Annotated in this window: 51 protein-coding genes, 2 pseudogenes and 1 riboswitch (2 of these 54 only partly in view); of the genes and pseudogenes, 31 read left to right on the top strand and 22 right to left on the bottom strand. The window is 71.3% G+C overall.

All coding sequences use genetic code 11. From position 1 onward, the window contains the following. On the bottom strand, window positions 1-196 hold the 5' portion of the coding sequence (locus ACU6WZ_RS23760) for a DUF485 domain-containing protein (RefSeq protein ID WP_447030229.1). Its footprint begins 170 nt before the window's first position; only the first 196 of its 366 coding nucleotides appear in the window; its start codon is at window positions 194-196; the stop codon falls past the left edge of the window. A 241-nt stretch (window positions 197-437) separates the two neighbouring features. Between ACU6WZ_RS23760 and ACU6WZ_RS23755 the strand changes: the two genes are divergently transcribed. Together ACU6WZ_RS23755 and ACU6WZ_RS23750 are read left to right on the top strand one after the other, a co-directional pair. Next, a complete protein-coding gene (locus tag ACU6WZ_RS23755) occupies window positions 438-1,970 on the top strand; it encodes a S8 family peptidase (protein ID WP_447030228.1) in 1,533 nt (510 codons plus the stop codon). A gap of 61 nt (window positions 1,971-2,031) precedes the next feature. Beyond that, a complete protein-coding gene (locus ACU6WZ_RS23750) occupies window positions 2,032-3,585 on the top strand; it encodes a S8 family peptidase (RefSeq protein ID WP_447030226.1) in 1,554 nt (517 codons plus the stop codon). A 285-nt stretch (window positions 3,586-3,870) separates the two neighbouring features. Here ACU6WZ_RS23750 and ACU6WZ_RS23745 read toward each other — a convergent pair whose 3' ends face one another. The 4 genes from ACU6WZ_RS23745 to ACU6WZ_RS23730 are packed head-to-tail and all read right to left on the bottom strand — an operon-like array spanning window position 3,871 to window position 7,052. Next, window positions 3,871-4,914, bottom strand: a complete 1,044-nt coding sequence (locus ACU6WZ_RS23745; protein WP_447030225.1) for a zinc-dependent alcohol dehydrogenase family protein — start codon at window positions 4,912-4,914, stop codon at window positions 3,871-3,873. A gap of 18 nt (window positions 4,915-4,932) precedes the next feature. Further along, window positions 4,933-5,640: a lysoplasmalogenase gene (locus ACU6WZ_RS23740; protein ID WP_447030224.1), complete on the bottom strand. Its 708-nt coding sequence runs from the start codon at window positions 5,638-5,640 to the stop codon at window positions 4,933-4,935. After that, window positions 5,637-6,599, bottom strand: a complete 963-nt coding sequence (locus tag ACU6WZ_RS23735) for a sterol desaturase family protein (protein ID WP_447030222.1) — start codon at window positions 6,597-6,599, stop codon at window positions 5,637-5,639. Before ACU6WZ_RS23735 ends, ACU6WZ_RS23740 begins: the two co-directional genes overlap by 4 nt. 33 nt (window positions 6,600-6,632) lie before the next feature. Beyond that, window positions 6,633-7,052 (bottom strand): hypothetical protein, encoded by a 420-nt coding sequence (locus ACU6WZ_RS23730; RefSeq protein WP_447030221.1) that lies wholly within the window; start codon window positions 7,050-7,052, stop codon window positions 6,633-6,635. 106 nt (window positions 7,053-7,158) lie between these two features. Between ACU6WZ_RS23730 and ACU6WZ_RS23725 the strand changes: the two genes are divergently transcribed. From ACU6WZ_RS23725 to ACU6WZ_RS23705, 5 genes are all read left to right on the top strand, one after another. Continuing rightward, window positions 7,159-8,148 (top strand): DEDDh family exonuclease, encoded by a 990-nt coding sequence (locus tag ACU6WZ_RS23725; protein ID WP_447030220.1) that lies wholly within the window; start codon window positions 7,159-7,161, stop codon window positions 8,146-8,148. Window positions 8,149-8,212: 64 nt separating this feature from the next. Next, a complete protein-coding gene (locus ACU6WZ_RS23720; RefSeq protein WP_447030218.1) occupies window positions 8,213-8,446 on the top strand; it encodes a metallothionein in 234 nt (77 codons plus the stop codon). 142 nt (window positions 8,447-8,588) lie between these two features. After that, entirely contained in the window at window positions 8,589-9,404 is an 816-nt protein-coding gene (locus tag ACU6WZ_RS23715) for an SURF1 family cytochrome oxidase biogenesis protein (protein WP_447030216.1), read from the top strand. 84 nt (window positions 9,405-9,488) lie between these two features. After that, window positions 9,489-11,324, top strand: coding sequence for a glycoside hydrolase family 15 protein (locus ACU6WZ_RS23710; RefSeq protein WP_447030215.1), 1,836 nt, complete (start codon window positions 9,489-9,491; stop codon window positions 11,322-11,324). A 4-nt stretch (window positions 11,325-11,328) separates the two neighbouring features. Beyond that, window positions 11,329-12,084 carry an SDR family oxidoreductase gene (locus tag ACU6WZ_RS23705; protein ID WP_447030214.1) on the top strand — a complete coding sequence of 252 codons (756 nt, stop codon included), beginning with the start codon at window positions 11,329-11,331 and terminating at the stop codon, window positions 12,082-12,084. Between the two features lie 29 nt (window positions 12,085-12,113). On the opposite strand, the gene amaP is transcribed toward ACU6WZ_RS23705, so the two are convergent. From amaP to ACU6WZ_RS23665, 8 genes are all read right to left on the bottom strand, one after another. Beyond that, on the bottom strand, window positions 12,114-12,692 hold the full coding sequence (gene amaP, locus ACU6WZ_RS23700; protein WP_447030213.1) for an alkaline shock response membrane anchor protein AmaP: 579 nt from the start codon (window positions 12,690-12,692) through the stop codon (window positions 12,114-12,116). 7 nt (window positions 12,693-12,699) lie between these two features. Further along, window positions 12,700-13,416, bottom strand: coding sequence for a DUF6286 domain-containing protein (locus tag ACU6WZ_RS23695; RefSeq protein WP_447030212.1), 717 nt, complete (start codon window positions 13,414-13,416; stop codon window positions 12,700-12,702). Continuing rightward, entirely contained in the window at window positions 13,413-13,754 is a 342-nt protein-coding gene (locus ACU6WZ_RS23690) for an Asp23/Gls24 family envelope stress response protein (RefSeq protein ID WP_447030211.1), read from the bottom strand. The genes ACU6WZ_RS23695 and ACU6WZ_RS23690 overlap by 4 nt, the downstream gene beginning before the upstream one ends. An 8-nt stretch (window positions 13,755-13,762) precedes the next feature. Next, entirely contained in the window at window positions 13,763-13,954 is a 192-nt protein-coding gene (locus ACU6WZ_RS23685; RefSeq protein WP_447030210.1) for a hypothetical protein, read from the bottom strand. Between the two features lie 34 nt (window positions 13,955-13,988). Next, window positions 13,989-14,477 (bottom strand): Asp23/Gls24 family envelope stress response protein, encoded by a 489-nt coding sequence (locus ACU6WZ_RS23680; protein WP_447030209.1) that lies wholly within the window; start codon window positions 14,475-14,477, stop codon window positions 13,989-13,991. 210 nt (window positions 14,478-14,687) lie between these two features. Continuing rightward, window positions 14,688-15,479, bottom strand: coding sequence for an enoyl-CoA hydratase/isomerase family protein (locus ACU6WZ_RS23675; RefSeq protein ID WP_447030208.1), 792 nt, complete (start codon window positions 15,477-15,479; stop codon window positions 14,688-14,690). Between the two features lie 129 nt (window positions 15,480-15,608). Continuing rightward, window positions 15,609-15,830, bottom strand: a complete 222-nt coding sequence (locus ACU6WZ_RS23670) for a helix-turn-helix domain-containing protein (protein ID WP_009337982.1) — start codon at window positions 15,828-15,830, stop codon at window positions 15,609-15,611. 386 nt (window positions 15,831-16,216) lie between these two features. Continuing rightward, window positions 16,217-17,815 (bottom strand): ABC-F family ATP-binding cassette domain-containing protein, encoded by a 1,599-nt coding sequence (locus tag ACU6WZ_RS23665; RefSeq protein WP_447030206.1) that lies wholly within the window; start codon window positions 17,813-17,815, stop codon window positions 16,217-16,219. A 252-nt stretch (window positions 17,816-18,067) separates the two neighbouring features. On the opposite strand from ACU6WZ_RS23665, the gene ypfJ reads away from it, so the two are divergent. Then, window positions 18,068-18,961, top strand: coding sequence for a KPN_02809 family neutral zinc metallopeptidase (gene ypfJ, locus ACU6WZ_RS23660; protein WP_447030205.1), 894 nt, complete (start codon window positions 18,068-18,070; stop codon window positions 18,959-18,961). A 123-nt stretch (window positions 18,962-19,084) separates the two neighbouring features. Then, entirely contained in the window at window positions 19,085-19,486 is a 402-nt protein-coding gene (locus ACU6WZ_RS23655; protein WP_447030204.1) for a VOC family protein, read from the top strand. Window positions 19,487-19,563: 77 nt separating this feature from the next. Here ACU6WZ_RS23655 and ACU6WZ_RS23650 read toward each other — a convergent pair whose 3' ends face one another. The 3 genes from ACU6WZ_RS23650 to ACU6WZ_RS23640 all read right to left on the bottom strand — a co-directional run bounded on the left by ACU6WZ_RS23650 (window position 19,564) and on the right by ACU6WZ_RS23640 (window position 23,030). Then, window positions 19,564-21,012, bottom strand: coding sequence for a hypothetical protein (locus ACU6WZ_RS23650; protein ID WP_447030203.1), 1,449 nt, complete (start codon window positions 21,010-21,012; stop codon window positions 19,564-19,566). 170 nt (window positions 21,013-21,182) lie between these two features. Continuing rightward, a complete protein-coding gene (locus ACU6WZ_RS23645; RefSeq protein WP_447030202.1) occupies window positions 21,183-22,310 on the bottom strand; it encodes an alpha/beta hydrolase in 1,128 nt (375 codons plus the stop codon). 45 nt (window positions 22,311-22,355) lie between these two features. Beyond that, window positions 22,356-23,030, bottom strand: a complete 675-nt coding sequence (locus ACU6WZ_RS23640) for a class II aldolase/adducin family protein (RefSeq protein WP_447030201.1) — start codon at window positions 23,028-23,030, stop codon at window positions 22,356-22,358. A gap of 375 nt (window positions 23,031-23,405) precedes the next feature. On the opposite strand from ACU6WZ_RS23640, the gene ACU6WZ_RS23635 reads away from it, so the two are divergent. The 14 genes from ACU6WZ_RS23635 to cobC all read left to right on the top strand — a co-directional run bounded on the left by ACU6WZ_RS23635 (window position 23,406) and on the right by cobC (window position 42,927). After that, entirely contained in the window at window positions 23,406-24,671 is a 1,266-nt protein-coding gene (locus tag ACU6WZ_RS23635; protein ID WP_447030200.1) for an inorganic phosphate transporter, read from the top strand. 12 nt (window positions 24,672-24,683) lie between these two features. Next, on the top strand, window positions 24,684-24,908 hold the full coding sequence (locus ACU6WZ_RS23630) for a hypothetical protein (protein ID WP_447030199.1): 225 nt from the start codon (window positions 24,684-24,686) through the stop codon (window positions 24,906-24,908). Window positions 24,909-25,230: 322 nt separating this feature from the next. Next, window positions 25,231-25,398, top strand: a riboswitch (cobalamin riboswitch). Window positions 25,399-25,508: 110 nt separating this feature from the next. After that, complete coding sequence (locus tag ACU6WZ_RS23625) at window positions 25,509-26,543, top strand: cobalamin biosynthesis protein (protein WP_447030198.1); 1,035 nt, start codon at window positions 25,509-25,511, stop codon at window positions 26,541-26,543. Window positions 26,544-26,551: 8 nt separating this feature from the next. Next, the gene (locus ACU6WZ_RS23620; RefSeq protein ID WP_447034210.1) at window positions 26,552-28,153 is read left to right on the top strand and encodes a cobyric acid synthase; all 1,602 of its coding nucleotides are present in this window, start codon (window positions 26,552-26,554) and stop codon (window positions 28,151-28,153) included. Then, window positions 28,150-31,818: a cobaltochelatase subunit CobN gene (gene cobN, locus ACU6WZ_RS23615; RefSeq protein ID WP_447030196.1), complete on the top strand. Its 3,669-nt coding sequence runs from the start codon at window positions 28,150-28,152 to the stop codon at window positions 31,816-31,818. The genes ACU6WZ_RS23620 and cobN overlap by 4 nt, the downstream gene beginning before the upstream one ends. A gap of 130 nt (window positions 31,819-31,948) precedes the next feature. Further along, complete coding sequence (locus ACU6WZ_RS23610) at window positions 31,949-33,976, top strand: putative cobaltochelatase (RefSeq protein ID WP_447030195.1); 2,028 nt, start codon at window positions 31,949-31,951, stop codon at window positions 33,974-33,976. Next, on the top strand, window positions 33,976-34,575 hold the full coding sequence (gene cobO / locus ACU6WZ_RS23605; protein ID WP_447030193.1) for a cob(I)yrinic acid a,c-diamide adenosyltransferase: 600 nt from the start codon (window positions 33,976-33,978) through the stop codon (window positions 34,573-34,575). The genes ACU6WZ_RS23610 and cobO overlap by 1 nt, the downstream gene beginning before the upstream one ends. Then, window positions 34,569-35,945 carry a cobyrinic acid a,c-diamide synthase CobB gene (locus ACU6WZ_RS23600; protein ID WP_447030191.1) on the top strand — a complete coding sequence of 459 codons (1,377 nt, stop codon included), beginning with the start codon at window positions 34,569-34,571 and terminating at the stop codon, window positions 35,943-35,945. Before cobO ends, ACU6WZ_RS23600 begins: the two co-directional genes overlap by 7 nt. 5 nt (window positions 35,946-35,950) lie before the next feature. Further along, the gene (gene cobI / locus ACU6WZ_RS23595) at window positions 35,951-36,703 is read left to right on the top strand and encodes a precorrin-2 C(20)-methyltransferase (RefSeq protein WP_447034209.1); all 753 of its coding nucleotides are present in this window, start codon (window positions 35,951-35,953) and stop codon (window positions 36,701-36,703) included. A 77-nt stretch (window positions 36,704-36,780) separates the two neighbouring features. Continuing rightward, window positions 36,781-37,680, top strand: a complete 900-nt coding sequence (gene cobM, locus ACU6WZ_RS23590; protein ID WP_447030189.1) for a precorrin-4 C(11)-methyltransferase — start codon at window positions 36,781-36,783, stop codon at window positions 37,678-37,680. Beyond that, window positions 37,677-38,954 carry a precorrin-6y C5,15-methyltransferase (decarboxylating) subunit CbiE gene (gene cbiE, locus ACU6WZ_RS23585; protein WP_447030187.1) on the top strand — a complete coding sequence of 426 codons (1,278 nt, stop codon included), beginning with the start codon at window positions 37,677-37,679 and terminating at the stop codon, window positions 38,952-38,954. The genes cobM and cbiE overlap by 4 nt, the downstream gene beginning before the upstream one ends. Continuing rightward, window positions 38,951-40,834, top strand: a complete 1,884-nt coding sequence (cobJ, locus tag ACU6WZ_RS23580) for a precorrin-3B C(17)-methyltransferase (protein WP_447030185.1) — start codon at window positions 38,951-38,953, stop codon at window positions 40,832-40,834. The genes cbiE and cobJ overlap by 4 nt, the downstream gene beginning before the upstream one ends. A gap of 61 nt (window positions 40,835-40,895) precedes the next feature. After that, entirely contained in the window at window positions 40,896-41,810 is a 915-nt protein-coding gene (locus tag ACU6WZ_RS23575) for a sirohydrochlorin chelatase (protein WP_447030183.1), read from the top strand. After that, window positions 41,794-42,927: an Rv2231c family histidinol phosphate aminotransferase CobC gene (gene cobC / locus ACU6WZ_RS23570; RefSeq protein WP_447030181.1), complete on the top strand. Its 1,134-nt coding sequence runs from the start codon at window positions 41,794-41,796 to the stop codon at window positions 42,925-42,927. Before ACU6WZ_RS23575 ends, cobC begins: the two co-directional genes overlap by 17 nt. A gap of 162 nt (window positions 42,928-43,089) precedes the next feature. Here the strand turns inward: cobC and ACU6WZ_RS23565 are convergent, their stop codons facing one another. Both ACU6WZ_RS23565 and ACU6WZ_RS23560 read right to left on the bottom strand, forming a co-directional pair. Further along, window positions 43,090-44,037 (bottom strand): SCO1860 family LAETG-anchored protein, encoded by a 948-nt coding sequence (locus ACU6WZ_RS23565; protein ID WP_447030179.1) that lies wholly within the window; start codon window positions 44,035-44,037, stop codon window positions 43,090-43,092. A gap of 244 nt (window positions 44,038-44,281) precedes the next feature. Then, window positions 44,282-45,373 (bottom strand): amidohydrolase family protein, encoded by a 1,092-nt coding sequence (locus ACU6WZ_RS23560; protein ID WP_447030177.1) that lies wholly within the window; start codon window positions 45,371-45,373, stop codon window positions 44,282-44,284. A gap of 73 nt (window positions 45,374-45,446) precedes the next feature. Here ACU6WZ_RS23560 and ACU6WZ_RS23555 point away from each other — a divergent pair. The 5 genes and pseudogenes from ACU6WZ_RS23555 to thpD all read left to right on the top strand — a co-directional run bounded on the left by ACU6WZ_RS23555 (window position 45,447) and on the right by thpD (window position 50,127). Further along, window positions 45,447-46,554: pseudogene (locus tag ACU6WZ_RS23555) on the top strand (pyridoxal-phosphate-dependent aminotransferase family protein). A 330-nt stretch (window positions 46,555-46,884) separates the two neighbouring features. Further along, window positions 46,885-47,418 carry a diaminobutyrate acetyltransferase gene (gene ectA / locus ACU6WZ_RS23550; protein WP_447030175.1) on the top strand — a complete coding sequence of 178 codons (534 nt, stop codon included), beginning with the start codon at window positions 46,885-46,887 and terminating at the stop codon, window positions 47,416-47,418. Between the two features lie 49 nt (window positions 47,419-47,467). Continuing rightward, the gene (gene ectB / locus ACU6WZ_RS23545) at window positions 47,468-48,736 is read left to right on the top strand and encodes a diaminobutyrate--2-oxoglutarate transaminase (RefSeq protein ID WP_447030174.1); all 1,269 of its coding nucleotides are present in this window, start codon (window positions 47,468-47,470) and stop codon (window positions 48,734-48,736) included. Between the two features lie 87 nt (window positions 48,737-48,823). Further along, window positions 48,824-49,222, top strand: coding sequence for an ectoine synthase (locus ACU6WZ_RS23540; protein ID WP_214899606.1), 399 nt, complete (start codon window positions 48,824-48,826; stop codon window positions 49,220-49,222). A 5-nt stretch (window positions 49,223-49,227) separates the two neighbouring features. Further along, entirely contained in the window at window positions 49,228-50,127 is a 900-nt protein-coding gene (gene thpD, locus ACU6WZ_RS23535; RefSeq protein ID WP_447030172.1) for an ectoine hydroxylase, read from the top strand. Between the two features lie 399 nt (window positions 50,128-50,526). Here thpD and ACU6WZ_RS23530 read toward each other — a convergent pair whose 3' ends face one another. Together ACU6WZ_RS23530 and ACU6WZ_RS23525 are read right to left on the bottom strand one after the other, a co-directional pair. Then, window positions 50,527-51,585 carry an aminotransferase class V-fold PLP-dependent enzyme gene (locus tag ACU6WZ_RS23530; RefSeq protein ID WP_447030171.1) on the bottom strand — a complete coding sequence of 353 codons (1,059 nt, stop codon included), beginning with the start codon at window positions 51,583-51,585 and terminating at the stop codon, window positions 50,527-50,529. 232 nt (window positions 51,586-51,817) lie between these two features. Further along, window positions 51,818-52,291: an RrF2 family transcriptional regulator gene (locus ACU6WZ_RS23525; protein ID WP_447030169.1), complete on the bottom strand. Its 474-nt coding sequence runs from the start codon at window positions 52,289-52,291 to the stop codon at window positions 51,818-51,820. Between the two features lie 81 nt (window positions 52,292-52,372). On the opposite strand from ACU6WZ_RS23525, the gene ACU6WZ_RS23520 reads away from it, so the two are divergent. Then, a complete protein-coding gene (locus ACU6WZ_RS23520; protein ID WP_447030168.1) occupies window positions 52,373-53,116 on the top strand; it encodes an SDR family oxidoreductase in 744 nt (247 codons plus the stop codon). A 34-nt stretch (window positions 53,117-53,150) separates the two neighbouring features. Here ACU6WZ_RS23520 and ACU6WZ_RS23515 read toward each other — a convergent pair. Further along, window positions 53,151-53,307: pseudogene (locus ACU6WZ_RS23515) on the bottom strand (DsbA family oxidoreductase); the annotation flags it as partial. 138 nt (window positions 53,308-53,445) lie between these two features. Then, window positions 53,446-54,792, bottom strand: coding sequence for an NsdA family TPR-like regulatory protein (locus tag ACU6WZ_RS23510; RefSeq protein ID WP_447030166.1), 1,347 nt, complete (start codon window positions 54,790-54,792; stop codon window positions 53,446-53,448). 317 nt (window positions 54,793-55,109) lie between these two features. Between ACU6WZ_RS23510 and ACU6WZ_RS23505 the strand changes: the two genes are divergently transcribed. Both ACU6WZ_RS23505 and ACU6WZ_RS23500 read left to right on the top strand, forming a co-directional pair. Further along, on the top strand, window positions 55,110-55,355 hold the full coding sequence (locus tag ACU6WZ_RS23505; RefSeq protein ID WP_447030164.1) for a hypothetical protein: 246 nt from the start codon (window positions 55,110-55,112) through the stop codon (window positions 55,353-55,355). Between the two features lie 551 nt (window positions 55,356-55,906). Further along, window positions 55,907-56,538, top strand: partial view of a methyltransferase domain-containing protein gene (locus tag ACU6WZ_RS23500; RefSeq protein WP_447030163.1) — the 5' portion only. The gene runs 544 nt beyond the window's last position; 632 of the gene's 1,176 nt are visible here — the first part of the coding sequence; its start codon is at window positions 55,907-55,909; its stop codon lies beyond the right edge, outside the window.

The raw sequence follows: 56,538 nt of genomic DNA, 5'->3' as shown, positions 1-56,538 counted from the left end.
CGGCGTAGTTGGACAGCAGGACGTACAGCAGGTACCAGGCGATGAAGCCGACGGTCAGGGGGAAGGCGAACGAGCGGTGGGCACGGCGCAGTTCGCCGAACTCCGTGCTCTGCTGCACCTCGACGAACTCTGCCGTCGTGTGCCCTGATCGGCTCAGCCCCGGGCCGCCCTGGGGCGGTGGTGCATCGGTTGCCACGGAATCTCCTCGCGACGCGGGTGCGGTTGGGTGGTCACGGTGACCTCACTGGTGGGGGCGGTCATCCGGGTGGCCATCCCCCTGACAACGGCACGGATCGGGCGACGACTCGGTTCGGTCTCGGCCTTTTCTTTTCCGAACTCGTTGATACGAACGCATGATCGGCGCTAGCTTCACTCGTCATGTACCCGCTCATGTGCACCCGCGCAGGAGCGGCACTCACGGATGATGTGGAGAACCCATGGCTCATCTGGGATCCAGGCGGCAGCGCGCATTGGCCCTGCCCGTCGGACTGGCTCTCACGGCTTCGCTCGGCTTCCTGCCGGGAGCCGCTGCCTCGGCCGCGCCGCTCGACGGCCCCGCCGCGGCGACCGTCACCACCGGGCCGAAGTTGTCGTACGTCGTCAACACCAAGGGCGGCCACGGCAGGAGCGCCTCGGTGATACGGGCGATAGCCGAGGCCGGCGGCACGGTGGTGAAGGCGTACGACCGGATAGGCGTCGTCGTCGTCCACTCGCAGAACCCGGAATTCGCCGCGCAGATACGCATGGCCAAGGGTGTCGCGTCGGCGGGCGCGACCCGCACCGCTCCGCTGACGCCGGTCGGCATCACGGAGGAGGGCACCACCCAGAAGCTGTCGGCGGCCGAGGCCGCGAAGGCAGCCGAGGCGGCGATGCCCGGACAGGAGCCGCTGGAGGCCAATCAGTGGGACCTCCGCGCCATCGGCGCCGACAAGGCCGCCGAGATCAATGACGGCAGCAGCAAGGTCACCGTCGGCGTGATCGACACCGGTGTCGACGACACCCACCCGGACCTGGCGCCGAACTTCTCGAAGTCCCAGTCGGCCAACTGCGTCGGCGGCGTCGCGGACTCCTCCGAGGGCGCCTGGCGTCCGTACACCGACGGCAGCGACCACGGCACGCACGTCGCCGGTACGATCGCCTCGCCGCGCAACGGCCTCGGCATCGCCGGCGTCGCCCCGGGCGTCAAGGTCGCGGGCATCAAGGTCAGTGAGCCCGGCACCAGCCTCTTCTACACCGAGGCCGTCGTCTGCGGCTTCGTGTGGGCCGCCGAGCACGGCATCGACGTGACGAACAACAGCTATTACGTCGACCCGTGGCTGTTCAACTGCAAGGACGACCCGGACCAGAAGGCCCTGCTGGACTCGCTGACCCGCGCCACGAAGTACGCGGAGCACAAGGGCGCCCTCAATGTGGCGTCCGCCGGGAACTCGAACTTCGACCTGGCGGCGGACGAGATCCTCGACAACTCCAGCCCCAACGACACCACCCCCGGTGACCGGGTCATCGACCCGTCCGAGTGCCTGGACGCGCCGACCCAGCTGCCGGGCGTCGTCACGGTCACCGCGACCGGCGACAAGAACGTCAAGTCGTACTACTCCACCTACGGGTACGGCGTCGCAGACGTGGCGGCCCCCGGCGGCGACAAGTGGCAGATCCCGGCCACGCCCGACGCCAACGGCCGGGTCCTGTCGACCGTGCTGGGCGGCGGCTACGGCTACAAGCAGGGCACCTCGATGGCCGCCCCGCACGTCTCCGGCGTCGCCGCGCTGCTCAAGAGCGCGAACCCCAAGGCGAGTCCCGCGCAGCTGCAGCGGCTGCTCAAGCGGCAGGCCGACAACCCGGGCTGTCCGACCCACGTCTACGACGCGGCCGGCAACTGGGTCGAGGCCACCACCTGTGAGGGCGACGAGAAGAGCAACGGCTACTACGGCGCGGGTGTCGTCGACGCGCTCGACGCCGTCAAGAAGTGACCGTCCAGGGACCTTCCAGGGCTCCCGTCCACTCTCTCGCTTCACTCGAACCGGAGATTTCATGACGTCGCACCGCACCCTGCGCTCCCGCACCGCCGTGGCCCTGTCCGCGGGCATGGCCATGACCGCCGCCGTCGCGTTCCTGCCGGGCACCGCGTCCGCGACCTCGGCCGACGCCCTGGGCTCGTCCGACGCCCGGTCGGCGGTCACCGAGGCCGCGGGGACGCCGCTGAGTTACGTCGTCAACGTCCGCCCGGGGCACGGCAACGCGTCCAAGGTGAAGACGGCGATCGCCAAGGCCGGCGGCACGATAGTCCACGCGTACGTCCAGATAGGCGTGATCGTCGTCCACTCGTCGAACGACGGGTTCGCGAAGACGATGCGGAAGGTCAAGGGTGTGCAGTCCGCGGGCGCGACCCGTACCGCGCCGCTGCCCGCCCAGTCGACGAAGGACGTCGGTACGCCGAAGACGCTCACCGGCGCGCAGGCGAAGGCGGCCTCCGCGGACGCCGTCGCCGGCGAGGACCCCCTGCAGCCGTTGCAGTGGGACCTGCCCGCCATCAAGGCGGACCAGGCGCACAAGAAGACGCTCGGCAGCGAGAACGTGACGGTCGCCGTGATCGACACGGGTGTCGACGACACCCACCCGGACCTCGCGCCGAACTTCGACCGCAAGGCGTCGGTCAACTGCGTGACCGGCAAGCCGGACACGGCGGACGGTGCCTGGCGCCCGTCGGCCGAGGAGAGCCCGCACGGCACACACGTGGCGGGTGAGATAGCCGCCGCGAAGAACGGTGTCGGGGTCACGGGCGTCGCCCCCGGCGTGAAGGTGTCCGGCATCAAGGTGTCCACGACGGCCGGGTTCTTCTACACGGAGTCCGTGGTCTGCGGGTTCATCTGGGCGGCCGAGCACGGCGTCGATGTGACGAACAACAGCTATTACACCGACCCGTGGATGTTCAACTGCAAGGACGACCCGGACCAGAAGGCGCTCGTCGACGCCATCACCCGGGCCTCGCTGTACGCCGAGAAGAAGGGCGCGGTGAACGTCGCCGCGGCCGGCAACTCGAACTACGACCTCGCGGCGGACTCGATCAACGACACGACGAGCCCGAACGACACCACCCCGGTGGAGCGTGACGTCGACCCCAGCGAGTGCCTGGACTCCCCGACGCAGCTGCCGGGTGTCGTGACCGTCGCGTCGACCGGCGCGAAGGGCCTGAAGTCGTCGTTCTCCAACTACGGTCACGGTGTCATCGACATCGCGGCCCCTGGCGGCGACAGCACGGCGTACCAGAAGCCCGCGGCTCCGGCGACGAGCGGCCTGATCCTGGGCCCGGTCCCGGGCGGCAAGTGGGGCTACATGGCGGGTACGTCGATGGCGTCCCCGCACGTCGCGGGCGTGGCCGCGCTCATCAAGAGCACGCACCCGAAGGCCTCGGCGAAGAAGATCAAGTCGCTGCTGGCCCGCCAGGCGGACGCGGCGGCGTGCACCGACCCGTACGACATCAACGGCGACGGCAAGATCGACGCCGTGTGCGAGGGCGGTAAGAACCGCAACGGCTTCTACGGGGTCGGCATCGCCGACGCGCTGGACGCCGTGACCAAGAAGTAACGACCTCCCCCACGATAGGGAGTGGATCAGCGAGCGGCGTCATGCGGCTTCGATTGCAAGGCGGAGGAGGGAGGCGGATGGGGTCTCCCCTGCTCGAGCGAAGCCGAGAGCTTGGGGAAGGAGCGTCGCTGACTGACGACAACGCCGCAAGCGGAGTCGCAGGGCGTCGGGAGCCCGCTCCCTATCGTGGGGGAGGTCGTAAGCCTGACCAGAAGTAGGCAGGCTGCACATGGTGTGGGCCGCCCGGCTGCCGGGCGGCCCACACGCGTGTTCAGCGCACTTGGCTCACGGCTTGACGAGGACCTTCAGCGCGGTACGCTCGTCCATCGCCCGGTAGCCGCCGGGGACGCCGTCGAGCCCCACACTCACGTCGAAGACCGGCGACGGGTCGATCGTCCCGTCCAGCACGTCGGGCAGCAGCTCGGGGATGTACGCGCGCACCGGCGCCACTCCCCCGCGCAGTGCGATGTTGCGGTTGAACATGTCGCTCAGGTCGAGCCCGGTTCCGCTGCCGTGCGGCACACCGACGTAGCCGATGGCGCCGCCGTCGCGGGTGATCCGGACGGCGGTGCGCATCGACTCCTCGGTGCCGACGGCCTCGATCACGGCGTGCGCGCCCTGGCCGCCGGTGAGTTCGCGCACCGCCGCCACGGCGGCGTCGCCGCGCTCGGCGACGACGTCGGTGGCGCCGAAGGTCCTCGCGATGTCGGTACGTGCCTCGTGGCGGCCCAGCGCGATGATCCGCTCGGCGCCGAGCCGCTTGGCGGCCAGCACCCCGCACAGGCCGACCGCGCCGTCGCCGACGACCGCGACGGTCGTACCGCGTCGCACCCCGGCGCCGACGGCGGCGTGATGCCCGGTGCCCAGTACGTCGGAGAGGGCCAACAGCCCGGTCAGCAGCCGCTCGTCGGAGGCCGCAGCCGCCGGCAGCTTGACCAGCGTGCCGTCGGCGAAGGGCACCCTGACGGCTTCGCCCTGGCCGCCGTCGGAGCCGACGGAGCCCCAGAAGCCGCCCTGCGGGCAGGAGGTCTGGACGCCTTCGGCGCAGAACTCGCAGGTGCCGTCGGACCACACGAAGGGCGCCACGACAAGATCGCCGGCCGCGAACCCGGCCACTGCTCGCCCGGCCTCCTCGACCACGCCCAGGAACTCGTGCCCGATGCGCTGCCCGGGCTCGCGGGCGGCCACGCCCCGGTACGCCCAGAGGTCGCTGCCGCAGATGCAGGCGCGGAGCACGCGTACCACCACGTCGGTGGGTTCCTGGATCCGGGGATCCGGCACATCCTCCACGCGGATGTCGTGCGGGGCATGGATGACGGTCGCGCGCATGGGCCAGGTCCTCGGTGCTCAGACGGTTGTACGGCCCTCACGGTACGCCGATGGGGCGGCCCGCACCTCGTCAGGGGCGGCGGCGCCCGCCCGCTTGAGCACGCCGGCCGCCAGCAGGCCCTGGGCGGCGATGTAGGTGGCCATGACCCAGAACGCGGGGGCGGGCAGCCGGGGCCAGTCCGCGATGCCGGCGGCGATGAGGGTGTCGGAGAGGAGGAAGAGTGCGCCGCCGATCGCCGCCCGGCGACCGAGACCGCTCGCCCGCCAGGCCATGACGGTGAGCAGCAGGCTGTATCCGGCGACCGGGAGGCGCAGACCGGCGGGGAGGTCGTTCCACAGGAGGGTGATGGTGGTGGCGAGGACGAGGGCGTACCCGGCGCCGAGGATCTTGGACGGTCGGGCGCGGACGCGCGCGAAGAGAACGAGGTAGCAGACGTGTCCGGCGGCGAAGGAGCCCATGCCGGCCATGAAGGCGGGGTCGGCGTCCGAGAGCAGGAGGACGTCGCCGCCCCAGCCGAAGAGCAGCGCGGCGACCAGGAGGCGCGGTCCGCGTCGGGCGGCGTAGGCCGCGAGCGCAAGCATGAGGAGCGGCTTGGCGATCCGGTGGCCGAGGTCGGCGTCCGCGAGGAGGCAGACGAGGTCGGCGGTGGCCGCGAGCGCGAAAGCGCCGAGGAACACCCGGGCGTACGCGTCACGGCGGGCGCTGCCCGTCGGGGCGGTGCTCATGCGGCACCAACGGTGTCCTGCGACGGCGAGGCCGACGCGGGCGCAGGGGCTGGCGCAGGCGCAGGGGCGGTGGGCGTGGCAGGCGCGGGCGGGGCTGGCGCGGGCGGCGCGGGCGCGTGCTCCGCCGGGGCGCCGGGCTGCCAGCCGGGGCCGCGGAAGATCCGGCCGCCGCGCTCGCGCCAGGTGGCCGAGGCGCGTACGTCGCGGGCGATGGCGGCGTACTCGTGGGTGGCGACGCGCAGCGGGTTGTATGTCTCGATGTTCTTGGTGAGGCCGAAGACGGGCCGCTCGGTCTCGGCCGCGAAGGACCCGAAGAGGCGGTCCCAGACGATCAGGATGCCGCCGAAGTTGCGGTCCAGGTAGCCGCCCTGGGAGGCGTGGTGGACACGGTGGTGGGAGGGCGTGTTCAGGACATACTCGAAGGGGCGGGGCAGCTTATCGACCCGCTCGGTGTGGATCCCGAACTGGTAGACGAGGTTGACGGACGAGCAGAAGGCGAGCGCCGCCGGGTGCACGCCTGCGGCGATCAGCGGCAGGTAGAACGGCCAGGAGGTGAGGCTCGTCCAGGGCTGGCGCAGCGCGGTGGTGAGGTTGAACTTGCGGCTGGAGTGGTGGACGACGTGGCAGGCCCACAGGATGCGGATGACGTGGTGGCCGCGGTGGGACCAGTAGTAGAAGAAGTCCTGCGCGAGCAGCAACAGCGGAATCGTCCACCACAGGACGGGGATGTGCACGGGCGTCAGCGCGTACACGGCCGAGTAGAGCGCGACGACCGGGATCTTCCAGAGGGCGTCGAAGGCGAGACTGCCGAGCCCCATGCCGACACTGGTGGCGGCGTCCTTGGTCTCGTACCCCGCGGCGTCTTCGTCGGGGTGCAGTCGATAGCTCACCATTTCGAGCACGGTGAGGAGGACGAAGGCCGGTATGGACCAGAGCACGACATCGGGCAGGTTCGGCATGACCGCACGATAGAGGCGGGGGCGAGCCCTCGGCTAGAGGTTGTTACCGACAAGTATTGGCGGTTGGCGGGGCGGGTAGTCGGCGGCCCGGGTCGCCGAGGCCGTCCGGGCGTGACGCCCCGGCCGTCGGCGCCGGCGGTGGACGAACGGGCCCGCGTGCTGCGGCAGTTGCTGCGCGGCGCGGACCGGACGCAGCGGTGCAGGCACCGCCTGGCGCGGCCGGCGACGGCGTGCCTGGAGCTCGCGCCGGAGCTGGATCCGGCCGTACGGGCCGAAGTGCAGGCACGTACGGAGCAGTTGCTCCCGCCGCGCCGGCTGGAGGAGGAGGCCGAGCCGGTGAAGGCGGGCGAGCCGGCAGGACACCCGCTTCCGTGCTGCGCGGCGGTGCACGGAGCGGCGTTTTGCCAGCCCTACCGGACGCCGCTCCTTGACCCACGGGGAATTGTCAGACACCCCCAAGCGGCTCCGGTTCGGCGGTTCGTCAACTCCGTGAGCTCCGCCCGTCGGCAGCCGGCTCCCCCCGGGCGGGCTGGGCTGTCAGTGGGGGCCCGTATCCTCAGTGACCATGCTCGAAGACCAGCCGACAGCAGCGCCGTGGCCGACCGCTTACCCGAAGGGGTACGCGGTCGTCGACGTGGAGACCACCGGGCTCGCGCGCGACGACCGGATAATCTCCGCTGCCGTCTACCGGCTGGACTACCGGGGGAACGTCGAGGACCACTGGTACACGCTGGTCAACCCGCAGCGCGACCCCGGCCCGGTCTGGATTCACGGCCTCACCAGTGATGTCCTGGGCGGCGCCCCGCTGTTCCCCGACATCGCCGCCGAGCTGTCCGAGCGGCTCGACGGCCGGGTGCTGGTCGCGCACAACGCCATGTTCGACTGGTCGATGATCGCCCGGGAGTACGCCCGGGCCGAGCGCACCGCGCCCGTGCAGCATCGGCTGTGCACCATCGCGCTCTCCAAGGAGCTGCGACTCCCGCTGCCCAACCACAAGCTGGAGTCCCTGGCCGCGCACTTCGGCGTCGTACAGCAGCGGGCCCACCATGCCCTCGACGACGCCCGCGTGCTCGCCGAGGCGTTCCGGCCGAGCCTGCACGCCGCGGCGCAGGGCGGGATGCGGCTGCCGCTGCTCGAATGCCTGCCGCTCACCGAGTGGTCCGACTCGCCCTCGGCGCCCCGGATCGGGCACCAGGCGTCGTACGGGTACCGGGGAGGCGGCCAGGGCAGTTGGCGCCCGTCACGCAAGCGCCCGGCGTGCCCGTATCCGAACCCTGGACGGTACGAACCGGGACGGCTGCTGCGGCAGGGCATGCGGGTGGCGTTCTCCGGGGACACGTCCGTGGACCGCGAACTGCTGGAGGACCGGGCGGTCGGCGCCGGCCTGCACGTGGCGACGAGTGTGTCCCGGCTCACCAGCCTGCTCGTCACCAACGACCCGCACTCGGCGACGTCCAAGACGGTCAAGGCCAAGGCGTTCGGCACCCCCGTCGTCGACGAGGCCGCCTTCACCCAGCTGCTGCGGGACGTGACCCCGGCAGACGGGTGACTGCCGCGCGACTCGCCCGCCGACCGCTCGCCCCGCCGCCGTCCGCCGTCCCACCCTGTGGCGCATGGCACGTTGCGAGGTATGCGGAAACGACTACGGCATGTCCTTCGAAGTGCACGCGCAGGGCGCGGTGCACGTCTTCGACTGCTTCTCCTGCGCCATCCACCGGATGGCACCGATCTGCGAGCACTGCCGGTGCCGCATCATCGGCCAGGGCGTGGAAGTCGAAGGCCAGTGGTTCTGCGGCGCGCACTGCGCGCGGGCGGAGGGGAAGGTGGGCATCGTCGACAAGGTGTGACAGTCCTGCCCGGGCGCTGATCCGGTCGCCTGATCCGGGCGTGTGTCCAGTCGCGTGATCCGGTCCGGCCCTGCCGCGCCGCCGCGCCCCGGCGGGCGACCCGACCGCCGGGGGGCGGGGCGCGCCAGGTACCGTCTGGGTCGTGTACCGCTTCCTGTTGTCCCGGCAGTGGGTGATCCTCACCCTCCTGATGCTCGTCCTCATTCCCACGATGATCGAGCTCGGCTTCTGGCAGTTCCACCGCCACGAGCACCGGGTCGCACAGAACAAGCTGATCTCCGACAACCTCCGGGCGAAGCCCGTCCAGGCCGCCGACATCACCTCCCCCGGCCACACCGTGCCGCGCGCCGACTACTGGCGCCGGGTGACGGCCACCGGGACGTACGACACCGCGCACGAGGTCGTCGTACGCCGCAGGACCTCCGCCGACGACCAGGTCGGCTTCCACGCGCTCACCCCGCTGATCATGGATGACGGGCGCGCCGTCCTCGTCAACCGCGGCTGGGTCCCCTTCGGCGCCGACCAGCAGGCCTACCCCGAGGTGCCGGCCGCACCCAGGGGAGAAGTCACCGTCACCGGACGCCTCAAGGCCGACGAGACGACGGCCGGCAGCGGAATCAAGGACCTGAGCGGCCTGCCGCCCCGGCACATCATGCTGATCAACAGCGAGCAGCAGGCGAAGGCGCTCTCCCGGCCCGTACTCGGCGGCTACATCGAACAGACCGAGCCCCTCCCGGCCGGCCCGAAGCCGGAGCTGGTGCCCGCACCCGACGCCGACTCCATCGGTGCGCACATGGCGTACGCCGTGCAGTGGTGGCTGTTCACCGCCGCCGTTCCGGTCGGCTGGATCATCCTGGTACGCCGCGAACTGCGCGACCGCGCCCGGGAGGCCGATTCGGAGCAGACCGGGCAGAGCGGCCAGAGCGGCCAGGCCGAGCCCGCGGGCGCCAACGCCTGACTCCCGCCTGGGACTGCCGACCTGGGACCGCCGACCTGGGACCGGGCCGCTTAACGCCCCCCGGCTGCGGGAACACGAAGAGGCGTGACCCAACGCATCGAGGACTACGCTCTCATCGGGGATCTGCAGACCGCGGCACTGGTCGGCAAGAACGGCTCCATCGACTGGCTGTGCCTGCCCCGCTTCGACTCGGCCGCCTGTTTCGCCGCGCTGCTCGGGGACGAGGACAACGGCCAGTGGCGTCTGGCTCCTCAGGACGCCGACGTCTGTACGCGGCGCTCGTACCGTGGGAACAGTCTGGTCCTGGAGTCGGTGTGGGAGACCAGCGCCGGCACGGTCAAGGTCACCGATTTCATGCCGCAGCGCGACAAGGTCCCCGACGTCGTAAGGATCGTCGAGGGCATCTCGGGCACCGTCTCGATGCGGTCCACGCTCCGGCTGCGCTTCGACTACGGCAACGTCGTGCCGTGGATGCGCCGCACGAACGGCCACCGGGTCGCGATCGCGGGCCCCGACGCGGCCTGGCTGCGCAGTGATCCACCCGAGCGGGTGAAGACCTGGGGGCAGCAGTTCACAACGCACTCCTCGTTCACGGTATCCGAGGGCGAAAAGGTGTCCTTCGTCCTGACCTGGCACCCCTCTCACGAACCGCAGCCCGACTTCATCGACCCCTACGAGGGGCTGGAGCACAGCCTGGAAGACTGGGAGGAATGGGCCGCGGTCTGCTGCTACCAGGGCCCCTACCGGGACGCCGTACTGCGCTCCCTGATCACGCTCAAGGCCCTCACCTACCGCCCCACCGGAGGCATCGTCGCGGCCCCCACCACCTCGCTCCCCGAGGACATCGGCGGCGTACGCAACTGGGACTACCGCTTCTGCTGGCTGCGCGACTCCACACTCACCCTCGGCGCGCTCATCGCCGCGGGCTATCTGGAAGAGGCCTCGGCCTGGCGCGACTGGCTGCTGCGGGCGGTCGCCGGTGACCCCGCCGACCTCCAGATCATGTACGGGCTGGCCGGCGAGCGCCGGCTTCCCGAGACGGAACTGCCCTGGCTGAGCGGGTACGAGGGGTCCGCCCCGGTGCGGACCGGCAACGCGGCCGTCAATCAGCTCCAACTCGACGTGTACGGCGAAGTCATCGACTCCCTCCATCTGGCCAGAGCCTCGGGCCTGAAGGGCAAGCCGCACGCCTGGAACCTCCAGCTCAGCCTGCTCGGCTTCCTGGAGTCGAGTTGGCGCGAGCCGGACGAGGGCCTGTGGGAGGTCAGAGGACCGCGCCGGCACTTCGTCCACTCCAAGGTGATGGCGTGGGTCGCGGCGGACCGCGCCGTCCGCTCCCTGGAAGAGGATCCGTCGCTGCGCGGCGACGCGGACCGGTGGCGGGCGATGCGCGACGAGGTGCACCGCGAGGTCTGTGAGAAGGGGTACGACCCCAAGCGCAACACTTTCACCCAGTCGTACGGCTCCGCCGACCTGGACGCCGCCACACTCCTCATCCCCCGCGTCGGGTTCCTGCCCCCCGACGACCCGCGGGTCCTCGGGACGGTCGAGGCGGTGCGCACGGAGCTCGACCACGGCGGTTTCGTCCGCCGCTACAGCACGGACGGCCTCACCGTCGACGGCCGCACCGTCGACGGGCTGCCCGGCGACGAAGGAACGTTCCTGGTCTGCTCGTTCTGGATGGTGGACGCCTTGCGTATGACCGGGCGGGTGAAGGAGGCCTGCGAGCTGTTCGAGCGGCTGCTGACGCTGCGCAACGACGTGGGCCTGCTGGCCGAGGAGTACGACCCGGTCAGCGGGCGTCTGCTCGGGAACTTCCCGCAGGCGTTCAGCCACATCGGCCTGGTGGGCTCGGCGCTCGGCCTCGCCCACGATCTCGATCTCGGCCTCGACGGGGAAACCCCCTGCGAGGCAGGATGACCTCATGGATCTTGGACTGAAGGACCGGGTGTACGTCGTGACCGGCGCGAGCCGGGGGCTGGGCTTCGCCTCCGCGCGCCAGTTGACCGAGGAGGGCGCGAAGGTCGTCCTCGGCGGGCGCGACGAGAAGGCGGTCGCCGACGCCGCCACCGAACTCGGGGCGAACGCGGTGGGCGTCGCCGCCGACAACGCCGACCCCGCGACGGCGGAGCGCATGATCGCCGCCGCCCGCACGCACTTCGGGCGCTTCGACGGCGTACTCATCAGCGTGGGCGGGCCGGCGCCGGGGGCGGGGGCCGACAACACCGACGAGCAGTGGCAGACGGCGTTCGACGCGGTGTTCATGGGGGCGGTACGGATCGCCCGTGCGGCGGCGGCGGAACTCACCGAGGGGGGCGTGATCGGCTTCGTCCTGTCCGGCTCGGTCCACGAACCGATCCCCGGCCTGACCATCTCCAACGGCCTGCGGCCGGGCCTGGCCGGCTTCGCGAAGTCCCTCTCCGACGACCTCGGCCCGCGCGGCATCCGCGTGGTGGGACTGCTGCCGGCCCGTATCGACACGGACCGGGTGCGCCAACTGGACGCGCTGTCCGGCGACCCGCAGGGGGCGCGCGCGGCCAACGAGTCGCGTATCCCGCTGCGGCGGTACGGCACGCCGGAAGAGTTCGGCCGGGCCGCGGCGTTCTTGCTGTCGCCGGCGGCTTCGTATCTGACGGGCGTCATGCTGCCGGTCGACGGCGGCGCCCGGCACGGGTTCTAGCCGGCCGGGGGCCGCGGAGGGGAGTGTGATCAGTTGACGCGTTGGGTGCCGTGTTTGACCTCGCGGAGGCGGACCTCGGCGGGGAGCTGCGCCAGGCCCGCCGAATCGCGCGCGTGGGCCAGCGCCCCGTGCGTCAGGTCGGCCAGCGTCCGCGCCGGTTCCGCGTCGGGCGCCAGAACCAGCGCGATCCGGGCCTTGGGCGCCGACCGCTCGCCCGTCAGGGTCACCCTGGCCCGCTCCACCCCGTCCAGCGCCTCCGCCTCGGCCGTCAGCACGCCCTCCAGCGCCCGCCCCCGCAGCACCGCGCCCTCGCCGTCACCGCTGTCGACCAGTACCTCGGCGAGCCGGGCGCGGCGCAGCTGCGTCAGCAGCCACCACAGCGCGAGCAGGACCAGGACGGCGAGAATCGCGATGACCACCGGCCACCACCACCCGTCGTCCCGCCACCGCGTACGGTCCGCCTCGCTGAGCAGTACGTCGCCGGGCCCATCGAAGGGCCACCACGACGGTAGGGACATTCCCAGCCCGGTGGCCAGGACCCCGCCACCGAGGGCCAGCAGCACCAGGCCCGCGAGTCCGAGCAGAACCCGATTGACCTTCTTGGGCATGGCGTCGTCACCCCTTCTTGTCCGGACGGCTCTTGTCCGGACGGTCGACGTGCACGGTCAGCCCGGTCCGCCCGGCGAGCCCGAGCCGCTCGATGCCCTCGCCGAGCGATGCTTCCAAGTCGGCCCGCACCTGGTCGAGTTGGCGGAAGTGGGCAACGGCCCGCACGACCGCTTTGGTACGCCCCAGCCGCACGCGTACGGACTGCACGCCCGAGACCTCCATCGCCCGGTCGCGCAGCATCAGCGCCGCGGCCGTCCGGTCGAGCCCGGCCCGCACGTCGGGGGACGTACGCCGCATCGGAAGCAGCCCGCGCAGCCCCGGCGTGAGCGCGAGGAGCAGCAGCCACAGGCCGAGCGCCGCCGCGATGCCGGCGCCGACCATGACCCACACGTCGTCCAGGGGCCGCGAAGCAAGGCCGTCCGCGAGATCGCGGCGCCATTGCATCGCCCGGCGGTCGGCCCGTACCGACGCGATGTCGTACAGGAGCAGGCCCGCGCCGCCGAGCACCACGAGGGCGACCAGCACGGCCGGCACCCGGCGCGCGGACCAGAAGCGGTGGGCCTTCCCGCCGTCGTCCTCTCCGAGCGTCGGCACCGGGTCGTGCGGCGCGGCGGACGAGCCACCGCCGGGGCCGGGCGGATCGGGCGGGCCCGGCGCTCCGGGCGCGCCCGCTCCGGGTGCGACGACGGGCAGCCGCTGGGTGCGGTCGTCGGGTTCGCTCATCGGATCCTCCCCCGCTGCGCCTGCGTCGCGTGCAGCCGCTCGACCTGAACGACCACCTCGGGCACCTCCATGCCTGCCAACCCGCTTACCCGCTCAGCGACTTGGCGACGCACCGCACCGCATTGGCCGCCGATGTCCGAGGGGTAGGCGAGTTCGACGCTGATGCGTACCCGCGCCTTGTTCTGGTGCACGGTCACCGTGGCGTGCGGGGCTTTGCCGCCGTCGGGAACCCTCTCGGCGAGCGCCTCTCGCGCAGCCCGCGAGGCGATCTTCGCGACGACCCGGTCGGCGATGAGGGTCGCCCCGCGCTCGGCGGCCTCGACCTGGCCGGCGGCCATCGCGGAGTTCACCTCGGCCGGTCGCCGCGGTCACGTGCGCGGAAGAAGTCGCCGGGTTCGAGGTCGCCGTCGAGGAACTTGCCGGCGATGAAGCCGACCGCGCCCAGGGCAGCCACCAGCAGAAATGCTCCGAAACCGCCGAAGTATCCGGCGAATCCGAGCGCCATGCCGGCCACGAGGCCGACCACCGCCATGCTCATCCTTGTGCTCCTCTACTGGAGACGTTGCTCCGGTCTACTGGAGACGTGGCTCCGGCTCGTCATCTTCCTCGTCGGGCAGCTTCACATCACTGACCGCGATGTTGACCTCGACGACTTCGAGGCCGGTCATGCGTTCCACGGCGGATACGACGTTCTCTCGGACATCGCGGGCGAGGTCGGAGATGGAGACGCCGTACTCCACGACGATCTCCAGGTCGAGGGCAGTCTGCACCTCGCCCACCTCGGCCTTGACGCCCCGGGAGACGGACTTGGCTCCGCCCGGCACCCGGTCGCGTACGGCGCCGAACGTGCGGGAGATGCCGCTGCCCATGGCGTGCACGCCGTAGACGTCGCGGGCCGCGAGGCCTGCGATCTTCTCCACGACGCCGTCGGCGATGGTCGTGCGGCCACGGGACGCCGGGGCGCCGCCGCCCCGCTTGGCGATCGAGGTCTTCTGCGCGTCCTCACGGGGCTTGTCCCTGTCGGGAGGGCCGGGCCGATTGTGTTGCGAGGTGTCACTCATAGCCGTTAGTCCCTTTCCGGGCGGTACTGGACTCCGCTGACCACATTAGGTCCGGTTGCCCGATCCCGCCCTGGGGAAGCGGCGGGCGGGGTCCGGGCAGCCCGGCCGCACGGGAATTCCGCGGGGAAACACCGCGCCCGCCGGTTCGCCCGGACGGGGGACGTCTCGGGCGGCGGCGGGCGGAAGCGGACGGCGGCAGACAGCGACGGTTCAGTCGCCGAGCCCTGCGAGGTCGCGGAGCCGGCGCGCCTGGGCCGCGCGCTCGGCGGTGCGCTGCTCGTCGTACGTACGCGCGGCGGCGCCCTGCAGCAGCGCCTTGGTCTCGATCACGGCGTCGCGGGGTGCGGACAGCAGCGCTGCGGCCAGATCCTGCACCGCGCCGTCGAGTTCGCCGGCGGGCACGACAAGGTTGGCGAGGCCGATGCGCTCCGCCTCCTGCGCGTGGACGAAGCGCCCGGTGGCACAGATCTCCAGAGCCCGGGCATAGCCGACGAGGCCGTGCAGCGGGTGCGTGCCGGTGAGGTCGGGGACAAGCCCGAGGCTGGTCTCGCGCATGGCGAACTGCACGTCCTCGGCGACGACACGCAGGTCGCAGGCGAGGGCGAGCTGGAAGCCGGCCCCGATGGCGTGCCCCTGTACGGCGGCGATGGTGACGAGGTCGCTGCGCCGCCACCAGGTGAACGCGTCCTGGTACTCGGAGATGACCGCGTCGAGGCCTTCGTCGGAGCCGCGTGCGAGGTCGAGGAAGGACGGCTCACCGTCGAACCCCTCAGGGGTGAACGCCTGCCGGTCCAGGCCGGCGGAGAAGGACTTGCCCTCGCCGCGCAGCACCACGACCCGCACGTCGCCAGGGAGAGACCGACCGGCTTGCGTCAACGCCCGCCAGAGAGCGGGAGACTGGGCGTTGCGCTTGGCCGCGTTGGTCAGGGTCACCGTGGCGACGGCGTCCTCGACAGTGAGTCGTACGCCGTCTTTGTCGAGCACAGAGTCGAGCGAAGCCATGTGGCGCCTCCGGTTCGGGTGGCAGTCGTGCAGCGTCAGTAAGTGACTGCACAGTAACCACCCGGCCGATCAAGTGATCGACCGGGTGGCCACCGCCCACAACCGATGAGCCGGGCCCGTCCGAGGCGGTCAGGCCGAAGTGGCCTTCTTGCCTCGCGTCGCCCCGCCGCGTCCCCGCAGCGTGACGCCGGACTCGCTGAGCATCCGGTGTACGAACCCATAGGAGCGGCCGGTCTCTTCGGCCAACGCCCGGATGCTCGCACCGGAGTCGTACTTCTTCTTCAGGTCTGCCGCGAGCTTGTCGCGCGCGGCGCCGGTTACCCGGCTGCCCTTCTTCAGAGTCTCGGCCACCCGTGCCTCCTCAAGGAAGTGCGCTCTGGACTCTCATGATCACCCCTCCGGGGCTTCCTGGCCACCCATTCGGCAAGGTCCGTACAACAACCTTCGCCGCAGGGGAACGGCCCGCCACGAGCGGAATGGCTGATTCCGTGGGTTTCCTACCGTACGGCTGATCGGTTCAGGGAGGAAAGTTGCAGGTCAGCACCCTCAGGGGAAGCACGGAACGCAAAGGGCCCGCCCATGGGGGACGGGCCGCAATGCGACGCATGACACACCGGGGTACGAGAGCTACTCACTCAGATGAAGGATCACCCGTAAGCCGAATGATCCAGTGAAAGTGGATCAGGCCGGTGTGATCGGGCCGGAGTGATCAGACCGGGGTGATGAGACCGGTGTGATCAGGCCAGCGCAACGAGGTCCTTGTAGTCCGGGCCCCAAAGGTCCTCCACGCCGTCCGGCAGCAGAATGATCCGCTCCGGCTCCAGCGCGTCGACGGCACCCTCGTCGTGGGTGACGAGGATGACCGCGCCCTTGTACGTGCGCAGGGCGCCCAGGATCTCCTCGCGGCTGGCTGGGTCGAGGTTGTTCGTCGGTTCGTCCAGGAGCAGGACGTTGGCCGACGAGACGACCAGGGTGGCGAGGGCGAGACGGGTCTTCTCGCCGCCGGAGAGGACCCCGGCCGGCTTGTCGACGTCGTCGCCCGTGAAGAGGAACGAGCCGAGCGTCTTGCGGACGGCGACGAGGTCGAGGTCGGGCGCGGCCGAGCGCATGTTCTCCAGGACGGAACGCTCGGGGTCGAGGGTCTCGTGCTCCTGGGCGTAGTAGCCGAGCTTGAGGCCGTGCCCCGGGATGACCTCGCCGGTGTCGGGCGTCTCGGCGCCGCCGAGCAGGCGCAGCAGGGTCGTCTTGCCCGCGCCGTTGAGACCGAGGATGACGACGCGCGAGCCCTTGTCGATGGCCAGGTTGACGTCGGTGAAGATCTCCAGCGAGCCGTACGACTTGGACAGGCCCTCCGCCATCAGCGGGGTCTTGCCGCAGGGGGCGGGGTCGGGGAAGCGCAGCTTGGCGACCTTGTCGGAGACCCGTACCGCTTCGAGGCCGGAGAGCAGACGCTCGGCGCGCTTGGCCATGTTCTGCGCGGCGACGGTCTTGGTGGCCTTGGCGCGCATCTTGTCGGCCTGCGAGTTGAGCGCCGAGGCCTTCTTCTCTGCGTTCTGACGCTCGCGCTTGCGGCGCTTCTCGTCGGCCTCGCGCTGCTGCTGGTAGAGCCTCCAGCCCATGTTGTAGACGTCGATCTGCGAGCGGTTGGCGTCCAGGTAGAAGACCTTGTTGACGACCGTCTCGACGAGGTCGACATCGTGGGAGATCACGATGAAGCCGCCGCGGTACGTCTTGAGGTAGTCCCGCAGCCAGACGATCGAGTCGGCGTCGAGGTGGTTCGTGGGCTCGTCGAGGAGCAGGGTGTCGGCGTCCGAGAACAGGATGCGAGCCAGCTCGACGCGGCGGCGCTGACCGCCCGAGAGCGTATGGAGCGGCTGGCCGAGCACCCGGTCGGGCAGGCCGAGCGCGGCGGCGATGGTGGCGGCCTCGGCCTCGGCGGCGTATCCGCCCTTGGTGAGGAACTCCGTCTCCAGGCGCTCGTACTTCTTCATCGCCTTCTCGCGGGTGGCGCCCTGTCCGTTGGACATGCGCTCCTCGTTCTCGCGCATCTTGCGCAGGACCGAGTCGAGGTCGCGGGCGGACAGGATGCGGTCGCTGGCGAGGACGTCGAGGTCGCCGGTGCGGGGATCCTGCGGGAGGTAGCCGACGTCGCCGGAGCGGGTGATGGCGCCGGCGGCGGGGGTGCCCTCACCCGCGAGGCACTTGGTGAGGGTGGTCTTGCCTGCTCCGTTGCGGCCGACGAGACCGATGCGGTCCCCCTTGGCGATGCGGAAGGAGGCGGACTCGATGAGCAGGCGGGCGCCGGCGCGCAGCTCGATGCCGGAGGCGGTGATCACGGGAAAACTCCAGGGCGGTATGGACGGCGGAAGGGACGGACGGGGGTTTCTTCGACGCCGTCTAATGCACAAGGAGAATTGCCATGGGACCCAGTCTAACGGGCGTCGGCAAACCACTTTCCGGGCGCGGACCGCTCCCCCCGCAAGGGGCGGAAGCGGACGAACTGGCCAATACTCGGGCGCAGGGCGGCGGCCCTTCGCCGGCCTGCGGGAGCGCGACGCGCGGAGCAGAGCAGAGGCTGGTGGCCCGCCATGCAGTTCGACGACAACGCCGATCTGGACTCGTCCGAGGTTCAGGACGTACGGGGCAGCCGGGTGCCCGGGGGCAGGGCGACGGTCGGGGGTGGGATCGCCGCTCTCATCGCGCTGGTCCTCGGTGTGCTGTTCGGGGTGGGGCCGGATGAGCTGGGCCTTTCCGGCGGTGATCCGCAGCCGGCCAGGGCGGCCTCCTCCCAGGCGCAGGTCCAGGGGACCTGCCGCAAGGGCAGCGACGCGAACCAGGAGGACGACTGCAGGGTTCTCGCGGTGGTCAACAGCGTGCAGGACTACTGGCGGCAGGAATTCACCCGGCGCGGCGCGACGTACGGGGGCGCGAACACGGTCTTCTTCGCCCGCCGGGTCGGCACGGCGTGCGGTGCAGCGACGTCGGCGGTCGGGCCCTTCTACTGCCCCGGCGACCGGAGGGTCTATCTGGACCTGGGGTTCTTCGACGAGCTGCGCACGACGTTCGGGTCGAGCGGGGGCCCTTTCGCGCAGGCGTATGTCGTGGCTCACGAGTACGGCCACCATGTGCAGAACCAGATGGGCACGCTGGGCCGGGCCAGGGACGGCAGGCAGGGCGCAGGCAGCAACGCGGTGAAGGTCGAACTTCAGGCGGACTGCTACGCGGGCGTCTGGGCGCGGGGTGCGACGCGTACGCCGGACGAGTCGACGGGACGGCCGCTGATCATCTCACTGACGGACCAGGACATCCGGGACGGCCTCGACGCGGCCGCGGCGGTGGGGGACGACCGGATCCAGCAGCGGTTCCAGGGCCGGGTGACGCCGGAGTCATGGACGCACGGCTCGTCCCAGCAGCGGCAGCAGTGGTTCTACCAGGGCTTTCGTACGGGCGACATGGGGCAGTGCGACACGTTCGCCAGGTGAGAGGGGGCCGGAGGGGGCAGAGGGGGCGGAGGGCGGTCGGCGGAACGCCGTTGTCAGAGGCCGGTGCAAGACTGAGATCCGGATCACATTTGCCATGGAGACGAAGACGAAGGAGGAACAGTCATGGCCGGTGCACCGAGCATTTATCCGACGATTCTGTTCAAGGACGCCAAGGCGGCGGTGGCGATGCTGAAGGACGCCTTCGGCTTCACCGAGGTGGCGCTCCACACGAACGAGAGCGGCGCCGTCGAGCATGCGGAGCTGGCGTGCGGCAATGGCGCGGTGATGGTGGGCTCGCAGGGCAAGGAAGGGGTTTTCGCCAAGGCGATGGCGAATGCGGGGCCGGTCGGGGTGTATGTCGTGGTCGACGACGTGGACGCGCACCATGCGCGGGCCGCGGAGCACGGAGTGGAGATCCTGATGCCGCCGGCCGACCAGGACTACGGCTCGCGTGAGTACATGGCGCGCGACGCCGAGGGCAACATCTGGAGCTTCGGCACGTACGCCCCGGCGCTCCCCTCCTGACCCCCTCCTGGCCCCTTCCTGACCCCGGCCCGCACCTCGAAGGCGTCCGGGGGAGGCCGCTGCCGGGGCAGAGCGGGTTACGTGCCGCCCGTGTGGACCTGGAAGGCGGCTCGGCGGACCGCCTTGGCCAGGGCCGGGTCCGGGTGGGCCGCCGCCAGGGCGACCAGGACCTGGACGGTGCGGGGGTGGCCGATCGCGCGTACCTCGTCGAGCAGCGCCGGCACGGTAGTCCGCACCGCCGCGTCCAGGTGGCGTGCCAGCAGCTGTGTCTCGCCGTGGTCGGCGACGGCCGCCGCCGTGTCCACCCAGAGCCAGGTGGATTCCTCCCGGGTGAGGACCTCGTGCGCGTCTTCGGGGTCCGCGCCCTCGTACTCCGCCAGCCACAGCAGGGCATAGGGGCGAAGGGAAGGGTCGTCCGCCGCTGCCCGTACGCCGGACTCCGCCGGGCCGCCGACCACGCGCAGCGCGTCGAAGGCGAGCCCGCGCAGCAGGGCGTCCTCGCCGCGGGAGGCATCGAGGAGCTCGGTGACGGCGCCGGCGACGGTCCGGGCGGCGAGCCAGGCTCGGTACTCGGCGCGGGCGGGGCCCGGGGTGAGGCGGGCGCAGCCCCGCAGCATGTCCTCGGCGGACTGCTCGATGTTCCCCGCCGGGCTCTGCGCGGCGACGCAGATCTGTTCGAGCTTGACCCACACCGCCCAGTTGCCCAGGGCGGTGAGGTTGGCGACGCCGGGGCCGAGAGTCAGAGCCCCGACGGCGGCCTGGCCTTCCAGGGCCCAGTCGAGGAGGCGGGAGAGCGGGACAGGGGGCTCGGGTGAGGCCTGGGCGGCGAGAGGGGCCGGGAGCGGCGCGGGGAGGGACTGGGGGCCGTACGGCACCTCGCAGTGCTCCTCGCGCAGCTCGGCGACGCGCTGTTCGAGCAGGTCGAGCAGGACCGGGACCTGGACGGGCCCGGCCGACAGCTGGAGAAGGGAGAGCACCTGCGGGACGGCTTCCACCACCTCGGCGACGCAGGCGGGGGTGACGCCGTCCGGGGCCGGATGGGCGATCGACCAGGCGTCGAAGAGCGCGACCCAGCCGCGCAGCACCGCCGCGTCGTCGCGGTCCCAGGCGCGCAGCCGCCAGCCGGGGCGGGTGCGGTCGCCGTGGAGTTCGATGAGGCCGGCGAGCCGGGCCCGGTCCCAGCCCGCGCGGACCTGGGCCGCCGTCAGGTCCAGGTCGGCCGCGGCCTGTTCGACGGCGGACGCCGAGAGGGCGCCGTCCCGGCCGCGCTCGGCGTGGGGCGACTTTCCGCCGCGCGGCGACGGCGAGGCCCAGCGTGCGACCCGTACGGCGTCGGCCAGCACGGTCCGGGCCTGACGGGCCAGTTCTGCGGGAGGCGGAGTGCCTTCGGGGGGCCTCGGCGCCGGGCGGGTGCGGCGGCTCGTCACGGCCTGGGGCCCGCCCCTGGAGACCAGGGGAACGGCGGCGGCGAGGGGTCGCTGGTGGACAAGTCGGAGCCTGGAGTCGCGCGGGGTACGGGACGTCACGGGGAGCAGTGTCGCCGCTGACGCCCCGAAAGCCCAAACGGAATCCCTCTCGCCACTCGCCGGGAGCGGGACGGCGCGGGCCCGGCAGCAGAGGGCGGCTGTGGACGGGAAGCACCAAGCGACTACAGAAAGTGACCCGGAAAAGCGCGGGCGCGGGGCGTTCGGAGTGGCTACATCAGCGGGGTCAGGAAGCGGCGCAGCGTTTCCTGGTAGGTGACCGGGTCGGCGTTCCACATGGCCCCGTGGGGGGCGCCGGTGACGGTGTGCAGGGTGACCAGTTCGGGGCGGAGCCGGGCCAGTTCCCGCGCGGGGTGCCATGGGGCGATGGCGTCGTCCGGGCCGTGGAAGATCAGTGTGGGGATCCGCAGCGCCTGGGGGTCGGCCGCTTCGCGCAGCCGGTCGCCGCGCAGGCCCGTGCGGCCCTGTACGGCCCGGACGGCGAGCGGGAGCAGCGCGCCGGGAACGCGGCGGGCGCCGGCCAGGGCGCGCACGGTGGCTTCCCAGTCGAGGACCGGTGAGTCGAGGACGAGGCCGCTGATGCGGTCGCGGAGCGGGGAGTCGGCCGCTGCGTGCAAGGCCATGGCCCCGCCGGTGGACCAGCCGTGCAGGATGACGCGTTCCGCGCCGTGGCGGACGGCATGGCGAATCGCGGCGTCGAGGTCGCGCCACTCGGAGTCGCCGAGGTGGCCGAGACCGCCCGGTGCCTTGGGGGCGCCGGTGTCACCCCGGTAGGCGATGTTCAGGACGGGGAGGTGGTGCGCCTGGAAGAAGCGCAGCAGGTTCATGGGGTGTTCGCGGGTGGTCCCGAGGCCGTGAGCGGTGATCACCCAGGTGTCGCGGTCTCCTGGTACGAACCAGGCGGGGAGTACGCCGAGTTCGCCGGGCACCTCGACGTCGGTGTGCGGGACCCCGAGAGCGCTGCGCGGATCGCCGACGTACAGCTGTGGGGTGATCCGTACACGGGAGCCGGTTTCGAGCGTGCCGAAGCTGACGCGTTCCAGGCGGCGCACGACGGTGTCGGCGGTGTGCGGCGCGTCCTCGACGACGGGGCCGACGACCGCGTGGACGTGCGGACCTTCGATGCCGTACGTGCCGGGGCGCAGGGACGGCAGCCCACGGGTCAGGGTGACCTGCCCTGCGGTGGCGGCGTGCACGGTCAGGCGGGGGTCGGTGGGCAGCGGTCTGCCGGGCGACGACTTGAGGGCGGAGTCGCCGGCGTAGCGCCCGATCGCGACCGCGGCCGCGCCGACGCCGATGAGTATGGTGACGGCCGCTGCCGTCGCTTTAGCCGGGCGCACCGCTCCAGTGTCCGCACACCCGGGCCGATCGGCCAGTGGGCGGGGTCAGGCGGGTTGGCCGTAGCCGGCCAGTTTGGCCGACACCTCGCGCAGCTGGGCGGCGGAGAGCAGAGTGGGTTCGCGTCCCGGTACGGAGCTCGCGGTGAGCCAGAGCCGGCACATCCACTCCAACTGGGCGGTGCGGTCGTAGGCCTGGTCGAGGGTGGCGCCGTAGGCCATGGTGCCGTGGTTCTGGAGCAGGCAGGCGGAGCGGTCGCGCAGGGCGAGCAGCATGTTCTCGGCCAGTTCCGGTGAGCCGTACGTCGCGTACGGGGCGGTCCGGACGGGGCCGCCGAGTGCGGCGGCCATGTAGTGCACGAGGGGCAGTTCGTCGACGAGGGTGGAGACGGCCGTGGCGTGCACGGCATGGGTGTGGACGACGGCCCCGGCGTCCGTGCTGCGATAGAGCGCGAGATGCATCGGGAGCTCGCTGGTCGGGGCGAGGTCGCCGAGGACGCGGTTGCCTTCGAGGTCGACGGCCACGGCGTCCTCGGGGCGCAGCCGTTCGTACGGCACTCCGCTCGGGGTGACCAGGACGAGCCGGCCGACCCGTACAGAGACATTGCCCGAAGTGCCGACGACCATGCCTTCGCCGACCGTCCTGCGGGCGGTGGCCACCAGGTCGTGCCATGCCCGCTCGATCGCCTGCGCCTGCGTCGCGTCCTGTCGCTGCTCAGCCATGCGCAGATCCTGCCAGCAGCGGCGGAGGCGAGAGGAGGCGGGCCGGCCCCACCCAGTCACGCAGCGTGAGTGCTGGCCTCGACAGAGGGCGCCGCGCCGGGCGGGGCAGGCCGTGCGGGAAACGGCTGCCGCTCGGCCCATCCGGAATGCCCCTGCGAGCGCCGGGCGCAGTGACAAGGATCTCCCCCGGCGGCCCTGTGGACGCCCGCTGAGTCGGGTGAGGTGCCGCCCGGCCTGCAATCGCTGCGCTCCGGCCTCAACCGGAATGCCCGTGCCGCGCTTTGAGTCACCGCACCGCCTGCGTCAGTTCATCTTCCGTTCACTCAGGTTGCCTACGTTCCACGTGCCACTGACGTCCATAGATTGCCTGGGTAAATGGAACACATCACCCTGCTGCTCGCGATCGTGATCGTGACAGCTCTAGTGTTCGATTTCACGAACGGTTTCCACGACACCGCCAACGCGATGGCGACCACCATCTCGACCGGCGCTCTGAGGCCCAAGACCGCGGTGGCCATGTCTGCCGTGCTCAACCTCGTCGGCGCGTTCCTGTCCGTGGAGGTCGCCAAGACGATCTCCAGCGGCCTCGTCACCGAGGACGGCATCACACCCCAGGTCATCTTCGCGGCGCTCGTCGGCGCGATCCTCTGGAACCTCATGACCTGGCTGATCGGTCTGCCGTCCAGTTCCTCCCACGCCCTCATGGGCGGTCTGATCGGCGCCACCATCGCCTCAGTCGGCGTCAGCGGCGTCAACGGCGGGGTCGTCGTCACCAAGGTGCTTCTCCCCGCGATCGCCGCACCGCTGGTCGCCGGAATCGCCGCCTACCTCGCCTCCCGGCTGACTTACCGGATCGGCCGCAACGCCGACCCGAAGGCCACGGCCAAGGGCTACCGCGCAGGCCAGATCACCTCGGCCGGCCTGGTCTCCCTCGCTCACGGCACCAACGACGCGCAGAAGACGATGGGCATCATTACGCTGGCGCTCATCGCGGGCGGTGTGCTCGCCCCCGGCTCCAACCCTCCGATGTGGGTCATCTTCTCCGCCGGCCTCGCGATCGCCCTCGGTACGTACCTCGGCGGCTGGCGCATCATCCGCACCATGGGCAAGGGCCTCACCGACCTCCAGCCGCAGCAGGGCTTCGCCGCCCAGACCAGCGCGGCCAGCGTCATCCTCGCGTCGTCCAACCTCGGCTTCTCGCTGTCGACCACACACTCCTGCTCCGGCGCCGTGATGGGCGCGGGACTCGGGCGCAAGGGCGGCGTGGTCCGCTGGTCCACCGCCACCAGGATGTTCGTCGCCTGGGGTCTGACGCTGCCGGCCGCCGGTCTGGTCGCCGCCGCTTCGGAGTTCGTCACCAAGCAGGGCGACTGGGGCGTCGCCGTCATCGCGGTCTTCCTGGTCTCCGCCTGCACCGCGATCTGGTTCATCTCCCGCCGCCAGGTGGTCGACCACACCAACGTCAATGATGTCGGGGATGTCGACAGCGACGACGGGCGCGCGGGAGTCGTGACCACCGCCATGGCCGCGGTCAGCGTGCCGCCCACCGCCGGTGCCGTCGCCGCCGCTGAGGAGTTCAAGACCCCCATCCCGGCCCCGGCCGGCGCCTCCCCCGAGCCGGCCAGCCCGGCCAAGGTGTAAGGACAGAACCAGATGAAGATCGACTGGGCAGCTCTCGGCTCTGTGTTCGGCGTGAGCCTTGTGGCCACTGTGGCTCTGGTGGGCCTGTTCACCCTGGGCATCGTGGCCCTCGCCAAGCAGGAGGGCGCCGCCGCTCAGAGCGGCGGCTCCGCCGTGATGGCGCGCACCGGCGCGTACGCCTGCTTCGCGCTGTGCGCGTCGGCCGTGGCGTACGGGATCTACCTGATCGTCGCCTGACGCACCTCCCGCCCCTGACGTACCTCCCGCTCCTGACGTACCTCCCGCTCCACGGGCACCGCCCCGCCACCGGCCCCCACTACGGGCCACCGGCGGGGCGGTGTCCTGCGCGCGTCCGTGCGCGCGTCCGTGCGCGCGTCCGTGCGCGCGTCCGTGCGCGCGTCCGTGCGCGCGTCCGTGCGCGCGTCCGTGCGCGCGTCCGTGCGCGCGTCCGTGCGCGCGTCCGTGCGCGTCTCCGTGCGCCTGTCTGTTTGCGTGTCCGTGTGCGTGTCTGTGTGCGTGTCTGTGTGCCCCAGCACACTCTCCCCTCGCAGGTCAGCGGCAAGTTGACGCCGCTGACGGGGCATGGTGGACTGCCCCAGCCGAAATACGGCGGCACGAGAGGAAGCCCGGTGCGAATCCGGTGCGGTCCCGCCACTGTGACCGGGGAGACGAGAAATCGTCGGCTCCCCCGGAAGTCAGGAACTCTCACCGCCGGTCACGTCGAACCAGGGCGCGGACCCTGAGTGAGGACATACCGCCATGCCCGGCTGCCGTTCAGTCATTCCTGTGATTCCCGTGTGTACGCGCGCACTTCGAGGCGCGTCGGCCTGCTGAGCCATGCGTGCCGATCGCATCTTCGCGTACGGCGCCACCGCCGGCCTGATCGGCGACCTGCTGCTCGGTGATCCCCGCCGTGGGCATCCGGTCGCCGCGTTCGGGCGGGCCGCGGGCGCCGTCGAGTCCCTGCTGTGGCGTGACCACCGCGGGTGGGGCGCGGTGCACACCCTGGTGTGCGCCGGCGCTGCCGCCGGCGCCGCCGTGCTCGCCTCCCGCGCCGTACGCCGCTCCCCCGCCGCCGCCCTCGCGCTGACCGCCGCCGCCACCTGGGCCGTCGTCGGGGGTACGTCGCTGAGCCGCGAAGCCCGGGCCGTCGGCGGGGCGCTGGCGGCCGGGGACACCGAGGTGGCCCGCGAACGCCTGCCCCACCTGTGTGGGCGCGACCCGCAGGCCCTGGACGCGCAGCAGATCGCCCGGGCCGTCGTCGAGTCCGTCGCCGAGAACACCTCCGACGCCGTCGTCGGCGCCCTGGTATGGGGCGCTGTGGGCGGTGTGCCCGGCCTGGTGGCCTTCCGCGCCGTGAACACCCTCGACGCCATGGTCGGCCACAAATCGCCCAGATACACCCGCTACGGCTGGGCTTCGGCCCGCCTCGACGACGTGGCCGGCTGGCCCGGGGCCCGGCTGACCGCCGCGCTCGCCGTGATCGCGGGCGGCGACCCGCGCGGCGCGCTCCGCGCGTGGCGCGCCGACGCGTACCGGCACCCGAGCCCCAACGCGGGCCCGGTGGAAGCCGCCTTCGCAGGGGCGCTCGGCGTGCGGCTCGGCGGGACGCTCGCGTACGCCGGCCGCGTTGAGCACCGGCCGGTACTCAACGCCGCCGGGCGGCCCGTCGGCGTGGCGGACATCGAGCGGGCCGTACGGCTCTCGCGCCGCGTCGGGGCGCTGGCCCTGGCGGCGGCCGTCGCGGGCCGGCCGGCCGTCGGCGCGCTGCGGCGGGCGGCACGTACCGGGGCACGCATACGTACCGGCGCTGGCACACGTACCGGCATACGCACACGTACCGGCGTACGCAACGGAAAGGGACGCGCATGAACGGTTCGTTGGGGGGTGGCCTGCTCGTCGCGGGAACCACGTCCGATGCGGGCAAGAGCGTGGTGACCGCCGGGATCTGCCGGTGGCTGGCGCGCCGGGGAGTGAAGGTCGCGCCGTTCAAGGCGCAGAACATGTCGCTCAACTCGTTCGTCACGCGCGAGGGCGCGGAGATCGGCCGGGCACAGGCCATGCAGGCGCAGGCGGCACGCGTCGAGCCGACCGCGCTGATGAATCCCGTGCTCCTCAAGCCCGGCAGTGACCGCAGCAGTCAAGTGGTGCTGCTGGGCAAGCCGGTGGGCGAGATGAGCGCCCGCGGGTTCTTCGGGGGGGCCGGGGGGTCCGGAGGGTCTGGGGGGTCGTACTCCGGGAAAACGCTGTACGGGGGGCGACAGGAAGCGCTTCTCGGGACCGTCACGGACTGTCTGCGGGAGTTGCGGGGCACGTATGACGCCGTGATCTGCGAGGGGGCGGGCAGTCCCGCCGAGATCAATCTGCGGCGCACCGACATCGTGAACATGGGCATCGCGCGAGCGGCCCGGTTCCCGGTGGTCGTCGTCGGCGACATCGACCGGGGCGGTGTCTTCGCGTCCTTCTTCGGTACGACGGCCTTGCTGAGCGCCGAGGACCAGCAACTGGTCGCGGGCTACCTGGTCAACAAGTTCCGCGGCGACGTCTCGCTGCTCGAACCGGGGCTCGACATGTTGGAGAGCCTCACCGGGCGGCGTACGTACGGTGTGCTGCCCTTCGCGCACGGCCTCGGCATCGACGAGGAGGACGGCCTGAGAGTGTCGCTTCGGGGCACCGTACGGGAGTCGGTCGTCGCGCCGCCTCACGGCGCGGACGTGCTGCGCGTAGCCGTGTGCGCCGTACCGCTCATGTCGAACTTCACCGACGTCGACGCGCTGGCTGCCGAACCGGGCGTCGTGGTGCGGTTCGTGGACCGGGCAGAGGAGCTGGTGGACGCCGACCTGGCCATCGTGCCGGGCACCCGCGGCACGGTGAAGGCCCTCCAGTGGCTGCGCGAGCGCGGCCTCGCCGACGCGCTGGCCCGGCGCGCCGCCGAGGGCCGGCCCGTGCTAGGCATCTGCGGCGGCTACCAGCTGCTGGGCGAACGTATCGAGGACGACGTCGAGTCGAGAGCCGGGACGGTCGACGGCCTGGGCCTGCTGCCGGTACGGGTGCGGTTCGCGGTCGAGAAGACACTCGCGCGGGTCTCCGGCACCGCCCTGGGCGAGGCCGCCGAGGGGTACGAGATCCATCACGGGGTCGCCGAAGTGCTGGGCGGCTCAGGGTTCATCTTTGACAGCACCCGTGACGGCGAACCACACAGCCTGGACGGCTGCCGCGTCGGTTCCGTCTGGGGCACCCACTGGCACGGCTCGCTGGAGAGCGACGGCTTCCGGCGCGCGTTCCTGCGCGAGGTCGCCGCCGCCGCGGGCCGCCGCTTCGTACCGGCGCCCGACACGTCGTTCGGGGCGCTGCGCGAGGAGCAGCTCGACCGCCTCGGCGACCTGATCGAAGAACACGCTGACACGGACGCGCTGTTGCGGCTCATCGAGTCCGGCGCGCCCTCCGGCCTTCCCTTCATCGCACCTGGAGCGCCCGCATGAGCATCGAGAACCCCCAGAACATTGTGCTGTTGCTGTCGACCGCCGACACCGATCTGCTGGCGGCCCGTGCCTCCGGGGCCGGTTACCGGATCGGCAATCCGACCCGTATCGACGCGTCCGAGGATCTGCCCGCGCTCCTGGCGGGCGCTTCGGTCGCCGTCGTACGGCTGCTCGGCGGCAAGCGCGCCTGGGAAGACGGCCTCGCGGTCCTCAAGGCCTCCGGGATTCCCACGGTCCTGCTGGGTGGCGAGACTATGCCGGACGCGGAGCTGATGGCCGAGTCGTCGGCGCCGGCGGGTGTCGTCGCCGAGTCGCTGCGCTACCTCGTCGAGGGCGGCCCGGGAAACCTGGTGGAGCTGTCCAGGTTCCTGTCCGACACCGTGCTGCTGACCGGTGTGGGCTTCGCGGAGCCGCAGAAGATGCCCGAGTGGGGGGTGCACGGCAGTCGGGCCTACACGGAGGGACGCCCCACTGTCGGTGTGCTCTTCTACCGGGCGCACGAACTGTCCGGAAACACCTCCTTCGTCGACGTGCTGTGCGATCAGATCGAGGCGCAGGGCGCCAACGCCCTTCCGTTGTACTGCGGTTCACTGCGCAGTGCCGACCCCGCGCTGTACGAGGAGCTGGGCCGGGCCGACGCCCTGATCGCGACCGTACTGGCCGCGGGCGGTACCCGGGCGAGCGACGCCTCGGCGGGCGGCGACGACGAGGCGTGGGACATCGGCGCGCTCGGCGATCTCGACGTACCCGTGCTGCAGGGCCTGTGCCTCACGTCGTCGCGCGCCACCTGGGAGGCGTCGGACGCGGCGCTGTCCCCGATGGACGCGGCGATGCAGGTCGCCATCCCCGAGTTCGACGGCCGGCTGATCACCGTCCCGTTCTCCTTCAAGGAGATGGGAGAGGGCGACGTGCCGGTGTACGTCGCCGATCCCGAGCGGGCGGCCCGCGTCGCCGGTATCGCGGTGCGGCACGCCAGGCTCGCCCACAAGCCGAACGCGAGCAAGCGCCTCGCGCTCGTCTTCACCGCGTACCCGACGAAGCACGCGCGGGTCGGCAACGCCGTGGGCCTCGACACTCCCGCGTCCGCGATCCGCGTGCTCGACGCCCTGCGCGACGCCGGTTACGGCGTCGAAGGCCACCCGGACAACGGCGACGAGCTGATCCACCGGCTCATCAACGCGGGTGGCCACGACGTGGAATGGCTCACCGAGGAGCAGCTCGCCGCAGCGCCCGCGAGGGTGCCGCTCGCCGACTACCAGGAATGGTTCGACCAGCTGGAGCCCGCGCTGCGCGACGGCATGCTGGAGCACTGGGGCGAGGCGCCGGGGCAGCTGTACGTCGACGGTGACGACATCGTGCTGGCGTCCCTGCAGTTCGGGAACGTCGTCGTGATGATCCAGCCGCCGCGCGGTTTCGGGGAGAATCCCATCGCGATCTATCACGACCCGGACATGCCGCCGTCGCACCACTACATGGCGGCGTACCGCTGGCTGGACCGTACTTTCGGTGCGGACGCGATCGTGCACATGGGCAAGCACGGGACGATGGAGTGGCTGCCGGGCAAGGGCCTCGGCCTGTCGGCGGGGTGCGGGCCGGACGCCGTGCTGGGCGAGCTGCCGCTGATCTACCCGTTCATCGTCAACGACCCGGGCGAAGGCACCCAGGCGAAGCGGCGCGGGCACGCGACCGTCGTCGACCACCTGGTGCCCCCGATGGCGCGGGCGGACACGTACGGCGACCTGGCGAAGCTGGAACAGTTGCTGGACGAGTACGCCCTGGTCAGCGACCTCGACCCGACGAAGGCACCGGCGGTGCGGGCGCAGATCTGGACGCTGGTGACGGCGGCGCAGCTCCACCACGACCTGCACCTGGACGAGCAGCCGGACGACGACGACTTCGACGAGTTCGTAATGCACATCGACGGCTACCTGTGCGAGATCAAGGACGTGCAGATCCGCGACGGCCTGCATGTGCTGGGCGGCGGCCCCGAGGCCGAGGCGCGAGTCAATCTGGTGCTGGCCGTGCTGCGGGCCTCGCAGGTGTGGGGCGGCCGGGCGAACGCGCTGCCGGGGCTGCGGGCTGCTCTCGCCGAGCACTTCGGTCTGTCCGAGAAGGAGCTGCTGGGCGAGCCGGGTGCGGCGGTGAAGGTGGCCGACGCTCTGACCGCGCTCGTGGCGGGCCCGGCGCGGACCGGCGCCGACGCGATCGACCTGCTGGAGCAGCTGTGCCGGCGGCTCGCGGAGGGCATGGAGGAGCGGCGCTGGGACACGGCGGAGGCGGCTGGCCTGGTGGACGAGGTCATCGGGGTCGAACTGCCGGACGCGGTGGCCGTGTTGCGGTTCGCCTGCGACGAGGTGGTACCGAGGCTGGCGCGTACGACCGACGAGATCGGCAACATCCTGCACGCGCTCGACGGTGGCTTCGTGCCGGCCGGGCCGTCCGGGTCGCCGACGCGCGGTCTGGTGAACGTGCTGCCGACCGGGCGCAACTTCTACTCCGTCGACCCGAAGGCAATTCCGTCACGGCTCTCCTGGGAGGTCGGTCAGGCGCTTGCCGACTCGCTGGTGGCGCGCTATCTGACGGACAACGGTGAGTATCCGAAGTCGGTGGGCCTGACGGTGTGGGGTACGTCGGCGATGCGCACCCAGGGCGACGACATCGCGGAGATCCTGGCGCTGCTGGGCTGCCGTCCGGTGTGGGACGACGCTTCGCGGCGGGTGACGGGCTTCGAGGTGGTGCCGCCACAGGAGCTGGGGCGGCCGCGCATCGATGTGACCGTACGGATCTCCGGGTTCTTCCGGGACGCGTTCCCGCACGTGGTGGGGCTCATCGACGACGCGGTACGGGCCGTGGCCGAGCTGGACGAGCCGGCGGAAGCCAACTATGTGCGGGCGCACGCCGACGAGGACACCGCAGAGCACGGCGACCGGCGGCGCGCGACGGCCCGCATCTTCGGCTCGAAGCCGGGGGCGTACGGGGCGGGGCTGCTGCCGCTGATCGATGCGCGGAACTGGCGGTCGGACGCGGATCTGGCCGAGGTGTACGCGGTGTGGGGTGGTTACGCGTACGGGCGCGGGCTGGAAGGGAAGGCGGCCCGGGGGGACATGGAGACGGCGTTTCGGCGGATCGCGGTGGCGGCGAAGAACGTCGACACGCGGGAACACGATTTGGTGGATGCCGACGACTACTTCCAGTACCACGGCGGCATGGTCGCCATGGTGCGGCATCTGACGGGTGAGTCGCCCGAGGCGTACGTGGGGGACAGCGCCACGCCGGACCAGGTGAAGACGCGGACGCTGGGCGAGGAGACGCACCGGGTTTTCCGGGCGCGGGTGGTCAATCCGCGCTGGATGGCGGCCATGCGGCGCCACGGGTACAAGGGTGCCTTCGAGATGGCGGCGACCGTCGACTACCTCTTCGGGTACGACGCGACGGCGGGGGTGGTCGACGACTGGATGTACGAGAAGTTGTCGAGCGAGTACGTCTTCGATCCGGAGAACCAGGCCTTCATGCGGAAGTCCAACCCGTGGGCGCTGCGCGGGATCACGGAACGGCTGCTGGAGGCGGCCGAGCGTGGCCTGTGGGCGGAGCCGGAGGCGGAGACGCTGGAGCGGCTGCGGGCGACGTATCTGGAGCTTGAGGGCGACCTGGAGGGGGACGCGTGAGGGCGCCTGCGGTGGGGTTCCTTCCCCACTCCGCCCCTTCCCGAATCTGGGGGCTCTGCCCCCAGACCCCCGGTCCGCAAAGGCCGGACAGGCTGAATTTGCCGGACAGGCTTGATGTGGAGGCATTCTCGTGAGTACGCCGTATCCGTTCACAGCGATCGTCGGGCAGGACGATCTGCGGCTCGGGCTGTTGCTGAACGCCGTCTCCCCCCGCGTCGGCGGTGTGCTCGTCCGTGGTGAGAAGGGGACCGCGAAGAGCACCGCCGTGCGTGCGCTTTCGGCACTGATGCCGGAAGTCGCGGTGGTCGCCGGGTGCCGGTTCTCGTGTGCCCCCGCCACACCCGACCCGGCGTGTCCCGACGGGCCCCATGAGGCCGCCGGCGGCGTGTCGCGGGCCGCGCGGATGGTGGAGCTGCCTGTCGGCGCGTCCGAGGACCGGCTCGTCGGTGCGCTCGACATCGAGCGGGCGCTGGCCGAGGGCGTCAAGTCCTTCGAGCCCGGTCTGCTCGCGGATGCGCATCGCGGCATTCTGTACGTCGACGAAGTGAACCTGCTGCATGACCACCTGGTCGACCTGCTGCTGGACGCCGCCGCCATGGGCGCCTCGTACGTCGAGCGTGAAGGTGTCTCCGTACGGCACGCCGCGCGGTTCCTGCTCGTCGGCACGATGAACCCCGAAGAGGGCGAACTGCGGCCCCAGTTGCTCGACCGGTTCGGGCTGACCGTGGAGGTCGCCGCGTCCCGCGAGACCGATCAGCGGGTGGAGGTCGTACGGCGCAGACTCGCGTACGACGACGATCCCGCCGCCTTCGCCGCGAAGTGGGCCGGTGAGGAGGCCGCACTGCGCGCCCGGATCGTGACGGCGCGGGCGCTGCTGCCCGAAGTGCGGCTCGGGGACGGTGCGTTGCGGCAGATCGCGGCGACCTGTGCGGCTTTCGAGGTCGACGGGATGCGGGCCGACATCGTGATGGCACGGACCGCGACCACGCTGGCGGCCTGGGCCGGGCGTACGGACGTACTCGCGGAAGACGTGCGGCAGGCCGCGTTGCTCGCGCTGCCGCACCGAAGGCGCAGGTCACCATTCGACGCGCCGGGCCTCGACGAGGACAAGCTCGACGACACGCTGGAGCAGAACAGCGGGTCCGGCGACGATGACCCCGAACCTGACCCCGACGGTCCCGGCGGGGGCGGGCAGCCGCCGCAGCCTCCACAGGGTGACGGTGACGGGGACGGTGCCGGGTCCGACGCCGGCGAGCAGACCGGCGAGGCGCAGCCCGAGGCCGGTGAGGGGCAGCAGGCCCCGGCCGGAAGCGGCGGGGAGCAGGCGGCGGCCCGGTCCGGTGAGCCGTTCCGTACGAAGGTGCTGAGCGTGCCCGGTCTCGGTGAGGGGGCGGCGGGGCGCAGGTCCCGTGCGCGTACCGAGCGCGGGCGTACGACGGGGGCCCGGCGGCCGCAAGGGGCGCTCACCAAACTGCACTTGGCGGCGACCGTGCGGGCAGCCGCGCCGCATCAGCGGGCGCGGGGGCGCAGTGGGCGTGGGCTGGTGGTGCGCCGGGACGATCTGCGGCAGGCGAGCCGGGAGGGGCGTGAGGGCAACCTGGTGCTGTTCGTCGTGGACGCGTCCGGGTCGATGGCGGCCCGGCAGCGCATGAGCGCCGTCAAGGGCGCCGTGCTGTCGCTGCTGCTTGACGCGTATCAGCGTCGGGACAAGGTCGGGCTGGTCACGTTCCGGGGGCAGGACGCCGAGCTGGTCCTGCCGCCCACGTCGTCGGTGGACGCGGCCGCGGCGCGGCTGGAGTCGCTGCCCACCGGTGGCCGTACGCCGTTGTCGGCCGGGCTGTTGAAGGCGCACGACGTGCTGCGGGTGGAGAAGCTGCGGGATCCGTCGCGGCGGCCGCTGGTGGTCGTGGTGACCGACGGGCGGGCCACGGGTGGTCCCGAGCCGCTGGCGCTGGCGGCTCGTGCCGCCCGGCTGCATGCCGTCGAGGGGGTCCCTTCGGTGGTCGTGGACTGCGAATCCGGCCCCGTGCGGCTCGGTCTGGCCGGTGATCTGGCCCGGGACCTGGGCGGCACGGCCGTCACACTCGACGAGCTGCGGGCCGACAGCATCGCCGGGCTCGTCAAGGACGTCACCGCAACCAGCAGGAGGGCGGCCTGATGCCGCAGGGACAGCCGAGCGTCGTACCGGACGACGGACTCACCACGCGTCAGCGGCGCAACCGGCCGCTGGTGATCGTGCACACGGGCGTCGGGAAGGGCAAGTCGACGGCCGCCTTCGGGCTCGCGCTGCGCGCGTGGAACCAGGGGTGGCCGATCGGGGTGTTCCAGTTCGTCAAGTCGGCGAAGTGGAAGGTCGGTGAGGAGAACGCGCTCAAGGTCCTCGGCGCGAGCGGCGAGGGCGGTCCTGTCGCCTGGCACAAGATGGGCGAGGGCTGGTCCTGGGTGCAGCGCGACGCACAGCTCGACAACGAGGCCGCTGCGCGCGAGGGCTGGGAGCAGGTCAAGCGGGACCTGGCCGCAGAGACGTACAAGCTGTACGTCCTCGACGAGTTCGCCTACCCCATGCACTGGGGATGGGTGGACGTCGACGAGGTGGTCGAGGTGCTGCGGGAGCGGCCCGGAACCCAGCATGTCGTGATCACCGGGCGCAACGCGCCGGAGCGGCTCGTCGAGGCCGCCGATCTGGTGACGGACATGTCCAAGGTCAAGCATCCGATGGACGCGGGCCAGAAGGGGCAGCGGGGCATCGAGTGGTAGCACGTCTGGTGGTGGCCGCGCCGTCGTCGGGCAGTGGGAAGACCACCGTCGCGACGGGGCTGATGGCTGCCTTCGCGGAGCGCGGACTGCGGGTCTCACCGCACAAGGTGGGGCCCGACTACATCGATCTCGGGTATCACGCACTGGCCACCGGCCGGCCGGGGCGCAACCTCGACGCGTACCTGTGCGGTCCCTCTCTGATCGCGCCGCTGTTCGCCCACGGTGCGGCGGGGTGCGACCTGGCCGTCGTCGAGGGCGTGATGGGGCTGTACGACGGGGCCGCCGGGCAGGGTGAACTCGCTTCCACCGCCCAGGTGTCGAAGCTGCTGCGGGCGCCGGTGGTGCTGGTGGTCGACGCGTCGTCGCAGTCGCGGTCGGTGGCGGCACTGGTGCACGGCTTCGCGTCCTGGGACCCCGAAGTACGGATCGGGGGCGTGATCCTGAACAAGGTGGGCTCGCAGCGGCACGAGGAGCTGCTGCGGGAGGCCCTGGACGCGTCGGGGGTGCCGGTGCTGGGTGCGCTGCGGCGCGAGCGGCAGGTGCGTACGCCGTCCCGGCACCTGGGGCTCGTACCGGTGGCGGAGCGGCGGGCCGAGGCGGTCGACGCGGTGGCCGCGCTGGCGGCGCAGGTGCGGGAGGGATGCGACCTGGACGCGGTGCTCGCGCTGGCCCGCAGTGCCCCGGAGCTGGACGCGGCGGCGTGGGATCCGGCCGGGCAGGGCGAGGCGGCCGGGCGGCCGGTGGGTGCGGGGCAGCCTGCGGTGGCCGGGCGGCCTGTGGTGGCGGTCGCCTCGGGGCCCGCGTTCACCTTTTCGTACGCCGAGCACACCGAGCTGCTCTCGGCCGCCGGGGCCGAAGCCGTGCCCTTCGACCCGCTGCGCGACGAGCAGTTGCCGGAGGGGACGCGCGGGCTCGTCATAGGGGGCGGGTTTCCCGAGGTGTACGCGCCCGAGCTGTCCGGCAACGAGCCGCTGCGCAAGGCCGTCGCCGAACTGGCGCACTCCGGGGCGCCCGTCGCCGCCGAGTGCGCCGGGCTGCTCTACCTCGCGCGGTCGCTGGACGGGCAGCCGATGTGCGGGGTGCTCGACGCCGAGGCGCGGATGTCGGAGCGGCTGACGCTGGGCTACCGGGAGGCCGTCGCGGTGTCCGACAGTGCGCTGGCCGCCGTCGGGACGCGGCTGCGGGGGCACGAGTTCCACCGAACGGTGATCGAGCCCGGGGCGGGTGCGGCGCCGGCATGGGGGATGCACCTGCCGGAGCGGCGGGTCGAGGGGTTCGTTCAACAGGGCGTGCATGCGAGTTATCTGCACACCCACTGGGCTGCCGAGCCCGGTATGGCCAGGAGGTTCGTCGAGAGGTGTGCGCAATGAGCGGGATGAGCACGACGCTGACCGGTGTCGGAGTCGGGCCCGGTGACCCCGAGCTGGTCACCGTCAAGGGCGTCAACGCGCTGCGGGACGCGGCCGTCGTGGTGGTTCCCGTGATGGCCGCCGCGGACGGGACGGACATCGGCGAGCCGGGGCGGGCCGAATCGACCGTGCTGCACTACGTCGACGGGGCGAAGATCGTCCGGGTGGTGTTCGCGCTCAGCGAGCGGGAGGACCGGGCCCGGCGCGAGGCGGCCTGGGACGCGGCGGGGGCGCGTGTGGCCGAACTGCTGCGGGCGCACGGCTGCGTGGCGTTCGCGACGATCGGCGACCCCAACGTGTACTCAACGTTCACCTATCTGGCGCACACCATCAGCGAGTTGGTGCCGGAGACCGAGGTGCGGACCGTGCCGGGGATCACCGCCATGCAGGACCTGGCGGCCCGCAGCGGGGCCGTACTGACGGAGGGGAAGGAGCCGCTGACGCTGGTTCCCGTGACCGCCGGGGCCGCTGTGCTCAAGCAGGCTCTGGAGGGGCCGGGGACGGTCGTGGCGTACAAGTTCGGGCGGCTGGCGGACGAGGTGGCGACGGCGCTGCGCGAGACGGGACGTACCGAGGACGCGGTGTGGGGGTCGGCGCTGGGACTGCCGGAGGAGTCGATCCGGCCCGCAGCGGAACTGGCCGGGGGCGGCGCCCTGCCGTACCTGTCCACGCTCATCGCGCCCGCGCGGCGCGAGGGCGGGCGGGGCGGCAAGCTGTGAGCGCCGTAGCGGCTCCCGTCACCCCTTCATCCCTGTCACCCCTGTCATCCCTGTTGATTTCCGAGAGGACCCCGACCATGGCCGATGCCCCCACCGGCAAGGTGACTTTCGTGGGCGCCGGGCCCGGCGCCGCCGACCTGCTGACCTTCCGCGGCGCCCGCGCGATCGCCGACGCCGATGTCGTGATCTGGGCGGCGAGCCTCGTCCAGGCCGAGATCCTGGAGCACGCGCGGGAGGGCGCCGAGATCCTGGACTCCGCGGCCATGTCCCTGGAAGACGTGGTCGCCGTGTACGAGCGGGCTCTGCGGGATGCTCTGAAGGTGGCCCGCGTGCACTCCGGGGACCCCGCCCTGTGGGGCGGCACGCAGGAGCAGGTCGACCGGTGCACGGCGCTCGGCCTGGACGTGGAGATCGTCCCCGGGGTGTCGTCGTTCTCGGCGGTCGCGGCGATCGCGCAGCGCGAGCTGACCATTCCCGAGGTCGCGCAGTCCGTGATCCTGACCCGGCTGGGCGGCGGCAAGACGCCGATGCCGCCCGGCGAGGAGGTGCGGGAGTTCGCGCGGCACGGCACGACGATGGCGGTGTTCCTGTCGGCGGCCAGGTCGGGGCAGCTGACGACGGAGCTGCTGGAGGGCGGCTACCCGACGGACACCCCGGTCGTCATCGCGTATCAGGTCACCTGGCCCGAGGAGTTGGTGCTGCGGTGCACGATCGCGACGCTGGAGGAGACGGTGAAGGAGCACAAGCTCTGGAAGCACACGCTCTTCCTGGTGGGCCCGGCGCTGTCCGCCTCCGGCACGCGCTCGCACCTCTACCACCCCGGTCACTTCCACGGGTTCCGGCGGGCCGACAGGACCGCGCGGGCGGCCCTGCGCTCCGCGCAGAAGTCGGCAGAGGCGCAGGTGTCCGGCGGCGCGCAGACGTCGGCCGGCGCGCAGGTGTCCGGTGGCGCGCAGGCGGAGACGCCCAGTTCATGATCACCGTTGTGGGTACGGGCACGGGCGCCCCCCTCTCCCCCGGCGCCCGCGCCGCGCTGGACGCTGCGGCGCTCGTCGTGGGCGGCCGGCGCCATCTGGACGCCGCCGAGCTGCAGGACTGCGCGGCCCGCGTGGTACTCGGCCCGCTCGCGCCGGCGCTGGACGCGATGGCGGAGCAGCTGGCCAAGGGGGCGGGCGGGTCGCCGGCTGCCGGGGTCGTGGTGCTGGCCTCCGGCGATCCGGGGTTCTTCGGGATTGTGCGGGCGCTGGCTGAACGTTTCGGCGCGGACGCCCTGGACGTACACCCCGGGGCGCCGTCCGTCGCGGTGGCGTTCGCGCGGCTCGGGCTGCCCTGGGACGACGCGGTGGTCGTCAGCGCGCACGGGCGGGCGTTGCGGACCGCCGTGAACGTGTGCCGGGCGCATCCGAAGACGGCCGTGCTGACCGGGCCAGGCGCCGGGCCCGCCGAACTGGGGGCCGCGCTGGCCCGTACCGGCATCACCCGTACCCTCGTCGTCGCGTGCGCGCTGGGCGATCCGGGCGGCGGCGAGAGCATCGAACGCCTCTCCCCCGCCGAGGCGGCCGCGCGCGACTGGCCGCCGGCAGTCAGCGTCGTCGTATGCCTCGACGAGTCGCGGGCGCTGGCGGCGACGCAGCGGACGGTCGCCGGGCGCGGCGCGGGGCCGGCCGGGTGGGCGCTGCCCGAGGACGCGTTTCAGCACCGCGACTCGATGATCACCAAATTCGAGGTACGGGCGCTGGCGCTCGCCAGGCTCGGCCCGCGCCCCGGCGATCTGGTGTGGGACATCGGGGCGGGCTCGGGATCCATGGCGGTGGAGTGCGCGCGGCTCGGCGCCGCGGCGGTCGCGGTGGAGAAGACGTCCGACGGCGTGGAGCGGGTCCGGGCGAACGCGGCCGCGCACGGGGTGGACGTACAGACCGTGCACGGGGCGGCGCCGACCGTGCTGTCCCAACTGCCTGAGCCCGACGCGGTGTTCGTGGGTGGCGGAGGGTGCGAGCTGCCGGCCATCGTCGCGGCGTGCGCGCGCAGTGCGCGGCGCACGGTCGTCGTCGCCGTGGCGGCGCTGGACCGGGTGCCGGAGGTGCGGGCGGCGCTGTCGTCCGCCGGCTTCGCCCCCGACGGCGTACTCCTGCAGTCCTCGCGGCTCGCGCCGCTGCCCGGGGACGTGACCCGGCTCGCGGCGGCCAACCCTGTCTTCCTGCTGTGGGGCCACCGCCCCGCGGATCGGGCAATCGAAGGAGCATCCCAGTGATCGGCCTCATTTCCGCCACGGCGGCAGGCGCCGCAGCCCGCGACCGGCTGGCCACGGCCTGGCCCGGGCGGACCCGGGTGTACGACGGCCCGGTGCGGGAGGCGGTCGGGAAGGCGTTCACCGAGTGCGACCAGGTGGTGTGCTTCCTGGCGACAGGCGCGGTCGTACGGCTGCTGGCCCCGCTCCTCGCGGACAAGGCTTCCGATCCGGGTGTCGTCTGCGTCGACGAGGCGCTGCGCCACGCGGTGTCGCTGCTGGGCGGGCACGGCGGCGGCGCGAACGAGCTGGCGGTGGCGGTGTCCGGGGTGCTGGGCTGCGCGCCGGTGATCACCACGGCGACGGACGCGACGGACGTGCCCGGCCTGGACATGCTGGGCTGGCCCGCCGAGGGCGCGGTGGCGGCGGTGACGCGGGCGATGCTGGACGGCGCGCCGGTGACGCTGATCGCGGACACGGTGTGGCCACTGCCGGCGCTGCCGGGCCATGTGAGCGTGGCCGGTGGGGTCGGGGCGCCGGGTGCGGGCGTGACGGGCGTGACGGGACCGGCCGGGGGCACGGACCCGGCGGGTGCGCCGGCAGGGGCTTTCGCGGCTGCCGCTGTGCCCGTCGCGGGGTTGGCCGGCGCCATGGCCGCGACCGTGTCCGCCGGGGTGCTCGCGGAGGCGGAGGGCGCGCAGGCTGTGCTGCGGGTCACCGACCGCCTCGTCGGGGCCGGGGAGCGGGAGGTCGTGCTGCGGCCGCCGTCGCTGGTGGTGGGCGTGGGGGCCAGCAGCGGTGCGCCCGTCGACGAGGTGCTCGGGCTCGTACGGGACACGCTCGCCTCCGCCGGGCTGTCCGTACGTTCCGTCGCCGCGCTCGCGACCGTCGACGCGAAGGCCGACGAGCCCGGGATCGTGGCGGCCGCCGCACAGTTGGGGGTGGAGCTGCGGACGTACGCCGCCGAAGAGCTGGCCCGTATCGCCGTACCCAATCCGTCGCAGGCACCGCTGAGCGCCGTCGGCACGCCGTCGGTGGCGGAGGCGGCCGCGCTCGTCGGCGGCGGTGAACTCCTCGTACCGAAGCGGAAGTCGGCGCCCGAGGGGCGTGCGGCGATGGCCACGTGCGCCGTCGTCCGCAAGGCACCGCGCGGGCGGCTGGCCGTCGTCGGGCTGGGCCCGGGCGCCAGGGATCTGCTGACGCCGCGCGCCCGGGAGGAGATCCGGCGCGCGTCGGTGCTCGTCGGGCTCGACCAGTACGTCGACCAGATCCGGGACCTGCTGCGGCCCGGAACGCGGGTCCTGGAGTCGGGGCTCGGCGCCGAGGAGGAGCGGGCCCGTACCGCGGTGGCCGAGGCCCGCGCCGGGCACGCCGTCGCGCTGATCGGGTCCGGGGACGCGGGCGTGTACGCCATGGCCTCGCCGGCGCTGGCCGAGGCGAGCGACGACATCGACGTCGTCGGCGTACCAGGGGTGACGGCCGCGCTCGCCGCCGCCGCGATCCTGGGGGCGCCGCTCGGCCACGACCACGTCTCGATCAGCCTCTCCGACCTGCACACGCCGTGGGAGGTCATCGAGCGCCGGGTGCGGGCGGCCGCCGAGGCCGACATCGTCGTCACCTTCTACAACCCGCGCAGCCGGGGCCGCGACTGGCAGCTGCCCAAGGCGCTGTCGATCCTCGCTGAGCACCGCGAGCCCACCACGCCGGTCGGTGTCGTACGCAACGCCTCACGCCCCGACGGCACAAGCCGCCTCACCACGCTGGCCTCGCTGGACCCGGCCACCGTCGACATGATGACCGTCGTGGTGGTCGGCAACACCGCCGCCCGTGAGATCGCGGGACGCATGGTGACGCCGCGCGGATACCGCTGGCAGTCGACGCGGGGGCAGGACGACACGCGATGACGCCTCCCACTGCCTCTGCCTCTCATCTTCCTTTGCACCCCCTCTGCACCAAGGAGAACGCATGACTACCGCGCCCGCACTGCTCATCGCAGGCCACGGCACCCGCGACGCCGCCGGGGCCGGAGCGTTCCGTGACTTCGTCGAGGAGCTGGGCAGGCGTCACCCGGCGCTGACGGTCGCCGGCGGCTTCATCGAGCTGTCCCCGCCGCCGCTCGGCGACGCCGTGGCCGGGCTGGTCGACGGCGGTGTGACGCGTTTCGCGGCGGTGCCGCTGATGCTGGTCTCCGCCGGTCACGCCAAGGGGGACATCCCGGCGGCGCTGGCCCGCGAGAAGGAGCGCCATCCGGGGATCTCGTACACGTACGGCCGCCCGCTCGGTCCGCACCCGGGCCTGCTGGCCGTGCTGGAGCGGCGGGTCGACGAGGCGCGGGGCGACGTGGACCGCTCGAAGGTGACAGTGCTGCTGGTGGGGCGCGGCTCGACCGACCCGGACGCGAATGCCGAGGTACACAAGGCGGCACGGCTGTTCTGGGAGGGGCGCGGGTACGCGGGCGTCGAGACCGCTTTCGTCTCGCTCGCCGCACCCGACGTGCCGGGCGGACTGGAGCGCTGCGTCAAGCTGGGGGCCGAGCACATCGTGGTCCTGCCGTACTTCCTCTTCACCGGGATCCTGCCGGACCGGGTGCGGCAGCAGACACGGGACTGGGCCGTGGAGCACCCGCAGACCGGGGTGACCTCGGCGGACGTCATCGGCCCTGCCGAGGAGTTGATGGACCTCGTGATGGAGCGCTACCGGGAAGCGGTGAAGGGGGACCTGCGCATGAACTGCGACTCGTGCGTCTACCGCATCGCGCTGCCCGGCTTCGAGGACAAGGTGGGGGCGCCGCAGCAGCCGCACTTCCACCCGGACGACGACGGGCACGACGGCCACGGACACGGACGCGGGCACGGGCATCATCATGCACACGCCCACTGATACCGGCGATACCGGCGATACCAGCGGGACCGGTGATACAGGCCGGTTCCCCGACCGCCCGGGCGCGGCGTACGACTTGCGTCATCACGGCGACGCGGAGGTACGGGGCGGCGAGGCGGCCGGTCTGACCGATCTGGCGGTCAATGTACGGGCAGGCACTCCCCCCGCCTGGCTGAAGGCCCGCATCGCCGCGTCCCTGGGCACGCTGGCCGCCTACCCGGACGGGCGGGCCGCGCGCGCGGCGGTGGCGGAGCGGCACGGGCTGCCGGTGGAGCGGGTCCTGCTGACGGCGGGTGCGGCGGAGGCGTTCGTGCTGATCGCGCGGGCGCTCGCGGTGCGGCGCCCGGTCGTCGTACACCCGCAGTTCACCGAGCCCGAGGCGGCGCTGCGCGACGCGGGTCACGCCGTCGAACGGGTCCTGCTGCGGGAGGAGGACGGTTTCCGGCTCGGTACGGCGCCGGTCCCCGACGAGGCGGACCTGGTCGTGATCGGCAACCCGACCAACCCCACGTCCGTGTTGCACCCGGCGGACACCATCGCCCGTCTCGCGCGCCCCGGACGGACGCTGGTGGTCGACGAGGCGTTCATGGACGCGGTGCCGGGAGAGCCGGAGGCGCTGGCGGGGCGTACGGACGTACCCGGTCTGGTGGTGCTGCGGAGCCTCACCAAGACGTGGGGTCTGGCTGGACTGCGCATCGGTTACGTCCTGGCCGGCCCGGAAACGGTCGCGGCGCTGGAGCGGGCGCAGCCACTCTGGCCCGTGTCGACGCCGGCGCTGACAGCGGCCGAGGCGTGCGTGACGCCGGCCGCACTCGCGGAGGCCACGCTGGCGGCGCGGCGGGTGGCCGCGGACCGGGAGCATCTGCTGGCCGGGCTGGCGGAGTTCGAGGAGGTACGGGCGGTGGAGACGGCCCAGGGGCCTTTTGTGCTGGTGCGGATGGAGCGGGCGGACATGGTGCGGAGCCACTTGCGAAGCCTGGGCTTCGCGGTACGGCGCGGGAACACGTTTCCGGGGCTCGGCCGGGAGTGGCTGCGGCTGGCGGTGCGGGACCCCGTCACGACGGAGCGTTTCCTCCAGGCCCTGGACCGCGCCCTGACGCTGTCGGCGATGCGGTGACATGGGCGGGGCGGGCGGGGCGGGCGGCGTAATCCGGGGCTCAGCCCCGCCCACGCCCCCGGTGCCGGCACGGTCTCAACCGCCGGACGGGCAAGAACCACCAGCCCGTCCGGCGTTCGAGGAGACGCCCACAAGGCGTCCGGGGCAGCCGGCTGCCCGGCGTCAGCTCCGGCTGCGCCCTGCCCGGCGTCCCCTCGCCACAGCGAGCGCCCCCGCGCCCGCCACCAGCAGCAGCGCCGAGCCCCCCGCCAGGTACGGCGTGGCGGAACTGCCGCCGGTCTCGGCGAGGTTCGCCTCAGTCGGCGGCTGCGCCTCGGTCGGCGTCTGGACCTGAGTCTGCGGTTTCACATCCGGCTCCACCGGGGGCACGGCCGGCTTCTCCTTCACCGGTTCCGCCGCCTTCGGGGCATCGGGCGACTCGCAGGTCGCCCCGGCGAGTGTCACCGTCCCCTCGACCTCGGCCACGTTCAGCTTGAGCGGGTTCACCGACACGTCGAGCCGCAGCGCCGTCGCCGCCGCCGTCCGCGACGTCGTCTCCATCTTCGACAGGGCCAGCGTCACCCGCCCGACCGCCGGTACGTCGACCTGCGTCGGACCGCCCGATGACAGCGTGACCTTCTTGCCGAGTACGGTCACCGCCCCCAGCACATTCGCCTCGGCCAGCGGCTGCTTGCCCGCTTCGCACAGGGCCTTCGATGTGACCTGCTCGACCTCGATGAGCGAGAGCAGCGGCAGCCCCGGCACGTGCACGGCGGCGCGCGCAAGGTTCGTGGCGCCCTCCGCCCTGTGCGCGTCGACGGTCGCCTTCGCCGTGGCTACGTCGGCGCGCAGCACCGTGACCGGGTTGCCCTGCTCGACTCCGTCCAACTGGACTGTGAGCGCGGTCTTGTCCGCGCTCGCGGGGGCCTTCACATCATTGAGTGAAGTCGTGAGCGGGATGTTGACGGTCTTGTTGAGCAGGGAGATGTCGAGCCCGGTACGAAGCACGACGGCGCTCGCTTTGCCCTCACCACCGCCGGTGGCGTGCGCCGGCGCGCCGGCGAGAAGGAGGGCGGGGCCCGCGGTCAGGGCGAGGGCAGCCGCAGCGGCTGCGGACCTGCGTGCGGGCATGCTGAAGAAAGTGCTGTTCAAGGTGGTGGAACCCCCACAAGTGACACGGCGCCGCCCGGCGCACTTCACGGGGACACGTGAGCGCCGGCGGCTGAGACACCGGAATCCTTACGCACTTGGAGTGAACGGTCAGCGACCTAACGTGAGTTCACTCCAAAGTGGCGTTCCGAGCTCACATTCGAATTAGATCGTCAACCACCCAGTCACCCCTCAGCCAACCAGTCAGCCCAGTCAGCCCAACCCCTCAGCCAACCACTCGCCCGTCCAGCACGATCCGCCCCGGCGCCGCCAGCACCCGTACGTCCGCCCGCGGGTCCGCCTCGTAGACCACCAGGTCCGCAGGGGCCCCCTCCGCCAGCCCGGGCCGCCCCAACCACTCCCGCGCGCCCCACGCCGTCGCCGAGAGCGCTTCGACGGCCGGGATGCCCGCCTTGACGAGCTCGGCCACCTCGGCCGCCACAAGACCGTGCGCCAGGGAGCCGCCCGCGTCCGTGCCGACGAAGACCGGCACACCGGCGTCGTACGCCGCCCGCACGGTGTCGTAGCGGCGCGCGTGCAGCGCCCGCATGTGGGCCGACCAGCGGGGGAACTTCGCCTCGCCGCCATCCGCGAGGTGCGGGAACGTCGCGATGTTGACCAGCGTCGGGACGATCGCCACGCCCCGCTCGGCAAACAGCGGAATGGTGTCCTCCGTGAGCCCCGTGGCGTGCTCGACGCAGTCGATGCCCGCCTCGACGAGGTCCCGGAGCGAGTCCTCGGCAAAGCAGTGCGCCGTGACCCTGGCGCCCAGCCGGTGCGCCTCCGTGATCGCCGCCGCCACCTCACCGCGCGGCCAGCACGCGCCCAGGTCCCCGGTCTCCCGGTCGAGCCAGTCGCCGACCAGCTTGACCCAGCCATCGCCTCGCCGCGCCTCCCGGGCGACGTACGCGACCAGGTCACCGGGCTCGATCTCATGGGCGTAGTTGCGGATGTAGCGGCGGGTACGGGCGATGTGCCGGCCAGCCCTGATGATCTTCGGCAGGTCCGCACGCTCGTCGATCCAGCGGGTGTCGGACGGCGACCCGGCGTCACGGATCAGCAGCGTGCCCGCCTCCCGGTCGGTGAGCGCCTGCTGCTCGCTGGTCGCGTCGTCGACCGGGCCGTGCCGGTCGAGCCCGACATGGCAGTGCGCGTCGACCAGGCCGGGCAACGCCCAGCCCTCGACGGTCGTCACCTCGCGTACGCCGAGGGGCCGTTCGTAGGTGATCCGGCCGTCCACGGCCCACAGTTCGTCCCGTACGTCGTCGGGCCCGGCCAGCACCCGCCCCTTCACCCGCAGCACCGTGTGATCACTCATGCTCTGCACTCTACGAGGGGGCGGCTACGCTCGGCCCGGAGAGACCGAACACTGATCCGAAGAGAGCTCCGCCGTGACACATCCGCTTCTGGACCTGGCCCCGATGACCGCCGCCCACTTCGCGACCGTCGAACGCCGGGTCGCCTCACTGCTCTCCACCGAGCAGGACGTGGTCATCATGCAGGGCGAGGCGCTGCTTCCCCTCGAAGGCTGCATCCGCGGCGGCGCCCGCCCCGGCTCGACCGCGCTGAACGTGATCACCGGCCCTTACGGGCAGACCTTCGGCAACTGGCTGCGCGACTGCGGCGCGGCCGTGGTCGACCTGGCCGTGCCCTTCGACACGGCGGTCACCGCGGAGCAGGTGGCGCGTGCGCTCGCCGAGCACCCGGAGATCGACTTCGTCTCGCTGGTGCACGCGGAGGCGGCGACCGGCAACACGAACCCGGTCGCGGAGATCGGTGAGGCGGTACGGGCCCACGGCGCCCTGTTCATGCTCGACGCCGTCGCCTCGGTGGGCGCCGAGCCGCTACTGCCCGACGTCTGGGGCGTGGACCTGTGCGTGATCGGCGCACAGAAGGCCATGGGCGGCCCGGCCGGAGTCTCGGCGGTGTCGGTGAGTGAGCGGGCCTGGGAGCGGTTCGCCGCGAACCCCGCCGCGCCCCGCCGCTCGTACCTCTCCCTGCTGGACTGGAAGGAGCGGTGGATCGACGGCGGCCGCAAGGCGCTGCCCCACGCCCCTGCGCAGCTGGAGATGCTGGCGCTGGAGGCCTGTGTGGAGCGGATCGACGCCGATGGCCTGGACACGGTGATGGCCAGGCACCTGGCCGCCGCCTCGGCGACCCGGGCCGGCGCGCTCGCACTGGGCGGCGGCCTCGCGCCGTACGTCCACGCGGCGCGAGACGCGGCACCGGTCGCCACGACGCTGCGTACACCGGCCGGAGTGGACGCCTCGGAGCTGGTCGCCGAGGCGCTGGCCGCCGATCCGTCGCTGCCGCTGATCGCGGGCGGCGGAGCGCTGTCCAAGGAGATGATCCGGGTCAATCACTACGGCCCCGACGCCACCCGCGACGCGGTCCAGTCCTCGCTCGCCGCACTCGGTGCGGCCCTGTGCGCGTCGGGCCGGCAGGCCGATGTCGCGTCCGCCCGAAAGGCGCGTGGCGGAGTCCTGGACCACCCCATAGCCGCATTCAATTCCACGAATAAGCGAATACGCGAATTAAAGAAATCACGGGAAGCCACTTTATCGGCGCAGCCTCCCGTACAGCTTCCGATCTTCTTCTGCCCCAATTTTGCGAACCTAAACGCCAAGGTTTCGATAGGAAATCAGGGCGGTCACAAGGGTGTGACCGACTCGACATCGAAGGCGATTTGCCCGGTAATTTCCGGTCAAATCGCCAGTATTCGCAACCCTCTCGCGGCGGGTGCGCGACCGCGCGATAACACATGAAGCGAGTCTACCCAACCCCTTCCGGCGATGCATGTTTTGAATTTGCTCGGTAAATTGCATCTACATGACCGCCACACAAGCAGACCTTGCACGTGTTCGAACCGAATTCCTGCAGATCGAAGCTCCGCGAGTAGAGGACGGAGCCGCGATCTGGCGCATTGCCCGCGACTCCAAGGTCTTGGACCTCAACTCCTCGTACAGCTACCTGCTGTGGTGTCGTGACTTCGCGGCGACTTCCGTCGTGGCCAGGGACACCCCGGGGGGCGAGCCGATCGCGTTCATCACCGGCTACGTACGCCCGCAGCGCCCCGAGACCCTGGTGGTCTGGCAGGTCGCGGTCGACCACGACCACCGTGGCCGCGGGCTGGCAGGCACGCTCCTGGAGGCGCTGACCGAGAAGGCGGCCGCCAACCTGGGAGTCAAGGCGGTGGAGACGACCGTGACCCCGGACAACGACGCCTCCGACCGGCTGTTCACCTCGTACGCGGAGCGCCGCGGGGCCTCCCTGGAGCGCGAGGTGCTCTTCGACGCCGGGCTCTTCCCCGACGAGGGACACCTGCCCGAGGTGCTGTACCGCATCGGGCCCATCGCCGCCTGACGCGCCGCCCTCTTCCGGACCTTCCCCCCACTTCTTTCAGGAGACAGCCGTGACCATCCTTCCTCCCGCCCTGAGCGTCTTCGAGACCCTGGAGTCCGAGGTACGCAGCTACTGCCGCAGCTGGCCCGCCGTGTTCGACCGGGCGCAGGGCAGCCACCTGCACGACGAGGACGGCCACACCTACCTCGACTTCTTCGCCGGCGCCGGATCACTCAACTACGGCCACAACAACCCGGTCCTCAAACGCGCGCTGATCGACTACATCGAGCGCGACGGCATCACGCACGGCCTGGACATGGCGACGACCGCCAAGCGCGCGTTCCTGGAGTCCTTCCAGAACGTGATCCTGCGGCCGCGTGACCTGCCGTACAAGGTGATGTTCCCGGGCCCGACGGGCACCAACGCCGTCGAGGCGGCGCTGAAGCTGGCCCGCAAGGTCAAGGGGCGCGAGTCGGTCGTGTCCTTCACCAACGCCTTCCACGGCATGTCGCTCGGCGCGCTCGCCGTCACCGGCAACGCGTTCAAGCGGGCCGGCGCCGGCATCCCGCTGGTGCACGGCACCCCGATGCCGTTCGACAACTACTTCGACGGCCAGATTCCGGACTTCCTGTGGTTCGAGCGTCTGCTGGAGGACCAGGGCTCGGGCCTCAACAAGCCCGCCGCCGTGATCGTCGAGACGGTCCAGGGCGAGGGCGGCATCAATGTGGCCCGCGCCGAGTGGCTGCGCGCGCTCCAGGAGCTGTGCCACCGCCAGGACATGCTGCTGATCGTCGACGACATCCAGATGGGCTGCGGCCGTACCGGTGGCTTCTTCTCCTTCGAGGAGGCCGGCATCACGCCGGACATCGTCACCCTGTCGAAGTCCATCAGCGGCTACGGCATGCCCATGTCGCTGTGCCTGTTCAAGCCGGAGCTCGACGTCTGGGAGCCGGGCGAGCACAACGGCACCTTCCGCGGCAACAACCCGGCCTTCGTCACCGCCGCGGCCGCGCTCAACACGTACTGGGCCGACGGTCAGATGGAGAAGCAGACGCTGGCCCGCGGTGAGCAGGTCGAGCGGGCGCTGCTGGCCATCGCCGACGAGAACGCCGATGCCGGCGTGAGCTTCCGCGGCCGCGGTCTGGTCTGGGGCGTGGAGTTCACCGACAAGATGCGCGCCACCGCCGTCTGCCGCCGCGCGTTCGAGCTCGGCATGCTGCTGGAGACCTCCGGCCCGCAGAGCGAGGTCGTGAAGCTGCTGCCCGCGCTCACCATCTCCCCCGAGGAGCTGGACGAGGGCCTGCGCATCCTGGCCCGCTCCATCCGCGAAACCGTCTGACCGGGCAACCCCGCAGCATCGCCCGACGACGTAACGAAGTAACGGCGCAACGACGCAACCAAGCAACACAGAAGGGCCCGACTCACAGTGATCGTCCGATCTTTCAAGGACATTGAGGGAACCGACCGCCATGTGAAGGCGGCCTCCGGCACCTGGGAGAGCAAGCGCATCGTGCTCGCCAAGGAGAAGGTCGGTTTCTCGCTCCACGAGACCGTGCTGTACGCGGGTACGGAGACGTCGATGTGGTACGCGAACCACATCGAGGCCGTCTTGTGCACGGAGGGTGAGGCCGAGCTCACCAACGACGAGACCGGTGAGACGCACTGGATCTCGCCGGGCACGATGTACCTGCTGGACGGCCACGAGCGTCACACCATGCGCCCCAAGACCGACTTCCGGTGCGTGTGTGTCTTCAACCCCCCCGTCACCGGACGGGAGGACCACGATGAGAACGGTGTCTACCCGCTGCTGACCGAGGAGGTCTGACTCCCATGACCGACGTACTGACATCCCGTGCCGACCTGTACCCGACGCGCGGCGCCGCCGAGCTGACCACGCCCCGACAGGACCCGGTCGTCTGGTCCGCGCCCGGCGCGCCGGGCCCCATCGACGCCGCCGACCTCGCGGGCTTCGAGCGGGACGGTTTCCTGGCCGTCGACCAGCTGATCACCCCCGACGAGGTTCCCCTCTACCGGGCGGAACAGGACCGGCTGGTCACCGACCCGCAGGTGCGGGCCGACGAGCGCTCGATCATCGAGCCGAAGTCGCAGGACGTACGTTCGGTCTTCGAGGTCCACCGCCTCAGCGAGGTCTTCGCCCAGCTGGTGCGCGACCCCCGGGTGGTCGGCCGGGCCCGGCAGATCCTCGGTTCGGACGTGTACGTCCACCAGTCGCGGATCAACGTCAAGCCGGGCTTCGGGGCTTCGGGCTTCTACTGGCACTCGGACTTCGAGACGTGGCACGCGGAGGACGGTCTGGCGAACATGCGGACGGTGTCCGTGTCGATCGCTCTGACCGAGAACTACGACACCAACGGCGGGCTGATGATCCTGCCCGGCTCGCACAAGGAGTTCCTCGGCTGCGCGGGTGAGACACCCCAGGACAACTACAAGCGTTCTCTGCAGATGCAGGACGCGGGTATCCCCTCGGACGCCGCGCTGACGCGGATGGCGGACCGGCACGGCATCAGGCTCTTCACGGGCAAGGCCGGATCGGCGACCTGGTTCGACTGCAACGCGATGCACGGTTCGGGCGACAACATCACGCCGTACGCGCGCAGCAATGTCTTCATCGTGTTCAACAGCGTGGAGAACACCGCGGTCGACCCGTTCGCGGCTCCGGTTCCCCGGCCCGACTACATCGGGGCGAAGGACTTCACCCCGGTGACGTGACGCGGGCGTACGCGAAGGCGTAGGCACAGGCGAAGCACTGGCCACCGAGCAGGCCTTGGGTGGAGCGAGCGGATCAGGCGGGCGGGACCGGTTCGGTTGAACCGGTCCCGCCCGCCTGTCGCTGCTCCGCTGCCAGCAGGCCGCAGGCCGCCGGGCCCGGTCAGCCGGCCAGCGAGCTGCGACCTCAAGACCCAGGTGGAGCAGGCCTGGCTCGATCTGGAGAAGATCACGCTCGCCGGACTCGACGAGGGCGAATGCGCGGAGCTGCTGCGGCTGCTGGGCCGGGTGGGCGAACCTGTGCCCGCAGGCGCGGGAGGCGGCGGAGGCGGAGGGATCACGGGGGGCGGAGGGTGCGGAGGGGTGCCCGTAGGACGCCTCCGGCGCCCGGGTACCGGCGGATCAGGCCAGTACGTCCAGAACCCGGTCCACATCCGCCACGGTGTTGTAGAGATGGAAGGACGCCCGCAGGTTGCCCGCACGGACGGAGACGACGATGTCGTTCTGCGTCAGCGCGTCGAGCCGGCCGGTGAGTCCCGGGGTGGCCACGACCACCGAGTCGGCGGGAACCGGTGTGTGGCCCAGGGACAACAGACCCTCGCGGTAGCGGGCGGCGAGCGCGGTGTTGTGCGCGCGTACGTTCTCGACGCCGATCTCCTCCAGCAGCGCCAGGGACTGCTCGGCGGCGGTGTACGCCAAGAAGGGCGGCGGCTCGTCGAACCTGCGTGCCTCACGGGCGAGTTCAGCCAACGGTCCGTACGTGCTGTTCCAGATGTCCTCGCCCGACATCCACCCCGCGTGGACCGGCGTCAGGGTCTCCTGCGCCTCCTCGGTGACCGTGAGGAAGGACGCGCCGCGCGCCGCCATCAGGTACTTGTAGCCACCGGTGACGGTGAAGTCGAAGCTCCCCGCGTCGAAGGGCAGCCAGCCCGCCGCCTGGGTGGCGTCCACCAGCGTACGGGCGCCGTGGGCGGCGGCAGCGGCCCGCACGGCGGGCAGGTCCGCCACCCGGCCGTCGGCGGACTGCACCGCGGAGAACGCCACGAGGGCGGTTTCCGGGCGCACCGACTCGGCCAGCTTCTCCAGGGGTACGTAGCGCATCTTGAGGTCGCCGCGGACCGCGAAGGGGTTGACCACCGAGGCGAACTCTCCCTCCGGGCAGAGCACTTCGGCTCCGGCGGGCAGAGAGGCGGCGACCACCGCGACATGCACGGCGACCGCGCTGCCCACAGCGACCCGCGAGCCGGGGACGCCGACGAGGCGCGCGAAGGCGGCACGCACGGCGGCCACCGCCTCGAAGCTGCCGCCGCCGTCCGGGCTGCCGGTGGCGCCCAGCTCAGCCGCGGCCCTGACGGCCTCGACGGCGCGGCGGGGCAGCAGACCGGAGGTGGAGGTGTTGAGGTACGTCGTCTCCGGCGCGAACTCGGCGCCGACCGCTTCGGTGAGAGTAAGGGACGTCATGCCCCTACTCTGCACCCTCATCAACCCCCCGTCCATCACATATCTTTGAGGCTTTCCCCCAAGCATTGCTTATGCCTCACGCCTCGCAGGCCCCGTCCGCGTCGCCCGCGCCCACCGTCGTCAGGGGTGCGACGGTGTCATCTTGTCGCGGGGCCACCAAGACGGCAGTTGAGGGGCCGAGGCTTCGGCCCACGGCATCCGGGCCGGGTGGTGCGCGCCGGCCCGTGCCCGGTCACGCCGTGCCGGTGAGGCGCAGCCTGGTTCGGGGAGGCGCCGTCGGAGGAAGCTCGGTGAGGATATCGGCGAGGGTGACTCCGGAAAGGCTGTGTTGCCATGCTTGGTGTGCGTCTGCCATTTTCTCGGCGAGGACACAGGTCCGGCGGCAGTCATCGGAGGGCAGAGCCCCCCGCCCCTGCTGGCGGATCTCACGGCACTCATACGGCGGGGAGGTGCCGTCAACAGCCTCGACGATCTGCAGGAGCGTGATCTCGGAGGGGCGCCGTGCGAGTCGGAACCCGCCCCGCGGGCCTGTGGTCGCGGCCAGCACCCCTGCCCTGACCAGCGCCTTCAACTGCTTGGCGAGATAGGGCGCGGGCAGGTCGTAGTACTGCGCGAGCTGTGCCGTCGATGCCGAGTCTCCTGCGTCGAGCTGTGCCAGCGTCGTGGCGCAGTGCAACATCCATTCGGTACTTCCAGGCAGCTTCACCCACCGATTGTATCGCAGATATAACGGACCTGTTTAGTCCATGATAACGTCGCCGTGACCGCTGGAGAAGGAGAGATCATCATGCGGATCGCCATTGCCGGTGCGACGGGAAACATCGGGTCCCTCACTGTCGCCGCCCTTGAGCGGGGCGGACACCACGTCGTACACATCAGCCGCTCCCACCAGGTGGACCTACTGACCGGTCATGGTCTCGACGATGCCCTGACCGGCGTCGAAGCGGTCATCGATGTCACGAACTGCACGGCCTCCGACCCAGCCGAAACGGTGCACTACTTCGGGACCTCCACACGGAACCTGCTCGATGCGGGGAAGCGGGCGGGCGTCCGTCACCACGTGCTGCTCTCGATCGCCGGAGCCACCCGTGTCGAAGGCAACGCCCACTACGCCGGCAAGCGGGAGCAGGAGCGCCTCGTGTCCGAGGGCACGGTGCCATGGACGGTCGTGCCGGCTACGCAGTTCCACGACTTCGCCGCGATGGTGACGAGTTGGACCGAGCAGGACGGAGTCGCCACGATCGCCCCGCTGCTCGTGCAGCCGATCGCACCTGCGGACGTGGCTGACATCCTCGCCGAGATCGCGGTGGGCGATCCCAAAGGGCACTACACCGACGTCGCGGGACCCGAACCGCAGGACCTGGTGGACATGGCCCGGCGCACCAACGAGGCCCGCGGCCATAAGGTGAAGCTCGTTCCGACCTGGTCCACCATGTTCGGCCCGGCGATGGCCGGTAACTCGATGCTGCCCGCCGAGGGCGCACGCATCGCACCGACCACTTTCGACGAGTGGCTCGCAAGACAGCGGTAAAGCCTTTCCTCGATCTGTGCCCGTGCCCGTGTCCGCCGCGGGCACGGGCACAATCGAGCAGGACCCGCTGGTCGAAGACGGAGCGGTCCTCGGCGAAGTTGGCCCGGTAGGCGAGGTCGAGCAGCCCGCTCTGGCGGTCGCGCGCCCTTGGCGAGGTGCAGCAGTTGGTGGATGTCGAAGGTGTTTGCGTGCCTTTCGGGGCACTTTCCGTGATCAACCTTCGGTACAGCGGACCGCCCTATACCCATGTGTCCGGATTCTCAGTGCTCCGGCCGGCCAAGATCCTGACTACTCGTCGTGAGCATGCCCACTGAGGGGCAAGGGACGGCTCAAGGCGGCAGGAGTCTGCCCGGTGTGACCGGTCGGGCCCGCTCGAAAAGGTCACGGGCGGCATGGTTCTTTAGGTGGGGACGAATGCGGCTGTGCATGATCCGGATTCGTTCGTCCGCTCGCCCGGATTGCAGGCTCGGGTAATCGTCTAGCGCTCGCGACCACGTCTGACAGGCTGCTTCGAGGTGGCCTCGTTCTAGCTGCCGCTCAGCGAGAGTGCAGCGATGCCGGACCCTTGCGCGCCGATAGACGCTCTGACGTACCCGATCTGACTGTTCCATCGCTGAGATTGATCCGGCCACGTCACCTAGTTCGTAGCGGACTTGGCTTGTGTGATAAAGCAGCGATGACGGGTCGTAGGAGCCGAATGCCTTGGAGCGGGACTCCGCCTTTTCCATGGCCACCTCGGCTTCCCGCAGATATGCCCGTGCGGCAACCCGCGCGCCGGTTTGCGCTGCCGCATGTGCTTGCTGTCCAGCGAGGAAAGCGCGCATTCTCGGGCCGGCTTTCGGAGAGGCTGCGGATGCGGCGTCCGCTAGTCGCATTGCTTCCGCACCGTGCCCCAAATCGACTGCCTGAACACTCATCCCGCGCAGCGTGGTGCAGAAGGTCAGGTGATCCTCGGAGGCCCCGGCAAGTTCTAGCGCTTTGAGATAATAGCGCTGCGCCATACCATGTACGCCCTCATCTACCGCCATGTAGCCCGTTAGGTAGCAGAGATCCGAGACGGCGGCCATCATGGATTTGCGGACGGAGTCGGAGCCATCGATGCGCAAATACGGTGCGGCCGTGTTCACCAAGAATGCAGCAGCCATGGGGCGTGCGATCCGCCCGCCGAATTGGTCATCAAGGTCCGAGATGCGTTCGGTCATAGCGGTGACGGTTTCAACGTCCGTCATCCCTATGCGTTTGGCCTCGCCCTTTTGGACGGCTTCCATCCTGCCGACCACATCGGGCCAGTTGGGAATGGTCAAGGCGACGGAGAATAGACCTACCCCTAGAACGCTCCGTCGTGACGGGTCCATGTCTCTCCTCCCCAGGGCTAGCAACCCTTCAACCGTACTGGGGTGGCTGAGCGGCTGATCTCCGGGCAGTGCTGGAAACCCTGCCTCGCTGTGCGTGACTGGCCGCTGCAATCTCCGCCCGAGCGCTTCCAAGATCAGCGGACGCACATCCGCTTTCGGCATGTGCCCCTTGAGCCACTGGTGAACGGACGGCTCCCGGTACTTGAGGGGTGTCCCGCGCTCTGTGCCAATGCGGTTGACCTCTTGGGCGAACTGCCGCAGCGTCCAGCCGGTTTCGCGGTACAGCCGCTCAAGACCCGTGTTCGGCTCCGCTGTCCCCACTCGTCAACTCCTTGCGCTGCATGGGCTCTTAAAGCTCTTAAACGCTGGTGCCGCTCCCACGGTACCGCTCTGCGTAGCTGGGCGGTTACCTATGGCGAGCGCAGAGATCACGCAAGGGACGACGCCACCACCGAAGGACTCCCGACCATGGACAAGAAGCCCCTCGTACCTCCAAGCGACGCTGACGAGCTAGCGGCGCTCATCAAGGCTGGCGGGTTTTGGCGACTGGCCCCCGACTGGGTCCCCCGGACGGGCTACACAACCAACCCGCCGCGCAGCGTCCTGAAAGCGGTTCAGGCCGGACTTAAGGAACGGCTGTGAACGCCCCGGAGACGGCCCGCGAGCACCCGCACCACTGGGAGCCGGGCGAGGTGGCCAAGGATGCCCGCACGGGGCGTGTGGGACGCGTCATGGAGTATGTGGGACCGTGCTATCAACTCCGTCCGCTGAATGGCGGCAAGGAATGGGAAGCCGACTCCGAGCACCTGATCCCGGCCATGCAGTCGGACGCCCTCAGCACCGCTGTCGCTGAAGCGAACGCGCGTGCTCGGTGGGGTGTTTGAGATGCGCACATCAGTCGCCCAGCGACGGGCACCAGGACTCAGAGTCGGCATGGCGGTCTACGACAACTCCTACGAGATGCCCGCGACCCTTTCGGGCTTCGACGGGCCTATGGTCTGCCTGTCTCGCCCCACAGGACTTCATTGGCGGTCCCGCTGGGCTTCCGTTCGACCAGCCACCGAGCACGAGCGGAAACAACTCCGCGCGCTGGCCAAGCTTCACGCTCAGCGACAGAAGGGACTGAGCGTCACCTAGGTTTCGTCCCTGCCGGACGCATCCGCTGAGGCTCCCCCGGCTTCGCTATTCGCGGCAGGGACGAATTCAGCCCCCGTATCGGCCACCCCGTATCGGCGGGGACGGTCGGCCGGTACGGGTCCACGCACGAAGACAATGAGAACGGTGCCCGTGTCGGCACGGCGAAGGAGAGATATGGACGCGATCTTGCGCAACAGCGGTGGCGACAAGTTGCCGGGTGAGCCCTACCCTGGCCCGCACCAGCCGCCCACTCCCGACGGTGGGCCCGGAGTTCCCAACCCGCCCAAGGGATGACCTTGTGACCACTGACGCACACCAGGAGCGCCCCGGCCGCACCGAGCTGGGGCGTGCCCTCATCTCGGGCGGTGCCCTTTCCTCTGACTGGGTGCCCACATTCGAAGCCGTGCCCCGTTCCGTATTCCTCCCTGACCTCATGTGGCCATTCGACATGATCGAGGGAAAGAGCGTCGCCGTTTCAAAGTCGGATGACCCAGCGAGCTGGGGTGGATACGCAGACGCCGACGTTCCGATCGTCACGCAGTGGGACGACGGCGAACACAGCGGCAACGAGCCGGGGAAGGTGTCTACCTCTTCCGCATCCATGCCCAGCGTGGTGTTCCGAATGCTGCGGGATTTGGACGTACAGCCCGATGTCCGAGTACTGGAGATCGGCACGGGCACCGGGTGGAATGCCGCGCTGTTGGCGCACCGATTGAGGGCCAAGAACGTCGTCACGGTGGAAGTAGACGAAGCTGTTGCAGCGGCGGCACGGAAGGCCCTTGAACGCTTCGGGCTGCCCGTTCACGTCGTCCACGGCGACGGATTCAAGGGCTATCCGAAGGGAGCGCCTTACGACCGGATCATTTCCACGTGCGGGCTCCGGTTTATTCCGTTCGCATGGGTGCAGCAGACCCGGCCCGGCGGGCTCGT

The sequence above is a fragment of the Streptomyces hypolithicus genome (assembly GCF_052934925.1).
The sequence above is the reverse complement of the archived record's forward strand: the minus strand, read 5'-3'. Positions and strand labels throughout refer to the sequence as shown.

What these genes read in the sequence shown, in the direction of transcription:
- ACU6WZ_RS23755 (WP_447030228.1), top strand. Translation starts at nt 438, where the DNA reads ATGGCTCATCTGGGATCCAGGCGGCAGCGCGCATTGGCCCTGCCCGTC.
- ACU6WZ_RS23750 (WP_447030226.1), top strand. Translation starts at nt 2,032, where the DNA reads ATGACGTCGCACCGCACCCTGCGCTCCCGCACCGCCGTGGCCCTGTCC.
- ACU6WZ_RS23745 (WP_447030225.1), bottom strand. Translation starts at nt 4,914, where the DNA reads ATGCGCGCGACCGTCATCCATGCCCCGCACGACATCCGCGTGGAGGAT.
- ACU6WZ_RS23740 (WP_447030224.1), bottom strand. Translation starts at nt 5,640, where the DNA reads ATGAGCACCGCCCCGACGGGCAGCGCCCGCCGTGACGCGTACGCCCGG.
- ACU6WZ_RS23735 (WP_447030222.1), bottom strand. Translation starts at nt 6,599, where the DNA reads ATGCCGAACCTGCCCGATGTCGTGCTCTGGTCCATACCGGCCTTCGTC.
- ACU6WZ_RS23720 (WP_447030218.1), top strand. Translation starts at nt 8,213, where the DNA reads ATGGCACGTTGCGAGGTATGCGGAAACGACTACGGCATGTCCTTCGAA.
- ACU6WZ_RS23705 (WP_447030214.1), top strand. Translation starts at nt 11,329, where the DNA reads ATGGATCTTGGACTGAAGGACCGGGTGTACGTCGTGACCGGCGCGAGC.
- amaP (WP_447030213.1), bottom strand. Translation starts at nt 12,692, where the DNA reads ATGCCCAAGAAGGTCAATCGGGTTCTGCTCGGACTCGCGGGCCTGGTG.
- ACU6WZ_RS23695 (WP_447030212.1), bottom strand. Translation starts at nt 13,416, where the DNA reads ATGAGCGAACCCGACGACCGCACCCAGCGGCTGCCCGTCGTCGCACCC.
- ACU6WZ_RS23690 (WP_447030211.1), bottom strand. Translation starts at nt 13,754, where the DNA reads ATGGCCGCCGGCCAGGTCGAGGCCGCCGAGCGCGGGGCGACCCTCATC.
- ACU6WZ_RS23685 (WP_447030210.1), bottom strand. Translation starts at nt 13,954, where the DNA reads ATGAGCATGGCGGTGGTCGGCCTCGTGGCCGGCATGGCGCTCGGATTC.
- ACU6WZ_RS23680 (WP_447030209.1), bottom strand. Translation starts at nt 14,477, where the DNA reads ATGAGTGACACCTCGCAACACAATCGGCCCGGCCCTCCCGACAGGGAC.
- ACU6WZ_RS23675 (WP_447030208.1), bottom strand. Translation starts at nt 15,479, where the DNA reads ATGGCTTCGCTCGACTCTGTGCTCGACAAAGACGGCGTACGACTCACT.
- ypfJ (WP_447030205.1), top strand. Translation starts at nt 18,068, where the DNA reads ATGCAGTTCGACGACAACGCCGATCTGGACTCGTCCGAGGTTCAGGAC.
- ACU6WZ_RS23655 (WP_447030204.1), top strand. Translation starts at nt 19,085, where the DNA reads ATGGCCGGTGCACCGAGCATTTATCCGACGATTCTGTTCAAGGACGCC.
- ACU6WZ_RS23640 (WP_447030201.1), bottom strand. Translation starts at nt 23,030, where the DNA reads ATGGCTGAGCAGCGACAGGACGCGACGCAGGCGCAGGCGATCGAGCGG.
- ACU6WZ_RS23635 (WP_447030200.1), top strand. Translation starts at nt 23,406, where the DNA reads ATGGAACACATCACCCTGCTGCTCGCGATCGTGATCGTGACAGCTCTA.
- ACU6WZ_RS23630 (WP_447030199.1), top strand. Translation starts at nt 24,684, where the DNA reads ATGAAGATCGACTGGGCAGCTCTCGGCTCTGTGTTCGGCGTGAGCCTT.
- ACU6WZ_RS23625 (WP_447030198.1), top strand. Translation starts at nt 25,509, where the DNA reads ATGCGTGCCGATCGCATCTTCGCGTACGGCGCCACCGCCGGCCTGATC.
- cobN (WP_447030196.1), top strand. Translation starts at nt 28,150, where the DNA reads ATGAGCATCGAGAACCCCCAGAACATTGTGCTGTTGCTGTCGACCGCC.
- cobO (WP_447030193.1), top strand. Translation starts at nt 33,976, where the DNA reads ATGCCGCAGGGACAGCCGAGCGTCGTACCGGACGACGGACTCACCACG.
- cobI (WP_447034209.1), top strand. Translation starts at nt 35,951, where the DNA reads ATGAGCACGACGCTGACCGGTGTCGGAGTCGGGCCCGGTGACCCCGAG.
- cobM (WP_447030189.1), top strand. Translation starts at nt 36,781, where the DNA reads ATGGCCGATGCCCCCACCGGCAAGGTGACTTTCGTGGGCGCCGGGCCC.
- cbiE (WP_447030187.1), top strand. Translation starts at nt 37,677, where the DNA reads ATGATCACCGTTGTGGGTACGGGCACGGGCGCCCCCCTCTCCCCCGGC.
- ACU6WZ_RS23575 (WP_447030183.1), top strand. Translation starts at nt 40,896, where the DNA reads ATGACTACCGCGCCCGCACTGCTCATCGCAGGCCACGGCACCCGCGAC.
- cobC (WP_447030181.1), top strand. Translation starts at nt 41,794, where the DNA reads ATGCACACGCCCACTGATACCGGCGATACCGGCGATACCAGCGGGACC.
- ACU6WZ_RS23565 (WP_447030179.1), bottom strand. Translation starts at nt 44,037, where the DNA reads ATGCCCGCACGCAGGTCCGCAGCCGCTGCGGCTGCCCTCGCCCTGACC.
- ACU6WZ_RS23560 (WP_447030177.1), bottom strand. Translation starts at nt 45,373, where the DNA reads ATGAGTGATCACACGGTGCTGCGGGTGAAGGGGCGGGTGCTGGCCGGG.
- ectA (WP_447030175.1), top strand. Translation starts at nt 46,885, where the DNA reads ATGACCGCCACACAAGCAGACCTTGCACGTGTTCGAACCGAATTCCTG.
- thpD (WP_447030172.1), top strand. Translation starts at nt 49,228, where the DNA reads ATGACCGACGTACTGACATCCCGTGCCGACCTGTACCCGACGCGCGGC.
- ACU6WZ_RS23530 (WP_447030171.1), bottom strand. Translation starts at nt 51,585, where the DNA reads ATGACGTCCCTTACTCTCACCGAAGCGGTCGGCGCCGAGTTCGCGCCG.
- ACU6WZ_RS23520 (WP_447030168.1), top strand. Translation starts at nt 52,373, where the DNA reads ATGCGGATCGCCATTGCCGGTGCGACGGGAAACATCGGGTCCCTCACT.